The following is a 57,671-nucleotide window of genomic DNA, read 5'->3' as shown; positions in this document are numbered from 1 at the left end:
TCATGCGATTGTATTTATCGATTTAAAAAGCTTTGAGCAGAAAAGAATGAAACCTTTTTCAGAAGAAGATGTGCAGGAAGCATTCTCAAACCCTAAATTGAAATTCTTTAACGATGCCGTACAGCTTAAAGCATACCTGCTAAGTTTAAATTATCAGCATACGAACTTATTGATGATGAGCTCTGGTAATTATGCAGGTTTCGATTTGCCTGAGTTAGCGGCGTCTTTAAAGAACTAATGAAAAGCATTGGTGATCATATCAAGAAGTGCAGAGTAGCATCAGGATTAAGTCAGGCTGATGTAGCAAAACTTCTTGAAATTTCCACTCCTGCATTTTGCAAAATAGAAAAAGGCCAAACCGATTTAAACATTTCTAGATTACTTCAGATATCTAAATTGTTTAAAATTTCAGTGGCAGAATTAATTACCGGGATTGCAGCTGGATCTGAATTTTCAGAGGATGTATCAAGCCTAAAACAACAGCTTCTTGAAAAAGATGAAGAGCTCAATAAACTTCGCAAGAAGGTTATTGAGCTTTATGATAAATTGGGGATGTAGCTTTTCGTCATTGCGAGGTACGAAGCAATCTTAACACAATAGCTAAAATCTTGAAACTTCAGCATTAAGATTGCTTCGTACCTCGCAATGACGACTATTTATTTAAAAAACCTTCCTCATCGTTAAGTGCTTTTTGCCAAAGGTTGCACCGGTGGCTTTGTGGATCGCAAGCATCTGCTCGTTAAAGTCACCTACCCAGCTTAGTTCGAGTTCTTTATATTGGTTTTTAGGTAATACATATTCTCCTAATCTGATGAATAACACTGATTCCAGTCCGTGCTTTTGGAATTTAGGTTTTGTACCCATTACGATGGCCCGCATACGGGTTACACCAACCCAACGGCGATAAGCAAATCTCAATTTTTCGATTAAGCCAAGTTTACCGTCAAAACCTTTAATCATTTGGTTCGCATCTGGTATCAATACCACAAATGAAGCGGGTTCTCCGTTAAAGTAAGCGAACTGAATCAAATGTTCATCCATAATGGGTTCCATACTTTTAAAACTTTCTTGCAAAGTTTCTTTTTTTATCGGAACAAAATTTTCAAAATTCTGCCAGCCATCGTTATAAATTTCCATTAAATCATTAATGTACTTTTCTGAGTTTGCTTTACTGAAATATTCGAAAGTATAACCTGGTTTATTTCTAACCCAGTTGGCAATTTTGGTAAAACGCTCCGGAAATGGGATGGTTAAATTGATGTGGTTAGTTAATTGCTCATATTCGGTTACGAAACCATATGCGTCGAAAAATTTCTGGTAATAAGGAAAATTATAATTCATCCCGAAAGAAGGAGGGGTGAAGCCTTCTACAAGTAATCCCCAAAAGGAATCATTTTCACCAAAATTTATTGGTCCATCCATGGCTTTCATGCCATTTTCAGTTAACCATTTTTTTGCCGTATCAAATAGTGAAAATGCAGCTTTTTCATCATCAATACACTCGAAAAAACCTATCCCGCCTGTGGGCTGCTCATAATTAAACGCCTTTTTCTCGTTGATAAAGGCAGCAACACGACCAATCAGATTCCCCGCATCATCTTTTAAAATCCATCGCGTACACTTGCCGTGATTAAAGAAATTGTTCTTCTCAGGATTGAAAACGTTTTCTACTTCACTATCAAGCGGACAGATCCAGTTTTTGTCGTTTTTGTAGAGAATTTTTGGAACTGATAGGAAATCCTTTTTAAGTGATGAAGTGCTTACTGGTATAACTTGCATGGGCAGATTTTAAAATTAAAAAGCATCCTACCAAGCGGAGGGATGCTTCTTCAAATATATAGTTTTTTAATGATTAGTAATCGTCGTCGTCGTCATCGAAGTTGTCGAAATTGTCAAGATCGTCTAATGGCATGTCAAAATCATCTTCGTCTTCATCTTGAGATTTCTTTTTCGTAGTTTGAATATCGTCATCTTCAAGATCATCATCTTCGTCTACCTGTTTCTTAGTAGTCGGCTTAGTAGGGAGTTTCTTTGGCGCTTTCATAACACAAAAATAAAAATTGCTTTTATAGTTTAAAAATACAAAAAAACTTTTTTTAATAACAAGCTGAAATCAAATAAATTAATTTGCACTATTCAATGTTTTCACCAACCGTATTCTCTTCTCTGGAAATATCTTTTAGCTGAGGAAGTTGATTTAAATGGTTTAAACCAAAATAATCCATAAAAAGACTGCTGGTGCTATATAATATGGGACGCCCGGGTGTTTCTGCTTTTCCGTCGATACTAATTAGTTCTTTTTCTAATAATCGCTGTACAGAGTAATCAGAATTTACACCCCTTATTTGCTCAATTTCGAGCTTGGTTATGGGTTGGCGATAAGCGATAATAGCTAATGTTTCCATTGCAGCCTGGCTTAACTTTTTCTTCGATCGATGTAACTGGAGTTGGTTAACTGTGGCGTGATACTCTTTTTTGGTTAAAAACTGGTAACCACTATTTAAATTCACGAGTTCAATAGCAAAATCATCATGACTATATTTTTCTTTGATTAAATCCAGGCTGGCGAAAACATGCGTTTCATGATATTCAAGATCAGAAGTAGCATTGAGTGCTAATATGATTTCCTGAACAGTTATGCTTTGAACAGATGAGAAAATAAGGGCTTCCACGTGCCTGGTAACATCAAATTTGGGCATACACAAAAATATAATTTTTGGACATAAAAAAAGCGGTCTCGCTTTTTAAAAAACAAGACCGCTTTCAACACACAAATGAAACCTGAATTAAGATATAGTTTTAGGTTAGGTTATTAAATATCTATATCAATTCTATAAGAACGTTTTGATAAACACTATCGTTTATTTCTAATACAAGTTTAAGGCTAAAGCGGATGTTGAGTTGCTTCTATTTAGTGAGTGGTATTAATAATTGAGTAAACGGTAAAAATGCTATTTTAACGGTATAGCTATTGATACAATTGTACCATTGGTAGTCATTTGTTTAACGGTGAGGTGTATAGGTTTTGCTGCAATCTGGCCGAGCAGGTTCAATCTTTCTCTGGTAAGCTGCATTCCCTTACTAACATGTGTTCCGCTTTTATTTTTCAAGGAGTTCTCAATGCCAATGCCATCATCAATAATTTCGATATTTAAATAATCGTTATCCTTAATTTTGATGTTAATTTGAATTTCACCACCCGTTTCTTTTGGCATAATACCATGCCATATTGCATTTTCAACATAGGGTTGCAATAACATCGACGGAATTAGTGTTTCTTCTCTGTCTATTTCTTCATCTACCGTAAAAGCATATTTGAGTTTTTCTCCAAAACGATTTTTTTCCAACTTGAGATAGAGACTTAAATATTCGAGTTCTTCTTCAAGCGTGATATAGCTTTTCGTACAAATCTCCAGGTTCTTCCTGATTAGACGGGCAAAGCCAGTTAATACACGGTTTGCTGACGCCGTATTTTGGGTGTTGATGTAATGCTGGATCGAATTCATCACATTGAAAACGAAATGTGGATTCATCATGGCTTGCAAAGCCTGCTGCTCCAACATCAAAACCTTGTTTTTAAGCAAGAGCTGTTCTTGCTCTTTGTCTTTCTGCTTTCTGGTGATGTAAACGGCCACCTTATAAAAAATATAAGCCACCAGTAATATTAAAATGGATAAAAACCAAAGGCTTTGCCAAAAGTGTTTGGTAATAGAAAAAGCAATTTTTGCTGATGGACCCCAATTTCCGTTCTGGCTTTTTGCAGAAACTTCAAAAATATAATCGCCAGATTGCAGGGAAGAAAAATCGAGGCGCCTTGTTCGGGTTTCTACCCAGGCAGAATTTTCACTCAAACGATAGCGATAAGTAATGTCGCTTGTGGTAAAATCTACAGCACTGAAGGTAAATAAAATGGTGTTATTTCCGGTTTCAAAAGTGAAGTTTTTCTGGTTTACCGGCAACCGTTCATTATCTTTAATAATGGAGGTAACATATACCTTGGGCAAATTTCTAATGATATTTTTGTTATTGTATTTAAAGAGGATTAAGCCTTTGTTTGTGGCAAAATAGGCTGTACTATCGTCAATAAACAGACTGTTTATATCATCGCTAAGCAAATCTTTGCCATAATCAAAATTGGCAACACTTGGCTTTGCAGGGTAATCGGCAATTTTGTTAACCCCTTTGTTTGTGAGTACCCAAATTTCATTATTCTTTACAAATATTTTTGTGCAGATGTTATTTGTTAAGCCATCTTTTTGAGTAATTTGCTTCGCGATCTGATTATTTTTATAAAACAAAAGGCCATAACCATCCGTCGCTAAGATTAATGTTCCATCAGCCAGTTGCTGAATATCATTAATTCTTTTGGTGAGCAGTGGATGTTTTTCAAAATGCTTAATCAGTTTTCCGTTTGCAAACTGCGACAAGCCATTGATGTTGGAGAACCATAAAGTTCCGTTTCGATCATAAAAAACATGATAGGAGCGATCTTTAATAAAATCTTGCTTTTCCCTGTATTTTAATGAGTTAAACTCTAAAGTATTTAATCGATCTGATAAAAAAACAACACCAGAAGAAAGTGCCAATGCCAACCTGTTGCTCTTTTCATCAAGGCTAAAGTGTTTTATCACAAACATAGAGTTGTTCGTTTCTTTCAAATAATTTACTTCGTTAATGCTGTTGTAAATATTCTTGAAAACGCCCATCCCATAATCTGAAGAGAAATAAATCGATTGATTTCTTGAATCGAAATTAATCTGTTTGATGGTTTTGTATTTTTTGAAATCATCTAAACCAATTTCATTTACCTGGTAATTGTTAATGGTTAACACATCAATTACCGCATCATCAGTTCCCAGCCACAAGCGGTTTTTGCCATCTTTGGTAATGCTTTTAATTACATTACTACTCAAACCCGATTCCGCATCGATAATGGAAAGCCGGTTATTTATGTTTGGTAACATGTAAATCCCGGCATTGGTAGCAAACCACATGTTCTGGTTATTGTCTTTTATCACCTGATTAACCGGAATGTCCTGCAAATACTGAACGGTTTTTCCATTTTTATCTAAGGCGAAAGAGCCATTTGCATTGGCAATCCATACCTCTTTCGCAAGATTATCATAGTAAAAGTAACCCGACATATTTTTAATCAGGTTTTGTGGAATAGGAATAATGTTGTTGATTTTTCCTCCTGTTAATTCTTGCAATCCACTTTTATCCAAATACAATAATGATTTATTAGCGGTATTGGTTGCGGTCATGTAAGAGAGCGGTTGGACATCAGATTTTATGATGGAAAAAGTTTTCCCGTTAAATTTCTGAACACTTAAATCACTATAAGAGAAAATGTTTCCCTGTTCATCTTCGTGGATGAAGGCATTGATGAATTTATCTTCCGGATTGGGCGAAACATATTTTTTTATCCTTTTTCCATCCCAGCAAACAATTAAATTAGAATTTGTTCCCAGCCAGATTCTGCCTTGCTTGTCCATCAAAAATGAAACGATAACAGTATTAAAACTAAGTTTTTTCAGAAGCTCGCTATTCTCACGATTGTAAAATTTTCCATCTTGTAAGTAACTCAGTTGGCCATTTAAAGCAAAAAACCAAATGCGCCCGAACTGATCTTCTTTCATTTGAAGAATTTGCGTGTCAGGCAAGCCATCTTCAATTGTAAAATTCTGAAAATTTGTGCCATCAAAACGACTAATTCCATTATCAGTTGCTATCCAGATAAAGCCTTTTTGATCTTGAAGGATAAAGTAACAGTTATTGCTGGCAAGTCCATTTTTAGAGGTGTAATGTGGCAAATAGGTCATTTGCGCTTGAACGCTCTGTATATCTGTACAATAAAAAATTGCAAACAAAAAGGCAATGAAAAGGCTTTTCCTATGAAATAGGAGCGAAGCACTAGAGGCTACTTTGGCGTATCGTTTTATCGCATTAGTGATCACTGCCAGCTTTTGTGAATGATTTTATTTTGTCAAAGAAATCGCTTGCCCTTCTTCTGGAAATATTGATGCTTTCGCCATTCTTTAAAAAAACCTGCAAACCGTTTTTAGAATTATATTCCTTCAAATGATTTAAATTGATGATGTTCGATTTATGTACCCGAACAAATTGTTCTGTAGGCAATAGTTCTTCAAACTCACGTAAAACTTTCGAAACTGTTATTTTTTCCTGGTTATTTAGATGAACAATTGAATAATTACTATCAGCCTCAATGTAAATAATATCATCAACATCAATCATTTTAAAACCTTGTCCGTAGGGTAAAGTCAGTTTTCTGATTTCTGACTTTGATGCCAGGTTGGAGGCCAGATTACTGATTCGCTCATCATTTCCATTTTGATTTTTGAAAAGCCTGATGTGTTGCGAAACCTTTTCTACAGCAATTTTAAGTTCATCGATATCTATCGGCTTTAATAAATAATCCAGTGCATTTGCTTTGATTGCTTTGAGGGCATATTGATCATAAGCGGTGGTAAAAATTACGGCGGCATTATGCTTTTGCGCATCAGGTATTAAATCAAAGCCATTTCCTCCAGGCATCGCAATATCCAGGAAAATTAAATCGATGGCATGGTGGGCCAAAATATCTTTCGCTTCAGCCACAGATCTTGCGATGCCCGTAATTTCTACTTCCGGACAATTCTGTTGGAGCAGAAAAAACAATGATGATCTTGCAAACTCCTCATCATCAACAATAATGGCTTTTAATACAGTCATAGTTACAGGTTGGTGAATGTATCAAAATCGATTAATAAAAAAAAATGTAAAAACAAAAAAACCGGGTTCATAATTGTCACGTATGTATCATCAAATCGCATACAAAAACCCTAAACATAGTTACTATGAAAAACAATGAACTAGAAACAAAAACTGAACTTCAAGAGGAAAGTTTATTAAAAAGCACAGTAGGCAGGAGATCCTTCCTTCAGTATGCTGGTGCAAGTGCAGCCGCTTTAGCTTTGGTAGCTGCAGGCTGTAGAAAAGATCGTAATTTCACTGATCCAATGGCTGGCGTTACGCTTGATTTTAAAGACGATTTCGGTGTATTGAATTATGCCTATGCTTTAGAGCAATTAGAGGCAGCATTTTACATTCAGGTTGCCAACTCGAATCCATCAGGATTTACTACGGCACAAAAAGCTTATTTTCAGGATGTACAATTCCACGAAATTGCACACAGAGAATTTTTCAAAAAAGCGTTGGGTACAGCTGCAATCGGTAGTTTAGAGGTTAACTTCTCTGCAATAGATTTTACCAGCGGTGCAAGTGTATTGGCTACAGCAAAAACATTCGAAGATTTAGGTGTTGCCGCTTACAATGGTGCAGGTGTAAGATTAAAAGAAACAGCGTATTTAGTATTGGCTGGTCAGATTGTTTCTGTTGAAGCACGTCACGCGGCATATGTTAGAGATCAGATTTCAAACGGTACATTTGCTGATTTAGGTACGCTAAGTGCATTTGGTGCTGTAGATGCAAACGGATTAGATGGTGCTTTAACACCAGATAAAGTGTTGCCATTGGCTGCCCCATTCATCAAAACAAAAATTAACGTTGTAAACCTATAATCTTAAACTCAGAAATCATGAATATCATAAATATATTAGACGAAATTGAAAAAGTTGATGGAGAGATCTATGAAAGATTAAATCCACGTAGAGCAGCAATGAAGAGTTTCTTCAACGTTGGAAAGAAAATTTCTTTGGCAGCTTTACCATTGGCTTTAGGTTCTATGTTCCAAAAAGCTTATGGACAATCAAATCCTGCAAATGTTACCGAAGTATTAAACTTCGCGTTGGCTTTAGAGCATTTAGAATATAACTTTTACAACAGAGCATTATTAAGTACAGGCTTAATTCCGGCAGGTGCTGCTACAACTGCAATTACCACAATCCGTACACATGAATTGGCTCACGTAAACTTGTTAAGAAGCGCAATTACAGGTGCTGGTGGTACGCCAATTGTATTAGCAGAGGCTAACTTTGATTTTACAGCAGGTGGAACTTTTGGAGATGTTTTCACTAACTATGGAACATTCTTAAAGGTAGCTACAGCATTCGAAGATACAGGAGTTAGAGCTTACAAAGGTCAGGCGCCAATATTAAAAGGTATGCCAGTATTAACTACTGCATTGCAAATTCACTCAGTTGAGGCTCGTCATGCTTCTCACTTACGCCAGATGACGGCAGCATTTTTAAATGTTCCGTTGAAACCATGGGTAGGTTTAGGTGCTAACGGTGTATCAAACGATACTGGTGTTCCTCAGGTAGATCCCGTTTATGCTCGTGAAAACAACACGATTCAGGCAAACATCGAAATCACTGGAATTAATGGTACTGCAGTAACCAGAGCAGCAGCAGCAGAATCATTTGATGAGTTTTTAACTGGCGCTGAAGTGAAAACAATTGCCAACTTATTCATCAGAACAGGTTCGAAATTAACATAAGCCAAAAAGAATTTACATTATTGATTAGGTAATGTTTAGTTTAAGGTAGGGAGGCAGAACTGGGTTCTGTTTCCCTTTATTTTTGACCAGGATTTAAGGATTTAAGCTCAGGTATTTACTTGATTAGAAAATCAGGGTACTGTGTTTCAATTTTTGTTAGTCCTGCTTTACATTGCAATCTTTTTGGCTGTTCTTCGCGGTGCTCAGGGAACCGCAAAAAGGATTTCCATTCCAATCAGGTTTAGTTTGCAAGGCAAATAAAAATATCGTCGGCTACAGGGCTTAGCAGATGCTTCGCTATTTTTTCTTATTCACTTTATATAAATAATAAAGTCGACTTTCTGTTAGAAACACCAATGTATCATTGTCACTTTTAGGCTCATTAAGTTCCACACTATACACTGCCGTATGATCTTTTCTGTTATCCTGCTTAAAAAAAGTTTTTAGTTGATGTAATCTCAGTTGGTAATAATCGAGGTAGGTCTGCTCAAATTTTGGATCTAAAAGCGGGCCATTTCCTCCTCCACTTCCGGCAGTTCCACGTGTGAAAATACCAAAACCAGAATTAAAAGTATTGGCAACAATAATGCTACTATCTGGGGTGGATATATGATTGGCATTAGTTGGTTTACTTTGATCATCCCTAAACACATCATTGAAAAAGTTTTTACACAATATTTCAATACTTTCTTTATCAGAATAATAGAATCTATAAATTATCCCATTTCGATCTGTTTTTACGTATGATGAATTTCTATAGCCATCTCGTTGATCATCATCAAATGGATATAATTCATGAAGTCCATTTAGAATATTTGCAAGTTTTATATACTTTTCCTTAAAAAGGGCCTTTTCTTCACCAGATTTTACATCGATTTGCGTTTGTTTATCACCCTTACTATCCGTTTTTACCCCTCGCTCTGTTTTTGAATAAGTATCAAAGCTTTGATCTATTTTTATATTCCTGTATCGGGTAGGGATGCGTTTAAATGTTTTAGCATCATAAGCTGCAAATATCGATGAATCGTGACTGGTAGAATTCTCTGCAATTAAACGGTTATGGTATTCATCAATGTAAATCGTTGTATAATAACCAAGATCGATAACCAGTTTGCCTTTTCTGCTTAATACGCCATATGTGTTGTTTGCTGAATCTGGATTTTTATAGTAAATCAATAGCAAATCACTTTTAGGAATGGTGGTAAGATTTAAAATTTCCTTTTTGTCTAACTGTATTACTAAATCTTTGTTGGAATGATTTGGATATTCCGGCCACTCTTCATGCTTATCTTTTTGAGGTATTTTATAACCCCAGCAAAAACACATAAATATGATGAATGCGCATAACGCAGTACAAATTAAAATTCTTATTGCATATTTTTTCATGCCCAATAAAGATCATATCCCGAAGGAATAAATTAATTAACGGGATGAATTTAAAGGGATAATTCTTAATTAATAAGTAATTACCTGTTCTTCTAAATGTTCAGGTAAATCTCTGTAATTATATTTCTGACCACGCAATTGAGGTTCAAAGCCGGCGGCCCTGATTGATTGTTGAATACCATTGGCCGTGAAACGGTGTGGTGCACCCGCTGCTGAAACCACATTTTCTTCAATCATAATTGATCCGAAATCATTAGCGCCTGCATGTAAACATAGCTGGGCGGTTGTTTTACCAACTGTTAACCAACTTGCCTGAATATTTTTAACGTTTGGCAACATGATTCTGCTTAAGGCAATCATTCGGATATACTCATCAGCCGTTACATTGTTACTGATTCCGCGTAAACGTTTCAATAATGTTCCATCATCCTGAAAAGGCCATGGAATAAATGCCAGGAAGCCATTTGCGTCAGCAGGTTTTTCACTCTGTACCTGGCGAATCCAAACCAAGTGTTCAAAACGCTCTTCAATGGTTTCTACGTGACCAAACATCATGGTTGCCGATGTAGTAATATCCAATTGATGACAAGCTCTCATTACATCAAGCCACTCTTGGCCGCCACATTTTCCTTTAGATATCAAGCGGCGAACGCGGTCGTTCAATATTTCAGCTCCAGCTCCCGGAAGAGAATCCATGCCGGCATCTTTTAAGGTCTGCAAAACTTCAGTGTGCGAAATACCTTCCAGTTTTGCTACGTGTGCAATTTCCGGCGGACCTAAAGCGTGAAGTTTTAAATCAGGATATAATTCTTTTAGTTTTTTGAAGAGATCGGCGTAAAAAGCCAATCCTAAATCGGGGTGGTGTCCACCTTGTAACAGCAATTGATCACCGCCTAAACGAAAGGTTTCTTCAATCTTAACTTTGTAGGTTTCAATATCCGTAATGTAACTTTCATCGTGACCAGGTCTGCGGAAGAAATTGCAGAATTTACAGTTTGCAATACAAACGTTTGTGGTATTTACATTACGGTCTATTTGCCATGTTACTTTACCGCTCGGCACTTGGATTTTTCTTAACTCATTGGCTACAAACATCAATGATGCCGTGTCCGCATGGTGGTATAAATGTACACCTTCTTCAAGGCTCAAAAAATCAAAATGTAGTGCCCGCTGTAGTAAATCGGCTGTATTCATAGCACAAAGATAGTTAAAAGTCCTAAGTCTAAAGTCTAAAGTCGTCAGTGTTTAGTCAAACAATTGGCGATCAAATTAAAGTATTTTCAATCCCATCTTTTTTGTGTCTTCCATCCTACATTTTCCATCCAACATTTTACCCTAAAAGTATATCTTTACAGTTCTAAAAAATTATATGGTAGATTTTAATCGTTTTACACTTGCCAATGGATTAAAGGTTTTGGTTCACGAAGATCCAACAACGCCAATGGCAGTTTTAAATATTTTATATGATGTGGGTGCTCGTGACGAAAACCCAGAAAAAACCGGTTTTGCGCATTTATTTGAGCATTTAATGTTTGGAGGTTCTATCAATATTCCAAGTTACGATGAGCCATTGCAAAGGGTAGGAGGAGAAAACAATGCCTTTACGAGCAACGATATTACTAATTACTACATTACATTACCTGCCGAAAATATAGAAACCGCTTTTTGGTTAGAAAGTGACCGGATGTTGAGCCTGGCTTTCTCTGAAAAAAGTTTAGAAACGCAGCGTAATGTAGTAAGTGAAGAATTTAAGCAAAGGTATTTGAACCAACCTTACGGCGATGTTTGGTTAAAACTGCGTCCTTTAGCTTACAAAAAGCATTCATATCGTTGGGCAACTATTGGCAAAGAACTTTCGCATATTGAGCATGCCACTATGGAAGATGTGAAAGCGTTTTTTAAAAAGCATTACACACCACAAAATGCAATCCTGGTAGTTGGCGGAAACGTGAAAACTGAAGATGTAAAAAAACTTGCAGAGAAATGGTTTGAACCCATTCCGGCTGGCGAAAAATATGAGCGTAATTTAATTCAGGAAGCGCCTCAAACTGAAGAAAGATATGAAACGGTTAAAGCCAATGTTCCTTTGAATGCAATTTACATCGCATTTAAAATGCCTGGTCGTTTAGATCCCGATTACTATGCTTTTGATTTATTGTCTGACATCATGTCGAGAGGTCAATCTTCTAGACTATACAACAGCTTGCTCAAAGAGCAGAAATTATTTAGTGATATTAACGCATATATCTCAAGTAGTTTAGATCCTGGATTATTTATCGTAGAAGGTAAACTGGTTGAAGGTGTGACCATAGAACAGGCGGAGCAGGCAATTTGGGCAGAACTAGATAAATTAAAGGCAGAATTGGTATCAGATAATGAACTCACCAAAGTAAAAAATAAAGTTGAATCGGTGTTGGTGTTTTCAGAAATGAGTTTGTTAGATAAAGCAATGAATCTGGCTTACTATGAACTGCTTGGCGACGCAGCGTTATTAAATCAGGAAGCCGCCGAATTTCTGAAAGTTAACGCCGAAGATATCAAACGCATTTCGAACGATACCTTCAAAAAGGAGTCATCATCTACATTGTATTATTTAACTGAAGAAAATGCTTAACAGACAACAAGCGCCTGATTTTAAGCAGGTATCAACTATAAATTTCATCCACCCACAGCATAAACAACTAGAGAACGGTGTTCCTGTTTATATTGTATATTCAGGAGAGCAGGATTTGGTGCGAATTGAATTTTTGTTTAATAATGTAAACTGGAATCTGGAAAAACCTTTACAGGCTATTGCAGTGAGTGCAATGCTGAATAATGGAACCAGCAAACGCTCATCAAAAGAAATAGCAGAACAGATTGATTTTTATGGTGCATTTTTTCAAACTGAATATGCGCAAGATCAATCAACGGTAACGCTTTATAGCCTGAATAAACATCTGGCATCGGTTTTACCCATTGTTAAAAACGTGCTGAGCGATAGTCAGTTTCCACAGCATGAACTTGATCTCTATATTCAAAATCAAAAACAAAAACTACAGGTAAATCTTCAAAAAAACGATATTTTATCTCGAAAAGAATTTGCCCATGCGCTATTTGGAAACACTGCTTATGGGGTTGATATTCAGGCCAAACATTATGATGAACTGAAAAGGGAAGACCTGGTTGATTATTTTAAAGCGGCATATACCCCGAACAATTGTACTATAATCGTTTCAGGAAAGTTTGATGAGGAGAGTTTAAATTTACTTAACCAGCAGTTTGGAAATAATTGGGCAAGCAGTGATGCGGTTGTAAATAAGTTTACATTTGAAAATTCAAATAAGCAATATGTTTATAAGGAAAGACCGGAAGCTATTCAATCTGCCATTAGAATTGGTAAAATAGCGGTGAACCGTAAACACGAAGATTTTCCTGGATTACAGATTTTGAATACGGTTTTGGGCGGGTATTTTGGCTCGAGGTTGATGAACAATATTAGAGAAGATAAGGGATACACCTATGGTATTGGATCCGGCATTTCTTCTCTGCAAGATGCAGGTTATTTGTTTATTGCAACAGAGGTAGGTGCCGAGGTTTGTGCAGATGCACTTATTGAAATTTACAAAGAAATAGAGTTATTAAAAACCGAATTGGTTGGCGAAGAAGAGTTAACCTTGGTTAAAAACTATATGCTCGGTTCGATGCTTGGTAGTTTGGAGAATATTTTTTCACATGCAGATAAATTTAAAAATCTTCACTTTTTCGGTCTCGATTATGATTATTATGATCGGTACATCAATAAAGTAAAAAGTATCACCGCCGAAGAAATAAGAGATTTAGCCAACAAATATTTAACTACCGAAGAATTTACAGAAGTAGTAGTCGGGAAGAAATAGAATCCTTTAAGTTCACAACTGTTAGGGGCAATAATCAATTTTCAACTGGCAATTAACAGTTGGTAACTCTTAAGTGATTGATGAACCAAACGTATTTATTAAGGAGCAGCAATTTAATCTGCTCCTTTTTTTGTTACCGATATTGACAAAGATATGCTGTTTGTGTTTCTGCTTTAACGCTGAATGACGCATTCGAAGGTACCGTAAAATGATCGCCAGCGGCAACCGTAACCCAATTTTCAGTTTCAGGAAGTAGCACCAACAATTCACCCTCAATCACATGCATGATCTCTTTTTGTGCCGTACCAAATTTATATTCCCCAGGATTGATAATGCCCACCGTCGATTTTCCCTCTTTGGTTTCGTAGCCTAAAGATTTTACATTTCCTTCAAAATAAGTGTTTTCTTTTATCATGCTAAGTATTATAGAGTTTTGGTTAAAATCGCTTTCTGTTTATCAGCCTGAAAGATTTTTTTATAAAAGTCTACCAGTTCATTATATTTTTCCGGAGCATACTTTTTATTATTCATGGTTTGCGTACGGATGTAGGTAAGCGTATTATCTTTATTTGCAAATTTGGCGGAGTATGAACCAAATTCTGAAACGATGCTGATATCTTTCGGGATAAATTCTACCGAATAACCTTTAGGTAAGGTATAGCTAATTTCATCCTCATCATTATATCCAAAAGGAACAGCGAAGAATGTTTTCCTGTTGTCTACCTTCAACGGTACATGTTCTCGTCTGTTCACCTGGTTGATGGTTAGAAATATCTTTTCTCCTGATTTAGAAAAAATCTGATTGGTTTTAAAATTTAGCTCTTCGGTGATGATGGGCAAAGTTTTATCAGGCTGTTCATATTTAAAACTAATCATTTCATCGATAGGAATATTGCTATTTTCTACCAATCTTTTTCTTTGTTCTGATGGTTCTAGTAACATCATACGTTGATTTTCTTCAAATTGCGCATTGGCATATTTAGATTTCAGATTTAAAATGCCTGTCCCGTCTTCAGCGAGGGTAATTTTAGTTTTCCTGATTTGGTAATTATCCTTAGGCTGATAAGCAGGAGTGGTGATAATTTTTCCGCCTTTATCGGTAACAATCAGTACTTTTCGGTCGGCATTGCTGTAACCAATAAATCCCATGGGGTCATACTGGCTGGTGCATTCTAAAAAGGTAGTATCTTTTTCTAACGGAACACATAAAATCATATGATTAGCCTGCCCCATACTCGAATAATTAGGATTTAAACTCGGCATGTCATTACCAATAACAATAAGATTTGAAGCAATACCAGCTTCGTTTAGCAAAGCCTTCATGTAATTAGACAAAGCTTTGCAATCGCCATAATTTACCTGTGCAACTTTTTCTGCCAGAATAGGCCGGAAACCACCTATGCCAAGCTGTACACTTACGTAACGGGTATTTTGTTGCAAATGGTTGTATAAAATTCGGATTTTTTCCTGAGGTGTTTTCGCGTTGCCAATCAGGTTTTGCACCAGCGCTTTGGTGGCATCCGGAAGTTTATTTCCGCCTTGGTTAAGACTATACATCCATGAGCCAAAATTTTGCCAGTTATTAAAATTTCCGGTCGATCCATCGTACTCGAATTGATTTGGCGAAGCTTTTACCCAGGATGAAATATTATCTAAACCAATGCTTAACGGTTCACTTACCACTGCAGGTACCTTTGAACTTTTCCATCTATATTGAATTTTTTCGCCGATCGCAACAGAGTCAGTTTTTAGATTTGCACTTGTTAAATATCTGAACTGATAATTTTTGCTTTTCTGAATAGTGTAAACAGACTGCTCTACTGCTACGCCAAAACCTTTCAAATCTCGCCATGATGGTAAGGATAACAATCCTTTGTAATCTTTGCTATAGCTATATTCAATAGTGTAAGGATAATTTAAGCTTACAAATTTTAACAGCTTCATTCTATTATCTTCGAAGATTGAAAAATCAGAAATCAAGCTTTGATCTCTGATATCTGATGATTTGTAATCTTTAATTTTTTTTCCTGATGCATCGTACAGCGTAGCTTTTATATTGTATACGCTCGAAAACTTATCATATACTTCTGCCATTTCTGCAAAATCATCGCCTGCCTTGTTAAGGATGGTAATGGCTACTTTATAATCATACTGTCCTGATCCAAGAGATTTGATATCAAAAAATTGCTCCTCATTTCTAATAACAACAATGGCATCGCGTTTGAGATCCTCTGGGATCTTCGCAACATCATAATTTCCCTGCGCAGAAGATCTGATTAAAGCCGAAGCAAACAGACCGGTTAAAAATAAATACTTCATTATACCTTCTTTTTTAATACAATTTGTTCTGCCTGTTTCTCAACAATAGCTTTAAATAATGCTTTTAAGTCAAAATACTCTTCTGGTGTATACAAAGATTTATTGATGTTAATTATGCTTTTAACCATTAATGCATTGCCTTGCGTAACATAAGAAATGGAAAAGTCGCCATTATTATCTTGGAGCTTGTAAGCCCCACCTTTTGGCAATTTATCGATTTCATAATCTTCAGGGAAGTTCAGCGTCATCCGGTAAGTTTCCTTAAACGGAAAAGCAAAATCAACCGGAAATTTTCTTTCATCGTGTTTGAACAGATTTTCTTTTGTGCGCTCAAAAAGGAGAGGAGTAAAGTAGACCAGGTTTCCTGTTTCTTCGACGTTATCTTCAATAACCACATCCATCGACTCTGTTAAAAGCTCGTCCAGATTATCCAGGTTTTGAATTTTATAATTGCTCAGTTCTAAACCCGTTTTATCCTTTTTGAAATTTTTCAGGAATTCACTTTCACTGTTTGTTTTGCGGTATTTATCCCTCAAACTCAAAGCGGCATAACCTTTTGAATATTGGTTGATCTGGCCAACTAACTTATTCTCTTTATTTAAAGATAAGTTGTAAGCAAATGTTTTTTCATTTGCCCAGGTTGGTTCTGTTGATATCCAATTGCCAGAATAGCTTTTTAAATCCACATAAAATCCCTGATGACTTAAGCTTTCGCTATTGATCATTCCGATAGGTAAATCCTTGTCTGTGGCATCTAAAAAGTATGTTTTTCCGCCGATTTGTATCACCCCAATTACATTGTTAAAACCAGAAACAACCGGGTAGCCAGGATGTTCACCATTTTCTCTGGTGCTTAATAATACCGGGTAGGCGATAATTTTGGCTTCTTTAAGTAAGCTTAGTAAAGATAAGTTGATATCAGCAGACGAACCCGTTTTCTTCTCGAATATCGATTTTGGATTGATGGCATTTGTATAAATGTCGTAATCGTCATTCCATTTGACATTGTTTTTAACATAATTGAGAATAAGCTTTGTGCATAACAAAGTATCCTTTTCTCCTTTCAAAATTCCGGGAAGAACAGATTTTGCAAAACTGTTTTTGTTGATGAAAGCACCAAAATCTTCACGTTCGGCCAGGCCTGCAATAATCTTACCCCACGAGCCATTATAATCTCTGTAGATATCCTGAGGGAAGTTGGTACCTCTTAACTCGAAAGAAATTCTTGGTGTATAATCGTCCATGGTAGTTACGAAAGGCTCATCTTTTAATGCTGGCGCATTTTCGATAACATATTTATCATAAGTAGCAGTTGATGTTAAACCGGATACGTAGGTAGCGTTGATGGTTTCATGTACTGGGTGTCCAATTCGGTAATAACCACTCGTGTTGTGTTTGTAATCTAAATATTCTGGAATTTTCACATTATATTCAGACCAAAGTGTTGGTATATCAGATTGAAACTTCCAACCCCGAAGCGTAAAAATAAAATCGGACTTAATTCTGTACTTAAATTCGATCACAGAACCTTCTTTCACGTTTGGAAGTGCAAATTTTTTAATGCTGTAATTTTTGTTAAACTCCTCTGTAAACTTAGCATCCTTGTTAAGTTTGCTAATTACCATTTTGCCATCAACCATGTTATAAGTTGCAGCATCCATTGAACTCAAATCCTCTTTTGCAGCATTACTGTTTTTATACAATTGAATTTTAAAGTTAGCGAGGTCATAACCGTTTTTATTGAGGATTTTATATCGAATATGCCTTTCGAAGACATATACAAATCCACCCCCAGAGGAGCTTAATTCGAAATAGCAGTTGCCTACATCGAATAATTTAATTGCTGATGCTGCAGAATCAACACCGATTGCCTTTGCAGAAAATTCTGATGGCTCTATTTTCCCGAATTTAAATTCTTTTTTCGGGCTTTGGTTAGTTTGAGCATGCAGAGATATTGAGCTAGCGCAAAGCGCTACCATCAAAATTTTGAGAGCTGTATTTCGCATTATAGTTTGTTTGGTTACACAATAATAAAAACATTCTTAATCAGTTTGAAGCATTTTGAAAGATTTAATTTGTTAATAAAGAAATAACTTGAAATATTTTTAGCCAGGTTTACAATTTGTCAGCCAATCTCAATATTTAGCCATATCGTAATTTTCGCTTTCATTTTCCTGGATTTTTTGTATCTTTGCCTGGCAAATAATAAATCGTAATTTATTTGCTATGCAACTCGACTCCACAAAATTTATTGCTACAGGTTTAACTTATGACGACGTACTTTTAGTACCCGCATATTCTGAAATTCTGCCTCGCGATGTAAATACAGCCACTTTCTTAACAAAAAAAATTAAGCTTAATGTTCCATTGATTTCTGCCGCAATGGATACTGTAACAGAAGCTGAACTTGCCATTGCAATTGCGCAAAATGGCGGGATTGGAATGTTACATAAAAACATGACCATTAACAGACAGGCCGAAGAAGTACGTAAGGTAAAACGTTCTGAAAGCGGAATGATTCAGGATCCGGTTACGTTGTTGGAAACAGCTGTTGTTGCAGATGCCTTCAAAATCATGAAAGAGCATAAAATTGGCGGCATACCGGTGGTAAGTAACGATAATAAACTGGTAGGTATTATCACAAATCGCGATTTGCGTTTTCAAAAAAATATGCAGCGCCCTATTGCAGAAGTAATGACTAAAGAAAATTTAATCATTGCTCCTGAAGGAACAACATTGGTTCAGGCAGAGGAAATTCTTCAAAATCATAAAATTGAAAAATTACCTGTTGTATCTAAAGATGGTTATTTGAGTGGCTTAATCACTTTCAAAGATATTTCAAAAGTTAAAAACTATCCGGTGGCGTGTAAAGATGAGCGTGGGCGTTTACGTGTTGGTGCTGCAGTTGGTGTAACTGCCGATACTTTACAACGTGTTGATGCATTAGTTAATGCTGGTGTTGATGTAATTACCATCGATACTGCACACGGGCATTCGAAAGGTGTGGTGGATAAATTAAAAGAAGTGAAAGCCAAATATCCTGATTTGCAGGTGATTGTTGGTAATATTGCAACAGGAGCAGCTGCTAAGTTTTTAGCAGATGCAGGTGCTGATGCTGTAAAAGTAGGTATTGGTCCAGGTTCGATTTGTACCACCAGAATTATTGCAGGTGTGGGTGTACCACAACTGTATGCCGTTTATGAATGTGCCAAAGCCTTAAAAGGAACAGGTGTTCCGGTTATTGCCGATGGAGGTATCAAACATACGGGCGATATTGCAAAAGCTATCGCATCTGGTGCAAGTACAGTAATGGCCGGATCTTTATTTGCAGGAGTAGAGGAATCTCCGGGCGAAACGATCATTTACGAAGGACGTAAATTCAAATCTTACCGCGGAATGGGTTCTATCGAAGCCATGGAGCAAGGATCCAAAGATCGTTATTTCCAGGATGTAGAAGATGATATCAAAAAACTCGTTCCTGAAGGTATTGTTGGTCGTGTGCCGTTCAAAGGTACTTTAGCTGAAGTGATGTATCAATATATCGGTGGTTTACGAGCCAGTATGGGTTACTGCGGCGCTGCTAGCATTGAAGCATTGCAGGAAGCTCAATTTGTTCAAATAACAGCTGCGGGTATGCGTGAAAGTCACCCACACGATATTACGATTACGAAAGAAGCACCAAACTATACGAGATAAGTATAGAGTAAAAAGTAGAAAGTAAAAAGTATAAAGGTTTGGACTTAGCCGTCATTTTGACCACAGTCAGAAAATCTCTTTTAATTGCAATAAAGAAACGGGGTATCAGTACAGATAACCCCGTTTTATTTTTAAAGCTTAATTATAATGTTTTGTAAATGAACGTTATCATTAATGGCTACTGCAGTCCTGCCATCCGCTGTAGCCCTCGTAGGAAAACTCGGGGCTGCCGCTCCTGCCAGGTTTAGGTATCATAGCTTGTGCATTTCGGCCAACAATCTCAGCATTTTCCTCGTTCACGATCCAGTTTTTATCGATTTTCAAAAAGTTATTAAAACTCAAAAGACACCATGCCTGTTAGTGCTAGCAACATTATTATAAAATATTGTTGGAAAGCCGAGTTTTATTTAAATAAACTAAACCATTTCTTTCTTAAAAAAAACATCACACGTTTACAAAATTTAATAGAGTTAGATAACGATTAAAGAAATTAAGTCATTAATAATCCAGTTTAAAAAGTTAATTGCAAAATAAAATTTGGCAGTTGCTTTTTTTTAATATATTTGTCGACTAAATCCATAGATTTTATATAATTAAACATGAAACCGATCGCTCAAAAATCAAAAATATGTTGTTGTTGTACGCTTAGTGCCCAAATCAGACATTTCCGAATGGATAAATAATCAACTCTAAACCAGACATTTTTATATCATCATGAAACAAATTTTACTCATCTTATTTTCAATTATACTCTCAGCAAGTACTGGATTCGCTCAAAATACAGTAAAAGGAATAATAGAAGGTGCCAATGGCACAACAATACCAGGCGCAACAGTTACAGTACGGGGAACTAAAATTTCAACCATTACAGATACAAATGGCGCTTTTAACATTGATGCCCGGCAACAACCACCGTTTTATATCCGCGTAAGCTACGTAGGGTATAAACCACAGGATTTTCAAATTTTACAGCTCCAGGAAAGTCCGATAGAATTGACTTTAGTAGAAGATACCCAGCTTGATGAGATTGTGGTAACATCCAGGAGGCGATCGGAAGTTTTACAGGATGTGCCTATCCCGATCACCGTAATTGGCGGTCAGGCTGCAGAAAATGCAGGTGCTTTCAATGTAAACCGTTTGAAAGAATTAGTTCCTTCAGTTCAACTATATGCTTCAAATGCCAGAAATACAACTCTTAACATTCGTGGTTTAGGCTCTACATTTGGTTTAACCAACGATGGTATCGATCCTGGAGTGGGTTTTTACGTAGACGGCGTTTACCATGCTCGTCCGGCAGCAACCTCCACAGATTTTCTTGATATAGAACAAATAGAAGTTATCCGCGGTCCGCAGGGGACTTTATTTGGTAAAAATACAACTGCTGGTGCATTTAATATTACCACCACAAAACCAACTCAAACGCCAACCGCAAAAGTAGAAATGAGCGTAGGAAACTATAATTTCATTCAGGCCAAAACTTCAGTATCTGGAGGTGTAGCAAAAAACCTGGCGGCAAAAATCTCAATTTCGGGTACGCAACGCGATGGTACAATTTGGAATACACGGGAAGAACGAAAGTATAGTGGACAAAACAATTTGGGTTTTAAAGGACAGTTGTATTTTACACCTTCGGATAAACTCAAGGTTTTATTAAGTGGCGATGTCAGCATTCAACATCCGGCTGGGTACCCTTTGGTAATTGCAGGAGTTACGCAAACTGAAAGAAGTGCTTATCGCCAATACGCAAGAATTGTTTCCGATTTAGGTTATCAGCAACCTAGAATTGATCCATTTTCGAGGGAAATTAACACCAATACACCATGGAGACATAACCAGTCAATCGGTGGAATTTCATTAAACGTTGATTATAAAATTGGTGGCGGAACCCTAACTTCTACTACAGCATGGAGATTCTGGAATTGGGATCCTACAAATGACAGAGATTTTTCTGAATTGGCTGCATTAACCAAATCACAGGGCAATTCCCGTCATGATCAGTATTCGCAGGAAATTAGATATGCTGGTAACATCACCGAGAAACTAAGCGGTGTAGTAGGTGTATTTTTGCTGGGACAAAATTTGCAGGGTTTAGGCCAAACGGAAGAGGTAGGAAAAGACCAGTGGCGATTTGTGCAAACTGCTAATACAGGCGCTCAGGCTTTATATTCCACACCAGGTTTGTTAGATGGGTTCGGAATCAGAACTAACTCGACAATTAAATCTTTAAGTGCTGCGGTTTTTGGACAAGTTGACTGGGAAGTGTTAAAAAACTTACACGTGTTACCAGGTTTGAGATTTACCTACGACAAAAAAGATGTGGATTATGATCGTAATACTTACGGCGGTTTACAAACTACTGATGCGGCATTGTTAGCGCTTAAAGCGGCTGTTTATGCCAATCAACAGTTTACCACTAATGTTGACAATAACAATTTATCCGGAAATATTACGGTATCCTATCGCCCAACGCCTAAGTTAAATGCTTATGCAACTTTTTCTACGGCTTACAAACCGGTAGGTGTAAATGTGGGTGGTTTGCCAACAACCTCAAACGGACAAGCAGATTTATCAGTAGCTGTAGTGAAACCAGAATATGTAGAGCACTATGAATTGGGTTTAAAAACAAAGCCATTTAAAGGTGCAATTTTAAATGTTACAGCATTTAATACCGATATTAAAGATTATCAAACAAATGTTCAATCGCCGCAATTAGGTGTAAACAGGGGTTATCTGGCAAATGCTGAAAAAGTAAATGTAAAGGGTTTAGAGATTGATGGAACGTACCAATTAGAAAGATTTTTAACTTTAAATGCGGCATTGGCCTACCTTGATGGTAAATATGTAACCTTTACCAATGCGCCACTTCCATTAGAAGAAACTGGCCATACAGAAATCATAAATGGTGTGGCTACGCAAGTGGCATTCAAAGATGCATCGGGTGGTCGATTGCCGGGTATTTCTAAATGGAACGTATCTGGAGGTGCGGAGTTTAGTACACCAGGAAATTTAGCCACTAAACCTGGTCGTTATTTTATTGCAGGTGATGCGAGTTATCGTTCAACTTACTCTTCAAATCCTACGCCATCAAGTGTGTTAAATGTTCAAGGTTATTCGTTATTGAATGCCCGTTTAGGATTTAAGTCAGATAAGTTTTCAATATTTGTATGGAGCAGAAATATTGCCAATAAGAATTATTACGAACAATTGCAGGCTGCTGCAGGTAATTCTGGCTTATACGCCGGTGTCCTTGGCGATCCGAGAACTTACGGCGCAACTTTCCGGTACAGTTTCTAATTTCTCTCACATATATAATAGTCAGGAAAGGGTAGTGAAAGCTACCCTTTTTTTTATACGAGTTTATTTATCGCATCTAAGGATAATGACAAATAAGGTGTAACAGCATTGTGTAGAATTAGTATTTACAGAAAGCTGATAAAATATTAACTTCGTGAAAATTTTTTAAATGAATAAACTTAATTCTGTTTGCGTTTACTGCGGATCAAATTTTAATGGAGACCCGGAATTGCGCAAAGCGATTAAACAATTAGCCGATGTTCTGGTAAAACAAAACATTAAAATGGTTTACGGCGGTGGAAGTGTAGGGGTGATGGGTGTAATCGCTGATGATATTTTGCAGGCTGGTGGTACGGTAACAGGTGTAATTCCTCAGTTTTTAATGGATAAAGAAGTTGGGCATAAAGGGGTAACTGAAATGATTATCACAGAAAATATGCACCAGCGTAAACAAAAAATGGCCGATTTAAGTGATGGGTTTATTATTTTGCCCGGAGGTTTTGGCACCCTCGAAGAGTTTTTTGAAGTACTTACCTGGCTTCAGTTAGGGTTGCATAACAAACCAATTGGCGTATTGAATGTAAATGGTTTTTACGATCCTTTGTTTGCACAAATGGAAATGATGGTGCAAAGCAAATTTTTGAAATCAGCTAACCGCGATTTGGTTTTTAATGAAGCCGATGCCGAAGTTCTTGTGGATAAAATGGATCATTTTTCTGCCGTTCCCGATGAAGTTTGGTTCAGGGATAGAAATTTAACTTAAGAATTATTAATTTCATATAAACAATTTTAAACACGGCCAATCGTAAATACTGGCGAAAAGATATTTCCAATGCAAATCATTACTTCACACGCAGAGTTCGAACAATATTTAGGAAAGGAACTTGGAGTTTCATCATGGCATACCATTACGCAAGAACAAATTAATAAATTTGCCGATGCTACACTCGATCATCAATGGATTCATACAGATGAAGATAGGGCAAAGAACGAAGGGCCGTTCGGCGGTACCATTGCACACGGATATTTAACACTTTCATTAATCCCATTCTTATGGAAAGAAATAGTAGATATCCAAAACCTAAAAATGGAAATTAACTATGGTATTGAAAGTTTGAAGTTTGCGCAACCCGTTTTGGTTAACAGCAATATCAGACTGAAAGCCAAGTTGGCTTCAATTGTGAACTTGCGGGGTGTGACCAAAGTTCACATGGCCATAGAAATGGAAATTGAAAATCAGAAGAAACCTGCTTTTACAGGCGAAGTGGTTTTCTTGTATCACTTCATTACAGCTTAACTTCTGGCACAGAAATAAATCAAAGAGGTTATTCTTTTTTGAATTTTTTCTTGATGAAACCCCCAAGTGATTCGTCTTCTAATTCTTCAAGTGTGCTGAGTTCCAACTCCAGGGCTTTGGTGCTAATCTGAATTTCGATTAAAGAAATGATTAATGATATCATAAAAAATATCAGGCTCAAAGCAAATAGAATTTCGGCCATAACATTCCATTCTAAATAAATAAAGAACATGCAGAACAAACAAAGGCAAAAGCTCAACACCCCAAAAGCCTGCATGTTTTTGATCAATCGCAATCTGTAGCGCAGGTTTTTAATCTGGTTCTGTAATCCAACATTTCTTTCGGTTTCTTCATATTTAGCTTTCAAACTTCTAACCAGTGCTGCCAAAGCCAGAAAACGATTAGTATAGGCCAGCATAATTAAACTAATTGCAGGAAATAATAAAGCAGGAATGTTTACGGTGAGTTCCATTAGATGAGATTTACCCAAAAATATTATTTTAAATGGATATCTGTTGATTTAACCGCAAAGGTTGCTAAATTTTCTGCGTAGTGTGGTTTTTAGTCCAGCACAAAAAGAGCGACGACGCCTTTAACATCAGAACTGAATAATAGATCCTTCTCTTTGAGATTAACCGCAAAGACACTTAGATTTTCACAATATAGCACCAACTTATGATGACTATCTCTTAATACTGGATTTAAATTTTTCTAAATGATCCGCTGTGCCATTTTCTTTGGATTTTTTGGGTAGAATAACTTTGTACACTTTCTAGCTAAAATGAAGGTTAGACCAGAAACCAATTCGGTCTCCACGATTTTTCTAAAATTAAATTTAAATTGCCTCCATGAATATCGAATTCAACAAAAACGAGGATATAAATAAACAGTTGGTTTACGAACTGAGAACGAAACTTAAAAAGATCTATCAGGGTGGTGGTGAAAAAAATGCCGCTAAGCAGAAAGAAAAAGGAAAGTTATTGGCTCGTGAGCGCATCGCATACCTCATCGATAAAGACTCAGACTTTTTAGAGGTTGGTGCTTTTACCGCCGATGGAATGTATGCCGAGCAAGGTGGTTGTCCTGCTGCAGGTGTAGTTTGTGGAATCGGTTACGTGAGCGGCCGGCAGTGTATGATTGTAGCCAATGATGCCACTGTTAAAGCAGGTGCATGGTTTCCAATGACGGCGAAAAAAAATCTCCGGGCCCAGGAAATTGCAATGGAAAACCGATTGCCTGTGATTTATCTGGTTGATAGTGCCGGCGTATATCTACCCATGCAGGACGAGATATTTCCAGATAAGGAACATTTTGGTAGAATGTTTCGCAATAACGCAATCATGTCATCGGAGGGGATTGTTCAGATCTCAGCCATTATGGGGGCTTGCGTAGCAGGTGGCGCATATTTGCCCATCATGAGTGATGAAGCGATGATTGTGGATAAAACCGGTTCTGTGTTTTTGGCGGGCTCTTACCTGGTCAAATCTGCCATAGGTGAAGACGTCGACAATGAAACCCTTGGTGGTGCAACCACGCATTGTGAAATTTCGGGTGTTACTGATTATAAACATCCTAATGATCAAGCCTGTTTAGATAGCATTCGCAATATTATGAGCATGCTTGGGGCATCTGAAAATGCCGGCTTCGATAGAATAAAGCCTGCAAAACCTAAAGCTAAAGAAGAAGAATTATATGGTATTATTCCCGAAAACAGGGATAAACAATACGAAATAATGAATATAATCAACCGTTTGGTTGATGGTTCTGATTTTGAAGAGTATAAACAGGGCTATGGACAAAGCATTGTTTGCGGCTTGGGCCGTATTGATGGTTGGGCTGTTGGAATCGTGGCCAACCAACGTAAAGTAGTCAAATCAAAAAAAGGAGAAATGCAGTTTGGAGGCGTCATCTATTCAGATAGCGCCGATAAAGCCAGCCGTTTCATTATGAATTGCAATCAGAAAAAAATCCCGTTGGTGTTTTTACAGGATGTGACAGGATTTATGGTAGGAAGCCGTTCGGAGCATGGCGGAATCATTAAAGATGGTGCTAAAATGGTCAATGCTGTAGCAAATTCTGTGGTTCCTAAATTTACCATCGTGATTGGAAATTCATATGGTGCGGGTAATTATGCCATGTGTGGTAAAGCTTACGATCCAAGATTAATCTACGCCTGGCCGACAGCAAAAATAGCTGTAATGGGTGGGGCTCAGGCAGCGAAAACATTACTCCAAATTCAGGAAGCTTCACTAAAAGCGAAAGGCGAAGTAATTACTCCGGAGAAAGAAGCTGAAATGCTGAAAGAAATTACAGATAAGTACGATAATCAAACCACACCATATTATGCCGCATCAAGGCTTTGGGTTGATGGTATTATCGATCCTTTAGAAACCAGAAAAGTGATTTCGATGGGCATTGAGGCTGCAAATCAATCGCCAATCACAAAAAAATTTAGTGTAGGTATTATTCAAACTTAATTAAGCCTCAACATTTAAAAAAAAATAACTCAACAACCTATGTTCGGACTATTCAGTAAAAAAAATAAAGGCGTAACCGTATATGATAACATTTGGATTTCAGAGGAAGCGAAATTTCGTGCTTGCCTGGAGATGAATAAGGCCGACCCTACAACCGTGTTTATTGCCTGGTTCGAAGAAACCAGAAGCGCATTGGAGAATTTTTTCAAGAGAAATAGTGTTGCAAAGCAGATTCATTTAGCGGATCGCTTGAATGCAGATTTTGCAGATAAGGAACTGATATTCGTAGAACATCATCCATTAGCTAGCGAAGAACAGCGCAAAGCAACAGAATTGGGTAGAAATGAAATTACAGTTTTATCTGCTTTATCAGAGCCCTTATTTCGATTGTTTAACGGTGATAAGATTATCGAGATGATGAAAAAAATGGGAATAAACGAGGATGAAATGCTTGAAAATGGAATGATCACTAGTTCGATAAGAAAGGCTCAGGAAGAAATTGCCAAAAAGACAACAATTAGTGGTTCATCCCGATCGCAGGCAGATTGGCTGCTAAATGCAGGAATAGGTCAACAATTCAGTTAAATACCATCGACTTAATATGAAAACTTATGTTTTAGGTCTGCTGATCAGTTTAAATAGTATCTGTGCTTTTGCTCAAAAACTGAATAAAATCCATCAGGAAGCCATCTTGATTGATACTCATGGCGATATTCTTTTCAATCAAATTAAATCAGGAATCGATATTGGAAAACTTCAGCCAAAAGGAAATTTCGATTTAGTTCGGGCAAGGCAAGGTGGTTTGGATGTTCAGTTTTTCTCCATTTGGTGCGATGAAACTGGCGGTTATGCTATCGCCAATCAACAGATAGATTCGCTCTACAGTCTAATTAGGAAATATCCTGATAAGATTCAACTGGTAACAACGGCTCAACAATTAGAAAATGTAGTTAAAGGCCAAAAGTTAGCTGCAATGATTGGTGTTGAGGGCGGGCATATGATTGAAAATCGGTTGGATTATATCGATAGTTTGGCCAAACGAGGAATGTCCTATCTTACGCTTACCTGGAACAACAGCACATCCTGGTCGAGCTCAGCAACAGATGAAACATCTGGAAAAGTCAAAGCTGAAAATGCCGGATTAAATAACTTTGGGAGGCAGGTTGTTCAACGATTAAATAAATTGGGCGTGCTGGTCGATTTATCACACGTAGGCGAAAAAACATTTTATGATGCTATTGCCACAAGTACAAAACCCATAATTGTATCTCACAGTTGTGCTTACAGTATAAACCCTGTTCCCAGAAATTTGAAAGACGATCAGATTAAAGCTGTTGGAAAAAATGGCGGCGTAGTCTGTATCAATTTTTACAGTGGTTTTTTAGATCCGATTTTCGGTAGTAAACAAAAAGCTTTCCTCGCTAAGCATGATAAAGAATTAAGGTTGCTGTCCGCCAAATATGGTAGGAGTAATGCCATTGATACGCTAATATCTAGTCATCAAACTGAAGCTGATGCTATCCGGCCGGCTGTAGCTTTGATTGTTAAACATATTAATCACGTTGTGAAATTAATTGGAATTGATCATGTAGGTTTAGGCGCTGATTTTGACGGGGCAGAATCTTTTCCGTTGGGTATGAATAGTGTAGCAGATTATCCGAAAATCACAGCAGAACTGATAAAAAATGGATATTCAGAAACAGATATCAAGAAAATTCTCGGCGGTAATGTGGTTAGGTTAATTAGAGCGAGTAGAGGGAGTTGAATTAAATTTAGGATATTAAATTTCTTCGATACTGGAAATGGCGACTAGTTTGATGTTAATAAGTAAACTATGTTGACAATGCCCACTTGTCAACAAATGTTTTATGCGTTAAATTTGCACTACAATTAATGAATTTCAAACACACGATATAATGTCACAAGAAAACGAACACGTTCAGTGTTTAATCATAGGTTCTGGTCCGGCAGGTTACACAGCAGCAATTTATGCAGCCAGGGCAGATTTAAAACCAATTATGTACACCGGAATGCAAGCCGGTGGTCAGCTAACACAAACTACTGATGTAGAAAATTTCCCTGGTTACCCGCAAGGCATTATGGGGCCTGAAATGATGGAGGATTTTCGTAAACAGGCAGAACGTTTCGGCACCGACATCCGTTTTGGCTACATCAGTTCGGTAGATTTTTCTTCAACGCCGCATAAAGTTGTGGTTGATGAAATTAAAACCATTACTGCAGATACTGTAATTATTGCAACTGGTGCAACTGCAAAATGGTTGGGGTTACCAAGCGAACAACAATATAATGGATTTGGTGTTTCAGCTTGTGCAGTTTGTGATGGCTTCTTTTTCAAAGGGCAAGATGTTGCCATTGTAGGCGCTGGTGATACAGCTGCTGAAGAGGCAACTTATTTGGCTAAATTGTGTAAAACAGTGCACTTGTTGGTTCGCCGTGATGAATTCAGAGCTTCAAAAGCAATGGTTAGTCGTGTTTTGGCTACGCCAAATATCGTTGTGCATTACAATACTGAAACTCAGGAAATTTTGGGAAATGGTAAAAATGTTACCGCTGTAAAAGTAATCGATAACAAAACAAATATTTCTTCTGAAATTCCGGTTGAAGGCTTCTTTGTTGCTATCGGTCACAAGCCAAATACCGATATTTTTAACGGGCAGTTAGATATGGATGAAACTGGCTATTTGTTAACAAAACCGGGCTCAACATTAACAAATGTAGAAGGGGTTTTTGCTTGTGGTGATGTTCAGGATATGTATTATCGCCAGGCAGTTACTGCTGCAGGTTCAGGATGTATGGCGGCACTCGATGCTGAACGATACTTGGCCGCAAAAGAGCACCCGGTAGAAGCTTAAAATAATTTATACCTCATAAAAAAAGAGAAATCAATACGGTTTCTCTTTTTTTATGGAATCTTATTTTCCATCAGAATTCGAAGATTTTCAATCAGGCAAACGTTTGTTTTTAATTGTAACAAAAAAGTGAAATTACGGATGGGCTTGGAATTTCTATCTTGTATCAAATAACCTAAAGTCATCTTAAAAAACAAAACATGAACAAAGCATTATCGATTTTTATTGGAGTATTAATCAGTACAAGTGCATTTGCGCAGAGCGATCCCAACCTCGGAATCATACCTGCACCCGTATCCATTACCCGGGCAAATGGTAATTTCATTTTAGATAAATCAACAGTATTGATAAATCAAAGCATCGATGGCGCAAAATCGGCTGATTTATTGAACGCATTTATTGTAAACAAAGCTGGTTTTGCTTTACGCGAAAGTAAGGTTCCTCAGCCCAGTCAGAAAAGTATTCTGTTAACTTCAACCGGTTCAGATAAATTACCTGCTGAAGGTTATACCATCAAAGTTACGACTAACCAGATCACGATTGTAGGAAAAGGTGCCGGCTTGTTCTATGGCGTTGAATCGGCTATGCAAATGATGCCAGATAAAATTGCTGATAAAATCACCATTCCTGCTGTAACTATTGAAGATTATCCTCGCTTTAGCTATCGCGGAGCAATGCTCGATGTATGCCGTCATTATTTTCCACTTTCATTTATTAAAAAATATATCGATCACCTGGCATATTACAAAATCAATACTTTTCATTGGCATTTAACAGATGATCAGGGTTGGAGATTAGAAATTAAAAAATATCCAAAATTGACAACCGTTGGTTCTTCCAGGAATGGATCCATAATTGGTAACTACCCTGGTAACGGTAATTACTTAACACCAGTTAAAGGTTTTTACACCCAGGATGAAGCGAAAGAAATCGTTAAATATGCCGCAGAACGTTTTGTAACGGTTATTCCTGAAATTGAATTGCCAGGTCATGCTTCTGCAGCAATTGCTGCCTATCCTGAATTAAGTTGTTTCCCTGATCGTGATACTTTTGTGAGCGATAAAACGCCTTGGGCTGGTTCAAGAAAAGGAAAGCAAGTACAACAAACCTGGGGCGTTTTTGATGATATTTTTGTGCCATCGGAAAATACTTTTACCATGTTGAATAATATACTGGATGAGGTAATTGCAATTTTCCCTTCAAAATATATTCACATTGGCGGCGATGAGGCACCAAAAACCTATTGGAAGGAATCTCCATTTTGCCAAGCTTTAATGAAAGAAAAAGGTTTGAAAGATGAACATGAGTTGCAAAGCTATTTTATTCAAACCATAGAAAAACACGTAAATGCTAAAGGCCGTTCGATTATCGGTTGGGATGAAATTTTAGAAGGCGGTTTAGCACCCAATGCAACTGTAATGAGTTGGAGAGGAGAGGCCGGAGGCATTGCAGCGGCGCAACAAAATCACGATGTAATTATGACACCCGGATCAATGGGTTTGTATATCGACCATAAACAATCGAATTCGCCTGATGAACCGGTAACCATTGGCGGTTTTGCACCTTATCAAAAAATATATGCTTACGATCCCATTCCAAAAGTTTTAACAGCTGATCAGCGTAAATACATTAAAGGTGTTCAGGCAAATATGTGGACAGAGTATATCAAAACGCCAGAAAAAGCAGAAAACCATGCTTTTCCAAGATTATTGGCCTTATCAGAAATTGCCTGGAGCCCGGTTGAACGCAAAGATTTAAAGAACTTCTCAGAAGAGCGTTTACCAAAACATCTGGCTCGTTTAGATCAGATGAACATTAACTATTGGGTGCCAACACCAATTGGTCAGAGCGATAAGGCTTTATCTGGCGGTGATTTCACTATTGATCTGAAAGCTCCGGTTAAAGGTTCGAAAATTTATTACTCGCTGGATGGTTCACGACCTTCGGAGAATGCATTTTTATATACTTCACCAGTAAAGGTAACTGTGCCACAAGGAGAAAAAAGATTATTAAGAACCATTGTGATTGCACCAAGCGGAAAAAGAAGCGTAACCACTGAAACGCTTTTAAACAACGGTGCTCCTGAAGATAAAACTCCAACCAAGAAGTAATAAATCGCTTGCATTGAAAAACTAAAATCATTAATTTGGGAAAAAAAGTCCCAGCAAATGAAATTTAGAAGATATACATGGCAGCATCTCTTGTTAATTACAGGGATGCTGTTTTGTTTTGCATGTACGGAAGATAAACCAGCGGAAATTAAATCAGACATTCCTCCGGTGGTTAAAAACCCCTTTAAGTTTTATAAGGATATAGAGATCAGACCAGGACTAAATTTTGAAATTCTCAGTTGGGGGAAAGGCAGAGATTCAATTGGTGGATACCAGATTTTGATGTCTGATTCAGTTAGAAATAATTATAAATCTGAAGCTGTGGAACGCAAAGGTATCATTACAGATGCCTGGAACATGGATCTTGATAATGATGGCAATCCTGAATTATATATACAACTTTTAAGTAAACAAAATATTTTAGACTTAAATGTATTTGAATTTTCTGGTGGCGATTTTAACAAAATTAGTTTTCCTTCACTTAATATAAATCAAAAAAAAGGTTATTCCGGTAATGATAAATTTTTTATTAAGGATGGAAATTTATTCAGGTCTTTTCCGATAAAGGATGAAACTGATTCTACAAAAACAATTACAAAAACATACCAGTACAGCTTAAGAAGTAATAGTTTTTCTGCAAGTGATGTGAAACACGAATAGTAAATTTGTTTCGAGGTGTCGTATCTATCAAAATACCTAAAATCATAAACAAGCTTTGGTTACCTAAATTTATTTCAGGATCATTGAAAAATATTTATGCAAGAAAATCGAAAGTTCTCGTTCGTAAATCGTTTAAAAAGCTTTAAGCATGCCTTTAATGGACTGAGGCTGTTTTTCGTAAACGAGCACAATGGAAGAGTGCATTTATTTGCTGCGGTGATCGTTATCGGCTTATCTTTTTATTTCGAGCTTTCGGGCCACGAGTGGATTGCAATACTATTTGCAATATCAGCTGTGATTGTAACTGAAATTATCAATTCATCCATTGAACAACTGGCAGATATGGTCTCTCCAGGATTTCATCCGAAAATTAAAATTGTGAAGGATTTAGCTGCTGCGGCTGTATTGTTTGCTGCTTTTTTGGCGGTTGCTATAGGGCTGATTATCTTTTTGCCCAAGTTATTTAGAATTATTGGCTAAGGTTGCTGCTCTTGATTCTTCCATTTTATCGTCGATAATTTTATCCCAGCGAGCCTGCATTTTATGGTTGCTTCCGTGTTCGGTTTCATCATCATAATTGCGTTGCATCGTGTCGAAATAATTACTGATCTCGTTAGCCAGTTGCGAAATTTGTGCTTTGTAGTTTTTTACGGAATAATTTCGATTTTTTAATACCCTTTCAGCCTCTGAAAGTAATATATATTGGATATTTACGTGGCCTTGTTCATGATGTAACAAACTCGCCCTCACATCTGGATTTTTGATTTTATCCCACTTCACCCATGATCTATTCTTATCAATCGTTACCTCATTTTTAAGGTTAATGGCTACCCGGTTCCGATAAATAGTTGATTCATAACTGTATTTCCAGGTCATAGCAGTTAAAGCAAAAAATGGCGAATTTTCTACAGCTTTGCCTTTAAAATGTGTTTCCCATTGTAATTGAACAGGTTCAGTAAAATCCTGTTTAAAACCAAAGGTAAATGGCAATATCAAAAGTATCAATATGGATAAAATCGGTTTTTTCATGTGTGATTTTATCAGTGAAAAAACCGTGCCTAAAATTGTTCCGTAGAAGAAATCTGGCTGCTGATTCGTTCAAATTTCTCAATTAGTAGTGATATTCTTTCCTTTTCCCTTTTAATTACGGCTTTTCTTAAAATCGTTGAACAAAAAAGAATCCAGAGTGCGGTTGATCCAATTGCAACCATTTTTTGATAGATATTGAAGTGCCCTAGAATTTCAACGAAATAAAAAATCAGTCCCAAAGACAATGCTATCGTATAAAACCAGTATAACGAGTTATAAAGGCTGTAACGATTTAATTGATAGCTTTTAAGGTTATTTAAATATTCATTCGGGTGAAGAGTATAGTCGGTTTTGGAAATTAATCTGTGGTCGCGATATAAGATTAAAGTATAAACGCCGATTGCAATCATAGTAATACTGATTCCAACATGTGTAGTCCATGAATTGAAATGATAAAACATCCATAACGCAGCAATTGCAATAAACGATGCAAGCATGCCCAGAATATTTAAGGCAGATTTGAACTTCAAGCCGTTCACTTCTTTTTTAGCTTGTTGCAGCATTTCATCAGCAGAAAGTTTAACTTCTACATCGTGTTTTTGCCACAACTCTTGTATTTGATCAAACGCTTGCATATTGATTATATAGTTCTGTTAATTTTTGTTTAATTCGATGAATTTTAACCCTCAAGTTGCCTTCGCTTATCCCTGATATATCGGCAATTTCGTGGTAGGGGAGCTCATCAAGCACCATGGTAATAATCAAACGATCATTTTCTTCAAGTTTCGAGATGCATTTATAAAGTAGCGCCACCTGTTCATTCTTTTCCGAAAATTCTTCTATTTTGTTCTCGATGATATTTTCGGTCAGTTCATCCTTCGCTTGTCTTTTTTCTGATCTTAAGTAGGTTAAACAGGTATTGACGGCAATTCTGTATATCCAGGTCGAAATCAAAGATTTGTTTCTAAACTTATCCAGATTTTGCCAAACCTTTAAAAAAGTTTCCTGCAGCAGATCGTTTGCAGCGTCGGTATCGCCAGTATAACCATAACATAAATGGAATATTTTCTTGGAATTCGAATCGAAGATTTCTTTAAATAACTTGTCTTTTTGTTCCATTTACGGGATGATAAGTGCTTTTTAGATGGAGATTTGCGTTTTTTGTTACAGCGAAAATAGAAATTAAAATAATTTTTAAACAGCTGATGAATCAAAATTTGTTACACGCCTTAAATATCGTAGTTTTACCAAATTAACAGAGCCACAAACTTTTTATATTCATGAAGAAAAACAAACTCACGCTTTTCATTTTCCTGGCGCTGATTGCCGGAGTTGCATTAGGCTACATTCTGAACGTTAATTCGATCGATACCTATAATCAGAAAATTCTAAATGCTGATGCGAAAGTGAAAAGTATTGAAGTGAGCATTAAAAAAACAGCTGATACTACATCTGCAGTTTATGCTCAGCTCAAAGCCGAACGAAAAGTAAATGCCCAGATTAAAAAAGAAAACGAAGATATCAGGGAGAAAAAGCTTGAATATTTTACGCTTCTGAGCGATATCTTTCTACGTTTGATTAAAATGATTGTTGCGCCATTGGTATTTACCACATTGGTAGTAGGGGTGGCAAAAGTTGGCGATATTAAAGCAGTCGGACGTATTGGAGGGAAAACATTAGGCTGGTTTATGGCCATGTCGCTCATGTCACTTGTGTTGGGTTTGGTTTTAGTAAACCTTTTTGAACCAGGAAAACACATGCAATTGACGCTGCCAGATCAAATGGTAAATACCGGAATACAGAAAGCGGCGATGAGTGTAAAAGACTTTATTGCGCATGTTTTTCCTAAGAGTATTGCTGAATCAATGGCCACAAATGAAATCTTGCAGATTGTAGTTTTCTCTTTATTTTTTGGCGTGGCCACTGCCGCGATTGGCGATTTGGGTCAGGTGGTAATTAAAGCTTTTGATGCGATAGCGCATGTTATCTTAAAAATGACTGGTTATGTAATGAACTTTGCTCCATTAGCCGTTTTCGGTGCCATGACAGCAATCGTTGCAAAGCAAGGTTTAAATGTATTAAATACCTATGCCATTTTTATTGGTGAATTTTACCTGGGTTTAGGTATTTTATGGGCTGTGCTAATCTTTTTAGGCTTTCTGATATTGAAAAAACGCGTTTTCCGTTTGGTAAACGATATGAAAGAGCCAGCGATTTTGGCATTTAGTACAGCAAGTAGTGAAGCTGCCTATCCAAAAACTATGATGCTTCTGGAGCGTTTTGGTTGCAAGGATAAGATCGTGAGTTTCGTTTTGCCTTTGGGTTATTCCTTTAATTTAGATGGCTCAATGATGTACATGACTTTTGCATCGCTATTTATTGCTCAGGCCTATGGCATCCATTTAGGTTTTGAACAACAAATTTCGATGTTACTGATTTTGATGTTAACGAGTAAAGGAATTGCAGGTGTGCCAAGAGCCTCTCTGGTGGTTATTGCCGGAACTATTGCCAGCTTTAATATTCCGGAGGCTGGTCTGGCTTTATTGATCGGTATCGATCCGCTATTAGATATGGGACGCTCGGCTACAAATGTAGTTGGAAACAGTATTGCAACCGCTGTAGTAAGTAAGTGGGAAGGAGAACTGAAAGATTAGTACAGCAATAAGTATTAGTAAGAAATGTAATTCACAAATGATTTTGGGATGTCTTTACGTTCACTAAAATTTTTAAACTTTGCATCGTTTTACCAATATGCCAAATCACACATTCAATAAGTCATTCATTCAATAATTAATCAAAGTGTCAAGTAACGCAAAAAAGATATTCCTAGCCATTACCATCATCGTTCCGATGATCATTTATTGTTATATCTATTACAAACCCATTATTCAGAATGCGCCTTTCCGTAAGGCTGATTTTGTTTCGATGCAATTTAGTTATGGCTTAAAAGATACTTTGGAAAATAATTATGATTCGAAAACCGGCGTTTATCAATATGTGAACAACAGAGATTCTGTAATTACGAAGAAGTTTTTCTTAAAAAGCGACGACATTTTATATATGCACAGGAAAGCAAATGAAATCGGACTTTGGAATTTTCCTGATACCATCGGGCAAAAGAGTGCTAAATCAAAATTGGTTCCCCGTTATGATATTACTTTCAATTACAAAGAAAAATCAAAACATGTTGTCATTTTTGGCGATTTCGACGGGAATCCGAAATTGTTGGATGCTGCTGTCCAAATGCGTAAGGTAATCCAGGAGACTTTAAACCAGGCAGAGATCAGATCAGGAAAGTAAATTCATTACCAATAATAACAAAGGCTTTATTAAGATGCTAAAATTTAGCGTTTTAATAAAGTCTTTTTCTTTTCGGAGATTTCGTATATTTACGATATATTCGTACTAAATGGAAAAATTAACAATTCAGGAAGAGGAAGCTATGCTTGCTGTTTGGCAAGTAGGAAAGGGTTTTATCAAAGATTTTATGGATGTTTTGCCTGAGCCCAAACCACCATATACCACCCTGGCATCTACAATAAAAAATTTAGAGAAAAAAGGTTATCTCATTAGTGAACGTTTTGCCAACGCCAATCGGTATGGTGCAAAAGTAAAAGAGGTTGAATATAAAAAGCGCTTCATGAGTGGCTTTGTGAATAATTATTTCCAAAGTTCGTACAAAGAGCTTGTCGCTTTTTTTGCAAAAGATAAAAAAATCAGTGCGGAGGAGTTAAAGGAAATAATTAACCTGATCGAAAACCCTGAAAAGTAATGCCATGCCATATTTCTTCCTTGTCTTATTGAAGATTAACCTGGTGCTGATTTTGTTTTCAGCAAGTTATTATCTCATTCTTCGAAGATTAACATTTTACTATCTTAACCGGGTCTTCCTGGTTTTTGGAATCGTTTTTTCTTCCGCTTACCCTTTTATTGATTTAACAGCCCTCTTCTCTAATCAACCCACCATTCCGGCTTTTATTCCAACTTTTAATCAAAATGTTAAGCAATTTGTGCAGCAGGATTCTGTTTCTATCCTTTGGCAAATATTAACTGTAGTATTTTACATCGGTGTGCTGCTCATGGCAGTAAGGCTTTTAATTCAATTCATTTCGCTTCGGCAGATGCATCAAAAATCGGCGGCTGGCAAATTACAGGATTTCAACGTACGAATTTTGTCAGAAGAAGTAAGTCCTTTTAGTTTTTGGCAAACCATTTACATTAATCCGGCAATGCACAAGGGGCAGGATTTAAACAATATTTTGGAACATGAAAAAGTACATGTGGAAGAATGGCATACTTTAGATATTATTCTTGCAGAAGTTTGCGTGGTTTTTTACTGGTTTAATCCAGGGGTTTGGTTGATGAAAAAAGCGGTAAGAGAAAACATCGAATTCATCACTGATGCCAAAATACTGAAGAAAGGAATTGATAAAAAAGCTTATCAGTATAGTTTATTAGATGTTGTTAATCTACAGCCGTCTATTGCTCTTGTCAATAATTTTAATCTTTCAGATCTTAAAAAGCGAATTATCATGATGAATGCCAAACGTTCATCCAAAATGAATCTGTCTCGTTATTTATTGGTGTTACCGGTTTTACTTTTTGTAACACTAGCCTTTACCATCGATAAGAAAAATGTTCAGAAAACGATAGCGCCTTTAACCGATGTGCTTGAAATTACGCTACCGAATAGTGATACCAGATCCGCCATCATTGAGCCCGCGAAAGCCAGAAAGAAAGCTAAAATTGCCGCTTCCCGGCAGCAAAAAAAAGGTATTGATTCAGTTAAAAAAATGACTTTTGTTTTTAAAACGCAATTTGAAACTGAGGATACCACTCATCAATCTATCTCAAATGAATTGAATAAGCTCGTTGGTCAAGTAATTGATTTGAAAACCAATGCAATTGTCGACAGGAAAGCCATTGTACAGCGATTTACTGTCAAAGATACCCTGAAGATCGATCACGCAACAATGGGTGTATTTGTAAGAGACGCAAATTCAAAACAGGCGGATAAGCCTATCAGAGGCACTATTAATAATGTAGTATTGATAAAAGCCCATAAAAAATTATCCGGCAGCGAAAATAGTACAGAAGTAATTACTAGTCTATCTAATAAAATCAATTATTATGTTGATGGAGAAAAGGTATCTAATGCTGATATCAAAAACCTTGATGTTAACAAAATTTCAAATATTGAGATTGTAAAAGGTGATGAAGGTGCCATTCATATTAGAACTAAGCCGTAATTTACTTTCTACTAAATCTTTATCCAATCAAAGGGTAGAAATCTTTGAGCTTATGTTTGGTTCAAAGATTTCTACCCTGTAATTTCTAGGTATTTGCTTTATTCGCAATGATGGATTTCTTTAATTCTAATTACTGTATTTCATTTTAAAAGTTGAATGTCGCTTTAAGCATGGCTACTCTTCCAGGAATTAAATATGTTCCTGTTGTTAACGCATTTGCTGATAGATAAATCGCGTTGAATTGTTTGATATTGGCAAGGTTGGTCATTCCAAACTCCAGATCAGTTTTAATCTTTAGCAATTTATATTTCACATTTGCATCAGCAAACAGATATTTCAGATTTGGCTGATTCGCCTGGTGCGTAAATAAATGCTCCGCTGACAGATTGAGATATACATTTTGCACTGTGGTAATAGCCAATGTAGATTGTTGTCTTAATTGTCGAAAACTTGTTTTAATTGCATCTGCAACATCCGCCCGATTATTGGTCACAGCATAAGTGGCACCGTACGACCAGTTAATGAAATTGGTAAGCTTGGCCTCAATAGCGGCTTTATATGAAAGCGTTTTGGTATTAAATGGTAAAAGTTCACCGTTTTGAAGTTGGCTATATTTGCTTTGCGAAAAATTTACGCCTGTTGTGATAGTACTTTTCAATGCAAACAGATATTTGCTTGCGTTTGCACTTGCTGATAAGTTTTTAATATGGTTTTCCAACGGCAAGACAATTCTTTGCTGAATATTATTACTCAGGCTAAAAGATGAAATGGTATTAAGTTCGGTATTGCTGTAATTGGCTGATGCATTGAAAAAAAACATCTGCATCGCTTTCCTGAAATTAAATTCTCCTCTAAAGCTATGCGTTTTCGATTCAGAAATTGGAGCGTTGTTTGCAAATAACGAACGGTAATTTTTTAAAACTGTTCCGCGATAAACATCATCAATTCCACCCAGATCATTTTTATAAAAGTAGTTTGCCGAAACATAATTTTCTATCCCCGTTTGATATTTGATATTCAATGATGGGTTTAGAAATAGTTTATTTAAGCTATTATCTAGCGTATTTACAGGATCGTTATAATTGATGTGGTTGTAGCTTACAGGTAAACTCAAGCCAGCTTTTAACTTATCATTGGTATATTCGTAAGTGGCATCGGCATAAACTCTTCCTTTAAACCAATTGAGATCATTCACGGTACGTTCCGAAACCAGTTCGGAGCTTAAATCGTTCTGGATGCGGTAAAGTTCAGAGTTTAAGTTTTGCTGCTGAAGATTAAATCCAGTCTTATACGTTTGGGCAAAACCACCATCTACAAAGGCAAAAGATGCATAATTATTCGTGTACCAGGTGGGTAATTTAATGTACTGGCTCAAGCCTAAGTAACTATTGCCGTTGTTCAGGATATCGGCATTTAAACCCGGTGAAATATTCAAATTTTCAGGTTGCGAAGTTCTGTTCAAATAGGAATACAGCAAGATTACATTTTCTGATTTTAATTTTTTCCGATAATTGAACTCATTTGAAATATCGAAAGTTTCTTGTTTTAAAACCTGACTTGCGGCCACGTTGTTGATGGAGAATGCTGAATTGGTTTTGAAAGGCGTGTAATCCAAAATGAAATTATTGTTAAAGTAATCATGCTCTGCATTTTTATTTAAGTTAAACTGGGCTCTTAATTTTTGTGGATTAATTTCATTATTTTGAAATTCGGCATAACTAATGGTTTGATCTGCTAAATAAGTTTGCGAAAATTTATTGTATTGTTGCCTCCGTTCATCAAATAGATAAGAAATATTCGCCCTCAGTTGCAAATCCTGATTAAACTTGAATAAGTTATTTAAATTCACTACACCCGCTTTATTGAATAAATACCTGTTTTGTGGAAGAGAAGGTACGCCAGCTGCACCAGTAGATAATAAACCGCTAGGCTTATTGTTGTCTAAACGTTTCAAATAATCAGCTAAATTATGTGAGGTTAAATCAATGCCAGGGTCATTGCCTATGTTATTTCCTTTAATGTTGTTGATGAATTTTAGCTTTTTGTTAAACAGCATGGCCGTCAGGTTTTCATCAAAACGATTTGGCGTTCCAGCACCAACTGTTGCGTCGCCCATTACTTTGAGTTTTGCATCATCTTTAATAACCAGGTTCAAAGCAACATCATCGCTCATATTATTTTTACGCATCATTTTAATGGGCTGGTCATTTTGGATAACCTGCACTTTGTCTACAGCGCCTTGAGGAATGCTTTTTGTACCGATGTTATACTTATCATCAAGCAAATTATCGCCATCTACGTATAAATTTGAAATGGATTTACCGTTGTAGCTGATCTTGCCATTTTCTGCCACCTCAATTCCAGGCATTTTTTTGAGTACATCACCAATGCTCCGATCTTGTTTGTCGGCAAAATCAGCAGTTCTATAATTTAAGGTATCGCCTTTGGAAGTTAATAAAGGGCGGTTTTTTACCGTTACCGTTTCCAAACTCGTTTCACTAGGAGCTAAGGTCAAATCCTGACTTTTACCTACATCCAAGATGGAAATGGATTGCTTTTTATAACCGATACTCGAAGCTTCAATTTTGTAACCAGTAACTTGATCATTTTTAACAGGAAGATTAAACATGCCATCTTTATTTGTTCTGGTAAAGCTGATGATGTTCCCTTCGCTATCTTTCAGATTTACATTTACAGATTCAATGCCTTTACCTGCAACATTTCTCACGGTACCCTTAATTGCTTTTTGAGCAAAAACAAATGTGATCCCCCAAAAAAACAGCATGCTGATTAAAATAGCCTTTCTCATTTTTTCTCAGGAAGTTCTATAGGATTGTTGATTACGCGTTTTACTATTGGCTGACCAGTAGGTGTTGATACGCTTCTTTTAAATGTTCCTTGAATACCGTTTGCTGCCATTTGTGCCTGCATAAAGCCTTGTGGATCTTTATCACGGGCTGCCTTTAGTTTATCAAGATCTTTCCTAGTGGTTTTTATGGCATCGGTTGGCAGCTTAATTTCCGCACCCAAATAGGTTGTGCTTGTTTCTATTCCGGTAATTTTTATCGTTCCGGGCATACCATTTGGCATGGTAATTTTTTGATCCCCATCTGGAGTATTTTTCGCGTCTTCTGCAGTTACATTTTCAAGTCCGGCAAACTCAAATTTCACTTCATTTTTTTCATCGTGCGCCTCAACAATTAAACCCGGCAATCCATTTAATTTCCACGGACCACTTTGAAAGGGAATTTCGGTAGCGAACCAGGCGATCCAATTTCTACCTTTAAATTTGGCTGTAGCTTTTTGGCAAGAAATACCTGAGAAACTCATGGTATCTTTTGCTATTTTCCAGTCAATTTGTGGTGCATTTTCTTCAATCAAATAGTTGTTAAGTAGTTTTTCTTTGCTAAACATTTTACGCTCATTGGCGAAAAAGAAATAATCTACAGCGGTGGTTGGCGATTTCATTTCACTTTTGATTTCTATTTTCATGTTGCTGCTACCGGTCTGATTTCTAAGCTGTTCTTCAATTTGTCTTTTCGTATTTACCGCTTGATTTAGTTTATCGTAACTGGTATACACGGAAGCATTTTTTCCGGTGACCAGCAGCATATTTTCCTTGTGGGGTTTGTCTTTTTGCGTGGTATCTTGAAGGTGTATGTAAGTGTATCTCACACGAGCAAGTGCCTGGTCAGCGTTTTGTGCGAAAGATGAAATGGCTGAAAATGCCACAATCGAAGTAATTAGGATACGTTTCATAAAATTTACGTGGTTAGGTTATCTATTTATTTTTCGTAAATCTACGAAATATTCGTAATTGTAAAAATGCTTTAACACTTTTTAACCATTTACAGGAGTTAGGTTTTTATTTTGAAATGAATGTTCTTAATTCATGGCGGAATGCTGCCCCGCTTTCACTGCAATCTTTTTAATACTGTTAATCTGCAGGTTAATTATTTGATGAAAATTGATATCAGTGAAATTTTTGGACGGTCGTCATTGCGAGGTACGAAGCAATCTCTTTTTAGAAATACATCATGGTTGGGATTGCGAAATCGATGAAAAATCGATTTCGCAATGACGGTAATAAAAAGCTCAGCACGAAAGATGTAGTTTGCCAGGTGCTAACGTGAGTTTAAAATGCCGGCCTGCGTAAATTAAACCTGACAGGAGCGGGCATGCAGCCGAATTTTTATGAGGCAAATAAAGCGGATGGCAGGGCAGGAGCAGCCTATATGTGCTGTACCTTGCTTTCCAAATCATTAAAAAAGGATGAGCGCAAATTCTTAAATGTGCTAAATCCTGATGATCATAAATGATAGCAAAAAATATTTTCGATATGTGTTTGTGTGTTAATTGAATTTGTTCTATATTTGCACCTCGTTAAATAAAAATTAAAAAACTAATATTTAAACAATGTACGCAATAGTAAATATAGCAGGGCAGCAATTTAAAGTTGCTAAAGACCAGCACCTTTTTGTACACAGATTGCAAGGAGATGAAGGCGCTAGTATTGAATTTGATAATGTATTGTTGGTTGATAATGGTGGTGCAATCACTGTAGGAGCTCCTGCGGTTAAAGGTGCTAAAGTTTCAGCTACTATCGTATCTCATTTAAAAGGTGATAAAGTAATCGTTTTCCACAAAAAACGTAGAAAAGGTTACAAAAAGAAAAATGGTCACCGCCAGTTTTTCACAAAGATTCAGATCTCTGATATCACGTTATAATTAATTGTTAACCCAATAATTCGCTTTAGCGAGTTACAAAATATAAAATCATGGCACACAAAAAAGGAGCCGGTAGTTCGAAAAACGGACGTGAATCGCATAGTAAGCGTTTAGGTATTAAAATTTTCGGTGGTCAGTTAGCTATCGCTGGAAACATTTTAGTACGTCAACGTGGTACAAAACACCATCCAGATAAAAATGTTGGTTTAGGAAAAGACCATACATTATTTGCTTTGATTGATGGTACAGTAGTTTTCAGAAAGAAACAAGATAACAAATCTTATGTATCTGTTCTTCCTATTTCTGATGCTGAAATCGAAGCTGCATTAGTTAAAAAACCAGCTGCTCAAAAAGCAACTGAAGCTAAGGAAGTTGCTGCAGAAGCACCAGCTAAAAAAGCGCCAGCAAAAAAAGCTGTTAAAAAAGACGAAGCTACTGAAGAAGCTGCAGCTGCAGAATAATTAGTATCAACCGATATTCGAAAAGTCCTGATGAAAATCAGGACTTTTTTGTTTTCCATAGTAGGTTAGCTAGTGAGTCAACTTATTTTATGACTTATCAATAAAAAATGAAGCCAATGCACAAGCATTGGCTTCATTTTTATATATCAGAGTTGCGAGGTACGAAGCAATTTGTTGCACTAATTTTTGCAACGCTCGTTTGCAGCTTGCGATAAGAATTTAAAAATTTAATATTCTCTGGCCATTAATTGATTGGTAAGCGTTAACAAACTGCTTTTTTGTTCATCGCTTACATTAATTTGCGCAAATACGTTTAGCGCTTTGTCCAGATATTTATTCATGCTCTCTTTAGCAATATTCTGCACATCAAGCGTATCATAAACAGATCTTACAGTTTCAACCTTTTCTTTGGTGTCGAAATCTTTGTAGCTGGTCCAGGTATCCAGCGATTCTTTGATATCACCTTCTGCCAGTTCAAAAGCTTTTAAAAGTAAGAATGTTTTCTTGTTGGCAATAATGTCTCCACCAACCTGTTTGCCAAACTTTTCCGGGTCTGCATAAACATCTAAAATATCATCTTGTAACTGAAAAGCGATGCCAATGTTTTCGCCAAATTGGTAAATTAAATCAGCGTCTTTCTCTGAAGCACCCGCAATGATTGCACCCAGTTTTAAGGCGCCGCCCAAGAGTACAGCGGTTTTTAGCCTGATCATATTGATATATTCTTCAATACTCACATCATCACGACTTTCGAATTCCATATCGAGCTGTTGCCCTTCACAAACGCCTTGAGCAGTTGCGTTAAAAGTATCCAGTACATCTTTAAGAAAAACTGGGTTTACCTTCGCAAGGTTCTTATTGGCCTCAACCATCATCACATCGCCACTTAAAATAGCCGTATTGGTACTCCATTTTTCGTGAACGGTAGCTTTGCCTCTACGTAGCGGTGCATTATCCATAATGTCATCATGCACCAATGTAAAATTGTGGAACACTTCAATGGCCATTGCGGCATGAATGGAATCATTTGCATCTTTGCCGAAAAGTTCGGTAGCCATTAAAACCAATAGCGGACGAACACGTTTGCCACCCAGATTGATAATATAAGTTATCGGATCGTAAAGCTGTTTAGGCTGATCGGGGAACTTTAAATTTTGTATTGCTGTATCTAGAATTTGTTGTAATTGTTCTGTAGTATGCATGCTTTGCGTAAACATTGTGTTTTAATTGGCACAAATGTCTTAATTTTTAATCAGGAATAAGCGTAAAATCTATCTGGCGTTTAGAAAGATCAACTTTCTTTACACGGATCATTACCTCATCACCAAGTTGATATTTTTTCTTTTTTCTTTGTCCTACAATGCAGTAGTTTTTTTCATCCAGTACGTAAAAATCATCTGAAATATCACGAAGACGAATCATGCCTTCACATTTATTTTCTTCAATCTCTACATACATGCCCCATTCAGTAACGCCAGAGATAATACCCTTGTATTCGGTACCAATATTTTCTTCCAGATACTCCGCCTGTTTGTATTTAATGGATGCCCTTTCGGCGTCAGCAGCACGTTTTTCCATAGCGGAAGAATGCGCACAAGCCACTTCGTAAAATTCTGCATCAGCAGATTTGCCCCCATCTAAATAGGTTTGCAATAATCTATGTGTCATCACATCAGGGTAGCGGCGAATAGGAGAGGTAAAATGGGTATAATACTCAAAAGCTAAACCATAGTGACTGGTTTTTTTTGTGGAATATATTGCTTTTGCCATTGAACGAATGGCCAAAGAGGTTAAAATATTCTGTTCTTTCTTGCCTTCAACATCAGCCATTAAATGATTTAGCGATTTTGCAATTTCTTTATCTGATTTGGTGTTGATTTTATAACCAAAGCGTGAAGCGAACGTGGCGAAAGTGTTCAGTGTTTCCATATTTGGAGAATCGTGAACACGGTAAACGAATGTGAGTTTCTTTTCTCCTTTTTGTTTTTTTGCCACAAACTCTGCCACTTTACGATTGGCCAGAAGCATATAATCTTCAATCAGCTTGTGGGCATCTTTACGTTCCTTTACATAAACACCAATGGGTTTGCCTGATTCATCAAGTTTAAATTTAACCTCCGTACTTTCGAAACTGATGGCGCCATTTTTAAACTTACGATCGCGGAGGATGTAAGCCAGCTCGTTTAATTTTAATATTTCTGTTGCGTAATCGCCTTCTTTATTTTCGATTACTTCCTGGGCTTCCTCATAGCTAAATCTTCTGTCGGAATGAATCACTGTTCTGCCATACCATTCAGATTGAATATTGGCTTGTTCATCCAACTCAAAAACAGCAGCAAAACATAATTTATCTTCATTCGGACGAAGTGAACAAACACCATTGCTCAAACGCTCTGGCAACATCGGGATGACTCTGTCGACTAAATAGACTGATGTAGCCCGGCTGTATGCTTCTTTATCTAAGTCAGTTCCCTGGATTACATAATGTGAAACATCGGCAATGTGAACACCAATTTCATGGTTCCCATTTGGGAGTTTTTGATAAGAGATCGCGTCGTCAAAATCCTTGGCATCGGCCGGATCGATGGTAAAAGTGAGTACGTTTCTAAAATCTTTACGCTTGGCAATTTCATCTGCCGGTATTTCTTCCGGAATGGCATTGGCTTCTTTTTCCACTTGTGGCGGAAACTCTAAAGGAAAACCATATTGCGCCAGAATGGCGTTCATTTCGGTATTATTTTCACCTTGGTTACCCAATACGTGTTTTACAATACCTATTGGATTTTTAGCACTTTCTGGCCAATCAGATAAGGTTACCAAAACCCGTTGTCCATTTTTTGCATCCAAGGTATCAGCCAATGGCACAAAAATATCGTGCATCATTTTCTTATCATCAGCGATAACAAAAGCAAAGCGATCGGATATTTTGATTACGCCGGTAAAATCTGACTTGGCTCTTTTAATGATTTCAACAACTTCGCCATCGTTCTTTCGACCGCTTTTTTTGGCAAAAACATAAGCCTTAACGGTATCGCCATGCAAGGCATTTTTTAGTTTCTTTGGCGCAACAAAAACATCTTTTTCAAATTCATCTTCCGGAACGATGTAAGCTGAACCATCTGCGGTCATATCAACCGTACCAATTATGAAGTTTTGAAGTTCTTTTAATTTAAATTTCCCTTTTTCGGGTTCAAGATAAATTCCAGCTCCTTTTCCATCTTTTAATATCTCTAAAATGGTCTCTCTCGATTCCTGATCATTCAGATTTAATTTGGCCGAAACCTGTTTATAATTGAGAAGCTGATTATTATTTTTTTCAAATACATCACTAACCAATTGATTCAGAACCAATTTTATATTACCCGATTTCTTCTTTGCCATATGCTAAAACTGAATTTACCGAAGATACAGAAAAGATGCAAAGGAAGGAAAGATGGGAATGGAAAATGGTTGATAGCTGACGCAAAGAGATGAAGAATGGAAGTTGTAATAGGGAAGATGGTTGATGGAAAAAAAGATGTTGATAAAATATAAACGTATGCGGGAACTTATACGTCATTCATTATCAATCTTCCATCAGGAACCAGGAATGGCCTCAATTAATTTCTTTGTATAAGCGGCCTTTGGCGCATAAAAAATTTGTTCGGGAAATCCCTCTTCTTCAATTTTGCCCTTGTTCATGACCAAAATACGATCAGAGATATGTTTTACCACTGCCAAATCGTGAGAAATAAAAATGTACGTTAAGCCAAATTCACGTTGCAGATCTTTAATTAGATTTAGTACTTGTGCCTGAACAGAAACATCCAAAGCAGAAACAGATTCGTCACAGATGATGAATTTGGGCTCTAATGCTAAAGCTCTAGCTATAACAACGCGTTGTCTCTGGCCACCACTAAACTCGTGAGGATAGCGATTGAAGTGTTCTTCCTTTAATCCAACCTTATTTAACAATGTGAGAACCTTTTGCTTTCGTTCCGCATCATTATTTAAAATTTTATGCACTTGTAGCGGTTCTAAAATAGATTGCCCGATACTCAATTTTGGATTTAAGGAGGCGTAGGGATCCTGAAAAACGATTTGAATATCTTTCCTCAATTTTCTCAGTTCCGTTCTGCTGATGTTTGTAATGTCTTGTCCGTTAAAAATAATATTGCCTGATGTTGGTTGTATTAATCGTAAAATGGTTCGGCCAAGGGTAGTTTTACCACAGCCAGATTCTCCAACTAAACCCAAAGTTTCTCCAGGAAAAACTTCAAAATTAATTTGATCTACTGCTTTAACATAGTCGGTAGTTTTGCCAAACAGTCCGTTATGAATAGGATACCAGGTGCAAAGATCTTTCACTTTGAGCAAAGGTTGTTGCGCATAAAGTAGGGTTCTTCGAGAAGTGATTTCCTCGTCAGTTAATTGATTTGATGCTTGCAAATGCGCATTCGCATCATCAATCTTCCCGGTCAAAAAATCGGCAACAACAGGTAGTTTTTTTAATTGTAAACGAGGCGATGGGCGACAAGCCAATAATCCTTTTGTATAAGGATGTTGAGGATTTTCGAAGATGGTTTTCGCCGGACCCTGCTCTACAATTTCGCCTTTGTACATTACGGCAACTTCATCAGCAATTTCATTAACCACGCCCAAATCATGAGAAATAAAAATCATGGCCATTTCTCGCTCTTCTTTCAATTTTAAAAGTAATTGAAGAATTGTTTTCTGAACCGTAACATCTAACGCAGTGGTCGGTTCATCAGCAATAAGAAGTTTTGGATTGCAGCTTAACGCCATGGCAATCATCACCCGTTGCTTTTGTCCGCCAGAAATTTGATGTGGGTAGCTGTCAAATATTTTCTCCGGTCGTGGAAGCTGCACTTCATTAAACAGTTCAATTGTCCTGCTTTTGGCAACTTCTTTATTTACTTTTTGATGGAGAATAATGGCCTCAGCAACCTGTTCGCCACAGGTAAAAACGGGATTAAGAGAAGTCATGGGTTCCTGGAAAATCATAGAAATTTGATTTCCCCTGATTTGACGAATTTCATTTGCGCTTAAATTAAGCATACTGATGTTTTCAAAATCAATATCGCCAGTAATTTTAGCTGAACGCTCATCATGCAAACGCATAATCGAAAAAGACGTCACCGATTTACCAGAGCCTGACTCTCCAACAATACCGAGAACTGTTCCTTTTTTTACGTTAAAACTGATGGTTTTTACAGCTTTGAACCAGGTTTTTTCATCCTGGTTATAGAAATCGATATTTAGGTTGTCAACGTTCAGCATCAGGATACAATGGTAATGTTTTCTGCTGAAATTATATCCATCCCTTTGAATTTTAATAAAACCTGGGCTGTCGTAATCACATCTTTTTGACAATAGGTAACAATTCGTTCCAGATTTTTTTCTTCATAATAAACCTGCCTTACCTGACTTCCATCAATATCATCTTTCGGTGTTGAAATATTCAGACTACAGGCCAATAAATTCAACGAAGTATAATGTTTGTGATCACCGAATTTCCACATCTCCATCGTATCTATATGATTCACTTCCCATGGTTTTTTGCCTGAGATATCGAGCTGTGATGGAATTTCTAAGCCATTAATCAATAATCTACGACAGATATATGGGAAATCAAATTCCTTTCCGTTATGCGCACAGAAGATTAATTTTTGTGGTTGTTTACTTAATAAATAACAAAATTGCTCCAGAATTTTCTTTTCATCCTCATCATAAAAAGATTTCAGCCTTAAGGAGTAAGTTTTATTATTGTAGCTAAAAATTCCGAGACTGATGCAGATAATTTTACCGAATTCAGCTAAAATACCTGCCCGTTCATAAAACTCATTAGCAGTTTGCTCGGGCTTTCTCTGGAACTGAGTTTTCTGTTCCCATAATTCCTGTAAATGAGGAGGCACATCTTCGAAAGATGGATATTGAGGAACAGTTTCAATATCCAACACAATTACCTGACTGAGATCTAGCGTCTTTAGCATGAAACAAGATAGTAAATTAATTTCCAGTTGTCAATTTCCAGTTTTCAAGGAGATTTTATTTTAAGTTTGTGTATGGCAAAAAGCAAGTTTGAGCAATCTTTAGAAGATGGTGCTCACTATAGGATTAAAAAGATTGTTGGCAATTGGAAAGGAACAACTAAAACCTGGTTTGAAAAAGATGTTTTAGTTGATGAAGTTCTGACAGAAGCAGAAATTACTTCGATTTTAGATGGCCGTTTCATTTCTTATGATTACCAAAGCAGTTTAGAAGTTAAGCCACTTATTGGAAAAATGATAATTGGCTTTGATATCCCTTACCAGAAATTTACGTTTAGCTGGATAGATAATTTCCATATGGGTACGCAAATTATGCAGGCAAGCGGAGCGGCGACTGAAAAGGGTTTTTCAATTTTAGGTAGTTATGGAAACCCTGAATACGGTGATCAGTTATTTGGTTGGCGTACCGAACTTGAAATTATTAATGGTGATGAAATTGTATTTACAGCCTATAATATTATGCCTGGAGAGGAAGAAACAAAGGCAATTGAAACAATTCTAACAAGAAATTAAGTTTTGAGGGTTGTCATATTGAGCTTGTCGAAATACCATTATGAATTATTCGACAAGCTCAGAAAGACAGCAATTATCTAAAACAAAGTTGGTCCAGGCGTATTACCATTTCCCATTACCGGAATTTTTAAATCTGTCCCGGTGGCTTTATTAAGTTTTTCTATAAAATAAGCAGAAAGTAACGGAGAGGCCAATTCTACATTCTGGTGAACAAAGAAATATAAGTTTTGTAAACCGTCTGCTTTCCATTGGGTAATTCGCTCTACCCACTCATCCAATCTGGAGTAATCGCTTTCGTGATTGGCACCAACATAACGAACAAACGCGGTAGGCGTTGTCAATCGCATGTGCAACATGTCTCTTCGGCCAGCCGTATCTACAATGATATTCGTAATACCGTTATCCTGAAATAATTTTTCAAATTCAGCAGCAATTGTTGCATTTGAAAACCACTCGCCATTCCGAACTTCTACACCTAAAGGAATCACTTTAGGGAATTCCTGAATTACTGTTTTCAGTCTGTCAAAGTCCTTTGGCTTAAAGTTGTCATGTAATTGAAGAAAAGCCATGCCTAGTTTATCTTCAAAATTACTGATCGCATCGCAATATTGCTCAACCGGTTCCTTAACATTTATTAGCCTTTTAAAGTGGCTAATGGTATTGGTCAATTTAGGGAAAAATTTGAAATCTGCAGGTGTTTTTTCTGTCCAGGTAATTACCTGTTCACTGCTAGGCATTCCGTAGAAAGTTGCGTTTAATTCAATCGAATTAAATTGTGTGGAGTAGTAAGTTAACTCATCTTTTGTTCCTTTCGGATAAAAGCCCTTTAAATCAGCTTTATTCCATTTGGCGCAACCAACAAAAGCTTTAAAATCCTGATGTGGTTTATTTGCCTTGAGGATTGCTGCTGTTTCAGGAGCATCAGCAGGAAGTGTGAAATCTATAATTGATGGGTCGTCTACTTTACCGAATTGCATATGGAGTTTTTTAACTAACCGCTAAGTTAGCAAAGAAACTATAATTTTTCGTCATTGCGAGGCACGAAGCAATCTATTATTCGATAGCCTTTTATTTCCTAAGAGCGCTTTAAGATTGCTTCGTGCCTCGCAATTACGGCCCGAAAACAAAAAAGAGCGCAAAGTAAAATACTCAGCGCTCTTAGTGAAAATTAAAGTCCCCTTTAGGGGATTAAAGGGTTAATAACCCAGTATCTTCAAAACCTGCTTACTATTCTGCTCTTCTCCAAAAACCTCAAAATTAAAGCTTTCATCGCGGTTTCTACGGATTAAAACATGCTTCGGACTTGGTAATAGGCAATGATGAATACCACCGTATCCACTTAAAACTTCCTGATAAGCACCAGTGTGGAAGAAACCTAAATACTGTACCTTACGTGTTTTAGGCATAAACACACTATTCATATGCGCTTCCTGGTTGTAATAATCCTGACCATCGCAAGTAATACCACCTAAATTCACCCGCTCGTATTCTGCATCCCAATTGTTAATTGGCAATAGAATATATTTTTGGTTCAAAGCCCAAACATCGGGTAAGTTAGTGATGAAAGAACCATCTAACATTAACCAGCGCTCACGGTCATTTTGCTGCTTTCTGCCGAGTACTTTGTATAAAATTCCTGATGCTTCAGCCACGGTATATTTACCAAATTCAGTAATGATATCTGGTTCCATTACATCGTGGATGGCACAAATTTCTTTAATCCGTTTTACAATTTCGTTTACCATGTATTCGTAATCGAAATCAAAAACCAACGAGTCTTTAAATGGCATACCGCCACCAATATCCAAAGTATCTAAATCAGGATTGATCTTTTTAAACTTGCAATATAGCGTTACATATTTCTCTAACTCATTCCAGTAATACGGCGAATCGGTAATCCCTGAATTGATAAAGAAGTGCAACAACTTTACGCGGAAGTTCGGGTTATGAACAATTTTATTGTTGTAAAAATCAATAATATCTTCCATACGCACACCCAAACGCGAAGTGTAAAATTGCGAATCAGGTTGTTCCTCGGCCGCAATACGGATCCCTAAATTACATGGCGTATCGATATCTACTTCATCATCAAAAAGGTTAAATTCCTCTTTATTATCCAATACCGGAATGATGTTTTTATAACCATCGTGCAACATATCAATAATATATTGTTTATATTGGTAGGTTTTAAAACCGTTGCAAATAATGGTAGTATCCTTTGTTAAATGCCCTTTTTTCTCTAAAGCGTCAACCATAGGCATGTCAAAAGCCGAAGAAGTTTCCAGGTGGATATTGTTCTTTAAAGCTTCCTCTACAATATGGCGGAAATGCGAACTTTTGGTGCAGTAGCAATACTTGTAATCACCACGATAGTTGTTCTTTAAAATGGCAGTCTGGAAAAGAATCTTCGCCTGCTGAATCTTCTTACTTACCAGAGGCAAGTATGTGAAACGTAGGGGAGTACCGTAAGTTTCAATCATTTCCATCAGGTTTAAATCCTGAAAATATAATTCATCATCTATCACATCAAAGCCCTCTTGTGGAAAGCCAACGCTTAGATCGAGAAATTCTGAGTAACTCTGCATTTACTTTTAAATAATTTTTGCAAAAATGTAATTTTAAATCGAGAATTAATCTTTATTGAAAATATTTTTACTGTATGCAAACGCTTTAGTTTTGCACAAAATATTTCCGCATTACCTCTCTAAACAATGTTTGGATAGATGAGTTTAGATAATTTTTTACAGCAAGTTCAGTTGATAGTTGTGTTACGCGTTTATCGCAAAGAATAATGTAGATTTTACCTGTGTTAAGGCGTGAATTTCTTTAAATTTTCAGGCCAATTTTTAGAATTGTAAAGCTAAACCTGTGTTTCATCGCAAAGTCAGTCCCGCTCTCCGTTTTACTTACCCGATCAAGAATCGGGTTTCGTGTTCACTCCGATCTGGTTTAATACAATTAAGCTTTTGCTACTATTACGGCTCCAACCTTAGTCGTGTGCCATACTGTTTTTCTTTGATTTCAGTATCTGATAAGATTTCAAATCTGAATTTGGTTTGGTCGGTACTTACCGTTATATTTTTACCACTGATTTTGTAGGTGCCGCGATAGGAAATATCTCCTCCAGGTGCAATATCGGCTACGCCATCAGGTTTAAGCGTTAATCCCCAGCCGCCATTAAATGGAAATGAAGGATCGAATTTAAAATCTACTTCCGAGAATCTCTTTTCCTGATCAATAGTTAACTGGTCCTTCTTGCAGGCGCTCAGAACCAATAAAAACGCAATAATAAAGATGCTTAAATTGATTTGTTTTAGAGAGATTATTTTAGATTTCATATCCTGAAGGTTAGTGTTTTACCAAAACGATCTAAACTGTTTAAACGTTACATATTGACATGGATTGATTTTTAATGTTCAGAAAATCAATTAATTAAAATTTTATTTATTTTTTCTAAAGTAATTTTAAAGTTCATCCGTCTTCCTTAACAAAACCTTTACAAATTGTTGAAATACGTTATGATCTCTATTTTTAAAACCAATATTCAGACAGGAGTGGAACTCAATAAAATTGCGAATCACTTAAATAACTTGCTTTCTGGCGCAACCTGGAGTGTAGATCTATCCGATTCAGATAAGATATTGAGAATAGACTCGAGTATAGATAAGATTGGCGATGCCGTATCTTTATTAACTAAATTCGGTTACGATTGTGAGAATTTACAGAATTTTTATGCACCACCGGTGTGGTAATAAGTTGTTCGTCATTGCGAGGCACGAAGCAATCTCAGTTGTAAATAGATTGCTTCGTGCCTCGCAATGACGAATGGCTAGCCTTTTCTTAAGTATTTGGTCAAAATCACAATGGTTTGTCCCTCAACTTTGCCTTCGATTTGTTCGGTATTATCATGAACTAAGCGAATATTTTTAACTACTGTACCTAACTTGGCACTCAGTGTAGAACCCTTAACATCTAAAGTTTTTACTAAAACCACTGTATCACCCTCGTATAAGCGTGTTCCGTTGCTATCTTGATGAAATTCTACTGTTCCATCAGCTTCATGGTCTCCGGTTTTTTTCGCCCATTCTAAAGTATCATCATCTAAATATAAAATATCTAAACCATCTGCTGCCCAGCCCTCGTGTCGCAATCTGCTTAACATTCTCCAGGCCACTACTTGTACGGGCGCAAATTCCGACCACATGGTTTCCGTTAATATTCTCCAATGACTGGCATCAAGTTGTTCGGTTTTTTCAATTTGGTCTAAGCAGGTTTTACAAACTAAAATACTATTGTCACTATTCGCATTGCTTGTAGGCGGCACTTCGTAAACAGATAAATTATTTTCTGAAGTACATAATTCGCATTTGTTGCCGGAACGTGTTTTTAATTCTTGTGCTAAAGACATATTGATGTTAGATTTGTCGGCGAAAGTAACAAAACTTATCGGAATAAATTTGAACACTTTATCATTGCGAGGAACGAAGCAATCTGACACTACGAGTTTAACTACATTCGCATGAGGATTGCTTCCAGACCCGGCATGACGTGGGGTCAGCGATTTAGTAGGATTGTTTACAGCATACACTACCTCTCTGGTAAATGGATTTCAGCCAGCATACATCTTGCACTGCCGCCACCATTTTTTTCAATGGTATAAATTGGAGCATAAATAATCCTGGCATAATTTTCCATCGAACTGATTTGATCTGTTGTTAAGGATAAATACGCTTGTTCCGACATCACCAACAAGCTTTCCCCGCTTTGGTTTGCGACTTGCAACATATTGCCGGCAAAATGATTCATCTGATCTAAAGTTATTTCGATAATCTCTTTTCCTGAGCTGGTTAAGCTCATCGTCACCGCTAATTTTTCCTCCTGATCGGGAATGGAATCTAAACAAATCACTGCAAAGCGATCGCCAATACACATCATCACATTGGTATGGTATATTGGGAAGTTTGTGCCATCAACCGCTTGAAAAGAAATGGGCTCATATCCTGTAAGCATGCAAAAATTTTGCAATACTTCCTCATCTGTACGAACACTCAAACAGGCATAAGCTATTTTATTAACACGATCCAAAACCATACTGCCTGTTCCTTCCAGAAAAGCATATTGCATTTCATAAAAACTTAAATCGCTCACATGGTTTACCTCGAACTTATCTCTTAAACCTTCCAGTATTTCCTTCCTGCGCTCCAGTCTGCGGTTTTCAGAAAACATAGGGTAGAGGTAAATTGATCCATCTTCATGAAAGGAAACCCAGTTATTTGGAAAGATAGAATCTGGCGTTTCAGGTTGCAAAGTGTCATCCACTACCGTAACATCGATATCGTTTTGCCTTAATAACTCCACAAAGCCATCAAATTCTTTTAGTGCCTGGCTTTGCACGTCGCTTTCGGTTGAAGCGACTTGAAATTTATTATTGCCTGCCGTTTGCTCGTTAAATTTAAAATCAACAGGGCGAATCATTAATAGGTGGTTGGTAGTTTGCATATTAGGTTTTAAGTTTTAGGTTATAAGTTTTAAGTCATTGATCTAAACGTATCACGTATTACTTAAAACTTTTAACTTAATTCGTCTCTCAATATCGGTAAACTCATACAGTGAAAACCTCCTCGGGCACGCGAAAGTTCTGCTGATGGCATTAAAATCAACGTGTCAGTCATGGTTTCTGCATCAGCTTTGCCACTTTCTAAATCTTGAATTAAATCTTTCACATCAACTACGTTAAACCCAGCAGCTTTAAAGGCTTCAACCGTTTTATCGTTTCGGTCATAACCCAAAACAACCCCTTCTTTTATCGCTAACAAATTGCAAGAATCTGTCCATTGTTCTCTGGAATCATACGGGAAAGTATTGTTACCGCTGTAGATGATCTTCGTTGGTTCGCTGCTATTTAAATCGTTTTGACTGATGTCATTTAGCAATGCCTCAACATGTTCGAAATGTTTAGGTTCTTGCGGATTAGCCTTCGTGAACTGAATAGCCGTGGTCGCTTCTAGTTTCTCCGGCTCTTTTAAAAAGTTTATTGATTCGTATGGATTGTATTTTGGAGAATGTGCAATTGAATTCAATATCACCCAGGTATTGCGTTTCACCTGTGTAAAAACGGTGTCCAAATGCATATAATCACGTTTGCTAGGGATTTTTACTACCGTTACTTTCTCTACTACATCGTTGTCGAACAATAACTTGATGGCTTCGTTTGCGCCATGTTCAGATGTTCTTTCACTGCAACCGATTAATACATGATTTGGACTTACCATCATTACGTCACCACCTTCTAAAGTGGTGCTAAATGCTGGTTCGTCGCCAGGACGTAAGAAGTGCATCGTTACATCCGGAATTTCGAGTACATTGTTTTGGTAAGCGGCAAATATTGGATGGTTGAAGAAAATATAGCGCATTAAAAGCGTTTCACGAACACGGGCTTTTTTAGCAGGTTTGTTTAATAAAATATGGTTATTGATGGTTGTGCCCACATCTCTGGTGAAGATTAAATTGGGAATGGGTGCAAAAATCATCGTATCGTTAGCCAACGTTCCGGAAATAAATATTTCGGCCAGTTCCTTCGGATTAGTATTTGTCAACTGCATCTGAACCTTGTAAGTGCAGCCCTCAATAGCACAAACGGCAGCTACTAATTTTTTACGAATGGATTCATTTTCCAACATCTCGCTTAACAGATTTTGAATTTCTATTACCGAATTTGAGTTGTGAAAATCAGGATGATTGGGTTTGTAAAAGTTACGATTTCCCTCTTCCGAATCTATTTGAGCCAGTTTTCCTTTTATCTTTTCAGGGTCGAGGAAGTACATTAGCAGTTTGATATAATAATCGTATTCGCCCTTTCGGATGGTATCTAAGTGTACAATATCTTCGAAAAGCCAATCTTGCGCTTTTGAGGGTACTACTTTGCCCAAACCACTATCAGGGCTGTGGATTAGCAACTTACGTAACCTGCCAATTTCGGTTTTTACGTTAACTTTAAAATTTGGATTTTGCTCGCTCATAAAATAAGTTAGTTATTGCAAATCTATTAGAATTTTTGAGAAGTCGGAGGTTTGAAAGTCTGCAGTGAGAAGATATAGTTAAAGTAAGGACAGCCCTGGTATACTTTATTACCATGGTCTGTGTTTTCAAAATAACGTCAGTATGTAGAGGCAGCAAGCTATAGTTAGGAATAGGC

Annotated in this window: 52 protein-coding genes and 1 pseudogene (1 of these 53 cut by a window edge); 26 read left to right on the top strand and 27 right to left on the bottom strand. The window is 37.0% G+C overall.

What is annotated here, in order from left to right; translation table 11 throughout:
- Together murC and EA772_RS19910 are read left to right on the top strand one after the other, a co-directional pair.
- Nucleotides 1–238, top strand: the 3' end of a protein-coding gene (gene murC / locus EA772_RS19915; protein ID WP_124914671.1) for a UDP-N-acetylmuramate--L-alanine ligase. It extends 1,115 nt beyond the left edge of the window; 238 of the gene's 1,353 nt are visible here — the last part of the coding sequence; its start codon lies beyond the left edge, outside the window; the stop codon is at nucleotides 236–238.
- Complete coding sequence (locus EA772_RS19910) at nucleotides 238–558, top strand: helix-turn-helix domain-containing protein (protein WP_124914670.1); 321 nt, start codon at nucleotides 238–240, stop codon at nucleotides 556–558. Before murC ends, EA772_RS19910 begins: the two co-directional genes overlap by 1 nt.
- A 102-nt stretch (nucleotides 559–660) precedes the next feature.
- Here EA772_RS19910 and EA772_RS19905 read toward each other — a convergent pair whose 3' ends face one another.
- The 5 genes from EA772_RS19905 to EA772_RS19885 all read right to left on the bottom strand — a co-directional run bounded on the left by EA772_RS19905 (nucleotide 661) and on the right by EA772_RS19885 (nucleotide 6,732).
- Nucleotides 661–1,779, bottom strand: coding sequence for a GNAT family N-acetyltransferase (locus EA772_RS19905; protein WP_124914669.1), 1,119 nt, complete (start codon nucleotides 1,777–1,779; stop codon nucleotides 661–663).
- A 73-nt stretch (nucleotides 1,780–1,852) separates the two neighbouring features.
- Nucleotides 1,853–2,044, bottom strand: coding sequence for a hypothetical protein (locus EA772_RS19900; protein WP_010601824.1), 192 nt, complete (start codon nucleotides 2,042–2,044; stop codon nucleotides 1,853–1,855).
- 88 nt (nucleotides 2,045–2,132) lie between these two features.
- Complete coding sequence (scpB, locus tag EA772_RS19895; RefSeq protein ID WP_116167897.1) at nucleotides 2,133–2,699, bottom strand: SMC-Scp complex subunit ScpB; 567 nt, start codon at nucleotides 2,697–2,699, stop codon at nucleotides 2,133–2,135.
- Nucleotides 2,700–2,951: 252 nt separating this feature from the next.
- Entirely contained in the window at nucleotides 2,952–5,822 is a 2,871-nt protein-coding gene (locus tag EA772_RS19890; protein ID WP_246833999.1) for a sensor histidine kinase, read from the bottom strand.
- Between the two features lie 124 nt (nucleotides 5,823–5,946).
- Nucleotides 5,947–6,732: a LytTR family DNA-binding domain-containing protein gene (locus EA772_RS19885; RefSeq protein ID WP_010601821.1), complete on the bottom strand. Its 786-nt coding sequence runs from the start codon at nucleotides 6,730–6,732 to the stop codon at nucleotides 5,947–5,949.
- Nucleotides 6,733–6,857: 125 nt separating this feature from the next.
- Here EA772_RS19885 and EA772_RS19880 point away from each other — a divergent pair, with 125 nt between their 5' ends.
- Together EA772_RS19880 and EA772_RS19875 are read left to right on the top strand one after the other, a co-directional pair.
- Nucleotides 6,858–7,580 carry a ferritin-like domain-containing protein gene (locus tag EA772_RS19880; RefSeq protein WP_124914667.1) on the top strand — a complete coding sequence of 241 codons (723 nt, stop codon included), beginning with the start codon at nucleotides 6,858–6,860 and terminating at the stop codon, nucleotides 7,578–7,580.
- Nucleotides 7,581–7,597: 17 nt separating this feature from the next.
- Nucleotides 7,598–8,458: a ferritin-like domain-containing protein gene (locus EA772_RS19875; RefSeq protein WP_124914666.1), complete on the top strand. Its 861-nt coding sequence runs from the start codon at nucleotides 7,598–7,600 to the stop codon at nucleotides 8,456–8,458.
- A 297-nt stretch (nucleotides 8,459–8,755) separates the two neighbouring features.
- Here EA772_RS19875 and EA772_RS19870 read toward each other — a convergent pair whose 3' ends face one another.
- Both EA772_RS19870 and EA772_RS19865 read right to left on the bottom strand, forming a co-directional pair.
- Complete coding sequence (locus EA772_RS19870) at nucleotides 8,756–9,844, bottom strand: DUF1963 domain-containing protein (RefSeq protein WP_124914665.1); 1,089 nt, start codon at nucleotides 9,842–9,844, stop codon at nucleotides 8,756–8,758.
- 69 nt (nucleotides 9,845–9,913) lie between these two features.
- Nucleotides 9,914–11,038, bottom strand: coding sequence for a CofH family radical SAM protein (locus EA772_RS19865; protein ID WP_010601817.1), 1,125 nt, complete (start codon nucleotides 11,036–11,038; stop codon nucleotides 9,914–9,916).
- Between the two features lie 175 nt (nucleotides 11,039–11,213).
- Between EA772_RS19865 and EA772_RS19860 the strand changes: the two genes are divergently transcribed.
- Nucleotides 11,214–12,458, top strand: a complete 1,245-nt coding sequence (locus tag EA772_RS19860; protein WP_116167901.1) for a pitrilysin family protein — start codon at nucleotides 11,214–11,216, stop codon at nucleotides 12,456–12,458.
- Nucleotides 12,451–13,722, top strand: coding sequence for a pitrilysin family protein (locus EA772_RS19855; protein ID WP_124914664.1), 1,272 nt, complete (start codon nucleotides 12,451–12,453; stop codon nucleotides 13,720–13,722). Before EA772_RS19860 ends, EA772_RS19855 begins: the two co-directional genes overlap by 8 nt.
- A 133-nt stretch (nucleotides 13,723–13,855) precedes the next feature.
- Here the strand turns inward: EA772_RS19855 and EA772_RS19850 are convergent, their stop codons facing one another.
- From EA772_RS19850 to EA772_RS19840, 3 genes are read right to left on the bottom strand one after another with little or no spacing between them, the layout of a single operon-like run.
- Entirely contained in the window at nucleotides 13,856–14,137 is a 282-nt protein-coding gene (locus tag EA772_RS19850; protein ID WP_010602545.1) for a pyrimidine/purine nucleoside phosphorylase, read from the bottom strand.
- An 8-nt stretch (nucleotides 14,138–14,145) separates the two neighbouring features.
- On the bottom strand, nucleotides 14,146–16,041 hold the full coding sequence (locus tag EA772_RS19845; RefSeq protein ID WP_124914663.1) for a DUF3857 domain-containing protein: 1,896 nt from the start codon (nucleotides 16,039–16,041) through the stop codon (nucleotides 14,146–14,148).
- The gene (locus EA772_RS19840; RefSeq protein ID WP_124914662.1) at nucleotides 16,041–18,047 is read right to left on the bottom strand and encodes a DUF3858 domain-containing protein; all 2,007 of its coding nucleotides are present in this window, start codon (nucleotides 18,045–18,047) and stop codon (nucleotides 16,041–16,043) included. Before EA772_RS19840 ends, EA772_RS19845 begins: the two co-directional genes overlap by 1 nt.
- Nucleotides 18,048–18,267: 220 nt before the next feature.
- Here EA772_RS19840 and guaB point away from each other — a divergent pair, with 220 nt between their 5' ends.
- A complete protein-coding gene (gene guaB / locus EA772_RS19835; protein WP_010602543.1) occupies nucleotides 18,268–19,737 on the top strand; it encodes an IMP dehydrogenase in 1,470 nt (489 codons plus the stop codon).
- A gap of 714 nt (nucleotides 19,738–20,451) precedes the next feature.
- A pseudogene (locus EA772_RS22495) lies at nucleotides 20,452–21,114 on the top strand (TonB-dependent receptor plug domain-containing protein); the annotation flags it as partial.
- Nucleotides 21,115–21,498: 384 nt separating this feature from the next.
- Here EA772_RS22495 and EA772_RS22490 read toward each other — a convergent pair.
- On the bottom strand, nucleotides 21,499–21,567 hold the full coding sequence (locus tag EA772_RS22490) for a hypothetical protein (protein ID WP_371683173.1): 69 nt from the start codon (nucleotides 21,565–21,567) through the stop codon (nucleotides 21,499–21,501).
- On the opposite strand from EA772_RS22490, the gene EA772_RS22485 reads away from it, so the two are divergent.
- The 3 genes from EA772_RS22485 to EA772_RS19820 all read left to right on the top strand — a co-directional run bounded on the left by EA772_RS22485 (nucleotide 21,541) and on the right by EA772_RS19820 (nucleotide 24,328).
- Nucleotides 21,541–23,031: a TonB-dependent receptor gene (locus tag EA772_RS22485; protein ID WP_371683172.1), complete on the top strand. Its 1,491-nt coding sequence runs from the start codon at nucleotides 21,541–21,543 to the stop codon at nucleotides 23,029–23,031. The two genes, EA772_RS22490 and EA772_RS22485, sit on opposite strands and share 27 nt — an antisense overlap.
- A gap of 169 nt (nucleotides 23,032–23,200) precedes the next feature.
- Entirely contained in the window at nucleotides 23,201–23,794 is a 594-nt protein-coding gene (locus EA772_RS19825; protein ID WP_010602541.1) for a TIGR00730 family Rossman fold protein, read from the top strand.
- 69 nt (nucleotides 23,795–23,863) lie between these two features.
- On the top strand, nucleotides 23,864–24,328 hold the full coding sequence (locus EA772_RS19820) for a MaoC family dehydratase (protein ID WP_116167907.1): 465 nt from the start codon (nucleotides 23,864–23,866) through the stop codon (nucleotides 24,326–24,328).
- 28 nt (nucleotides 24,329–24,356) lie between these two features.
- Here the strand turns inward: EA772_RS19820 and EA772_RS19815 are convergent, their stop codons facing one another.
- Complete coding sequence (locus EA772_RS19815) at nucleotides 24,357–24,800, bottom strand: DUF2721 domain-containing protein (RefSeq protein WP_124914660.1); 444 nt, start codon at nucleotides 24,798–24,800, stop codon at nucleotides 24,357–24,359.
- Between the two features lie 376 nt (nucleotides 24,801–25,176).
- Between EA772_RS19815 and EA772_RS19810 the strand changes: the two genes are divergently transcribed.
- The 7 genes from EA772_RS19810 to EA772_RS19780 all read left to right on the top strand — a co-directional run bounded on the left by EA772_RS19810 (nucleotide 25,177) and on the right by EA772_RS19780 (nucleotide 32,926).
- Nucleotides 25,177–26,805 (top strand): acyl-CoA carboxylase subunit beta, encoded by a 1,629-nt coding sequence (locus EA772_RS19810; protein ID WP_124914659.1) that lies wholly within the window; start codon nucleotides 25,177–25,179, stop codon nucleotides 26,803–26,805.
- Nucleotides 26,806–26,844: 39 nt separating this feature from the next.
- Complete coding sequence (locus tag EA772_RS19805; protein WP_124914658.1) at nucleotides 26,845–27,390, top strand: hypothetical protein; 546 nt, start codon at nucleotides 26,845–26,847, stop codon at nucleotides 27,388–27,390.
- A gap of 16 nt (nucleotides 27,391–27,406) precedes the next feature.
- Complete coding sequence (locus tag EA772_RS19800; protein ID WP_124914657.1) at nucleotides 27,407–28,570, top strand: dipeptidase; 1,164 nt, start codon at nucleotides 27,407–27,409, stop codon at nucleotides 28,568–28,570.
- Between the two features lie 151 nt (nucleotides 28,571–28,721).
- A complete protein-coding gene (gene trxB, locus EA772_RS19795; protein ID WP_010601986.1) occupies nucleotides 28,722–29,678 on the top strand; it encodes a thioredoxin-disulfide reductase in 957 nt (318 codons plus the stop codon).
- A gap of 197 nt (nucleotides 29,679–29,875) precedes the next feature.
- The gene (locus EA772_RS19790) at nucleotides 29,876–31,786 is read left to right on the top strand and encodes a beta-N-acetylhexosaminidase (protein WP_124914656.1); all 1,911 of its coding nucleotides are present in this window, start codon (nucleotides 29,876–29,878) and stop codon (nucleotides 31,784–31,786) included.
- Between the two features lie 57 nt (nucleotides 31,787–31,843).
- Nucleotides 31,844–32,446 carry a hypothetical protein gene (locus EA772_RS19785; protein WP_124914655.1) on the top strand — a complete coding sequence of 201 codons (603 nt, stop codon included), beginning with the start codon at nucleotides 31,844–31,846 and terminating at the stop codon, nucleotides 32,444–32,446.
- A gap of 96 nt (nucleotides 32,447–32,542) precedes the next feature.
- Nucleotides 32,543–32,926: a diacylglycerol kinase family protein gene (locus EA772_RS19780; RefSeq protein ID WP_124914654.1), complete on the top strand. Its 384-nt coding sequence runs from the start codon at nucleotides 32,543–32,545 to the stop codon at nucleotides 32,924–32,926.
- Here EA772_RS19780 and EA772_RS19775 read toward each other — a convergent pair.
- The 3 genes from EA772_RS19775 to EA772_RS19765 are packed head-to-tail and all read right to left on the bottom strand — an operon-like array spanning nucleotide 32,906 to nucleotide 34,594.
- Entirely contained in the window at nucleotides 32,906–33,475 is a 570-nt protein-coding gene (locus EA772_RS19775) for a DUF922 domain-containing protein (RefSeq protein ID WP_010601990.1), read from the bottom strand. The two genes, EA772_RS19780 and EA772_RS19775, sit on opposite strands and share 21 nt — an antisense overlap.
- Before the next feature lie 29 nt (nucleotides 33,476–33,504).
- Nucleotides 33,505–34,110 carry a hypothetical protein gene (locus EA772_RS19770; RefSeq protein ID WP_124914653.1) on the bottom strand — a complete coding sequence of 202 codons (606 nt, stop codon included), beginning with the start codon at nucleotides 34,108–34,110 and terminating at the stop codon, nucleotides 33,505–33,507.
- Nucleotides 34,097–34,594 carry an RNA polymerase sigma factor gene (locus tag EA772_RS19765; RefSeq protein WP_010601992.1) on the bottom strand — a complete coding sequence of 166 codons (498 nt, stop codon included), beginning with the start codon at nucleotides 34,592–34,594 and terminating at the stop codon, nucleotides 34,097–34,099. Before EA772_RS19765 ends, EA772_RS19770 begins: the two co-directional genes overlap by 14 nt.
- Before the next feature lie 161 nt (nucleotides 34,595–34,755).
- Between EA772_RS19765 and EA772_RS19760 the strand changes: the two genes are divergently transcribed.
- The 4 genes from EA772_RS19760 to EA772_RS19745 all read left to right on the top strand — a co-directional run bounded on the left by EA772_RS19760 (nucleotide 34,756) and on the right by EA772_RS19745 (nucleotide 38,724).
- Nucleotides 34,756–36,129 carry a dicarboxylate/amino acid:cation symporter gene (locus tag EA772_RS19760; RefSeq protein WP_010601993.1) on the top strand — a complete coding sequence of 458 codons (1,374 nt, stop codon included), beginning with the start codon at nucleotides 34,756–34,758 and terminating at the stop codon, nucleotides 36,127–36,129.
- A gap of 145 nt (nucleotides 36,130–36,274) precedes the next feature.
- Nucleotides 36,275–36,775 (top strand): hypothetical protein, encoded by a 501-nt coding sequence (locus EA772_RS19755; protein WP_116167915.1) that lies wholly within the window; start codon nucleotides 36,275–36,277, stop codon nucleotides 36,773–36,775.
- Nucleotides 36,776–36,884: 109 nt separating this feature from the next.
- Nucleotides 36,885–37,247 (top strand): BlaI/MecI/CopY family transcriptional regulator, encoded by a 363-nt coding sequence (locus EA772_RS19750; protein ID WP_010601995.1) that lies wholly within the window; start codon nucleotides 36,885–36,887, stop codon nucleotides 37,245–37,247.
- 4 nt (nucleotides 37,248–37,251) lie between these two features.
- Complete coding sequence (locus EA772_RS19745; protein WP_124914652.1) at nucleotides 37,252–38,724, top strand: M56 family metallopeptidase; 1,473 nt, start codon at nucleotides 37,252–37,254, stop codon at nucleotides 38,722–38,724.
- A gap of 145 nt (nucleotides 38,725–38,869) precedes the next feature.
- Here the strand turns inward: EA772_RS19745 and EA772_RS19740 are convergent, their stop codons facing one another.
- Together EA772_RS19740 and EA772_RS19735 are read right to left on the bottom strand one after the other, a co-directional pair.
- The gene (locus tag EA772_RS19740; RefSeq protein WP_124914651.1) at nucleotides 38,870–41,533 is read right to left on the bottom strand and encodes a TonB-dependent receptor; all 2,664 of its coding nucleotides are present in this window, start codon (nucleotides 41,531–41,533) and stop codon (nucleotides 38,870–38,872) included.
- Nucleotides 41,530–42,483 carry a GLPGLI family protein gene (locus EA772_RS19735; protein ID WP_124914650.1) on the bottom strand — a complete coding sequence of 318 codons (954 nt, stop codon included), beginning with the start codon at nucleotides 42,481–42,483 and terminating at the stop codon, nucleotides 41,530–41,532. The genes EA772_RS19740 and EA772_RS19735 overlap by 4 nt, the downstream gene beginning before the upstream one ends.
- A 657-nt stretch (nucleotides 42,484–43,140) precedes the next feature.
- Between EA772_RS19735 and rplU the strand changes: the two genes are divergently transcribed.
- Together rplU and rpmA are read left to right on the top strand one after the other, a co-directional pair.
- A complete protein-coding gene (gene rplU, locus EA772_RS19730) occupies nucleotides 43,141–43,452 on the top strand; it encodes a 50S ribosomal protein L21 (RefSeq protein ID WP_010601215.1) in 312 nt (103 codons plus the stop codon).
- 50 nt (nucleotides 43,453–43,502) lie between these two features.
- Complete coding sequence (gene rpmA / locus EA772_RS19725) at nucleotides 43,503–43,913, top strand: 50S ribosomal protein L27 (RefSeq protein WP_010601214.1); 411 nt, start codon at nucleotides 43,503–43,505, stop codon at nucleotides 43,911–43,913.
- Between the two features lie 227 nt (nucleotides 43,914–44,140).
- Here the strand turns inward: rpmA and EA772_RS19720 are convergent, their stop codons facing one another.
- The 4 genes from EA772_RS19720 to EA772_RS19705 form a co-directional block, all read right to left on the bottom strand.
- Nucleotides 44,141–45,130, bottom strand: a complete 990-nt coding sequence (locus tag EA772_RS19720) for a polyprenyl synthetase family protein (protein ID WP_116167920.1) — start codon at nucleotides 45,128–45,130, stop codon at nucleotides 44,141–44,143.
- Between the two features lie 31 nt (nucleotides 45,131–45,161).
- The gene (rnr, locus tag EA772_RS19715; protein ID WP_124914649.1) at nucleotides 45,162–47,294 is read right to left on the bottom strand and encodes a ribonuclease R; all 2,133 of its coding nucleotides are present in this window, start codon (nucleotides 47,292–47,294) and stop codon (nucleotides 45,162–45,164) included.
- Nucleotides 47,295–47,489: 195 nt separating this feature from the next.
- Nucleotides 47,490–49,193, bottom strand: a complete 1,704-nt coding sequence (locus EA772_RS19710) for an ABC transporter ATP-binding protein (protein ID WP_124914648.1) — start codon at nucleotides 49,191–49,193, stop codon at nucleotides 47,490–47,492.
- Nucleotides 49,193–49,906 carry a 3'-5' exonuclease gene (locus tag EA772_RS19705; protein ID WP_124914647.1) on the bottom strand — a complete coding sequence of 238 codons (714 nt, stop codon included), beginning with the start codon at nucleotides 49,904–49,906 and terminating at the stop codon, nucleotides 49,193–49,195. Before EA772_RS19705 ends, EA772_RS19710 begins: the two co-directional genes overlap by 1 nt.
- A 72-nt stretch (nucleotides 49,907–49,978) precedes the next feature.
- Between EA772_RS19705 and EA772_RS19700 the strand changes: the two genes are divergently transcribed.
- A complete protein-coding gene (locus tag EA772_RS19700) occupies nucleotides 49,979–50,476 on the top strand; it encodes a DUF1579 family protein (protein WP_124914646.1) in 498 nt (165 codons plus the stop codon).
- A gap of 77 nt (nucleotides 50,477–50,553) precedes the next feature.
- Here the strand turns inward: EA772_RS19700 and EA772_RS19695 are convergent, their stop codons facing one another.
- The 3 genes from EA772_RS19695 to EA772_RS19685 form a co-directional block, all read right to left on the bottom strand.
- Nucleotides 50,554–51,453: a DUF72 domain-containing protein gene (locus EA772_RS19695; protein WP_124914645.1), complete on the bottom strand. Its 900-nt coding sequence runs from the start codon at nucleotides 51,451–51,453 to the stop codon at nucleotides 50,554–50,556.
- Nucleotides 51,454–51,672: 219 nt separating this feature from the next.
- Nucleotides 51,673–53,061 carry an arginine decarboxylase gene (locus EA772_RS19690; RefSeq protein ID WP_010601206.1) on the bottom strand — a complete coding sequence of 463 codons (1,389 nt, stop codon included), beginning with the start codon at nucleotides 53,059–53,061 and terminating at the stop codon, nucleotides 51,673–51,675.
- Nucleotides 53,062–53,451: 390 nt separating this feature from the next.
- Complete coding sequence (locus EA772_RS19685) at nucleotides 53,452–53,814, bottom strand: hypothetical protein (RefSeq protein ID WP_124914644.1); 363 nt, start codon at nucleotides 53,812–53,814, stop codon at nucleotides 53,452–53,454.
- Nucleotides 53,815–53,979: 165 nt separating this feature from the next.
- On the opposite strand from EA772_RS19685, the gene EA772_RS19680 reads away from it, so the two are divergent.
- The gene (locus EA772_RS19680; RefSeq protein WP_124914643.1) at nucleotides 53,980–54,228 is read left to right on the top strand and encodes a hypothetical protein; all 249 of its coding nucleotides are present in this window, start codon (nucleotides 53,980–53,982) and stop codon (nucleotides 54,226–54,228) included.
- A gap of 77 nt (nucleotides 54,229–54,305) precedes the next feature.
- Here the strand turns inward: EA772_RS19680 and EA772_RS19675 are convergent, their stop codons facing one another.
- From EA772_RS19675 to EA772_RS19665, 3 genes are all read right to left on the bottom strand, one after another.
- Nucleotides 54,306–55,064 (bottom strand): PhnA domain-containing protein, encoded by a 759-nt coding sequence (locus EA772_RS19675; protein WP_246833998.1) that lies wholly within the window; start codon nucleotides 55,062–55,064, stop codon nucleotides 54,306–54,308.
- Nucleotides 55,064–55,975, bottom strand: a complete 912-nt coding sequence (gene ctlX, locus EA772_RS19670) for a citrulline utilization hydrolase CtlX (RefSeq protein WP_124914641.1) — start codon at nucleotides 55,973–55,975, stop codon at nucleotides 55,064–55,066. The genes EA772_RS19675 and ctlX overlap by 1 nt, the downstream gene beginning before the upstream one ends.
- 71 nt (nucleotides 55,976–56,046) lie before the next feature.
- Complete coding sequence (locus EA772_RS19665; protein ID WP_124914640.1) at nucleotides 56,047–57,495, bottom strand: arginine deiminase family protein; 1,449 nt, start codon at nucleotides 57,493–57,495, stop codon at nucleotides 56,047–56,049.
- Nucleotides 57,496–57,671 lie beyond the last annotated feature (176 nt).

It is taken from the genome of Pedobacter sp. G11, assembly GCF_003860265.1.
Classification (GTDB): Bacteria; Bacteroidota; Bacteroidia; order Sphingobacteriales; family Sphingobacteriaceae; genus Pedobacter; species Pedobacter agri.
The sequence above is the reverse complement of the archived record's forward strand: the minus strand, read 5'-3'. Positions and strand labels throughout refer to the sequence as shown.

What these genes read in the sequence shown, in the direction of transcription:
- EA772_RS19910 (WP_124914670.1), top strand. Translation starts at nt 238, where the DNA reads ATGAAAAGCATTGGTGATCATATCAAGAAGTGCAGAGTAGCATCAGGA.
- EA772_RS19905 (WP_124914669.1), bottom strand. Translation starts at nt 1,779, where the DNA reads ATGCAAGTTATACCAGTAAGCACTTCATCACTTAAAAAGGATTTCCTA.
- EA772_RS19900 (WP_010601824.1), bottom strand. Translation starts at nt 2,044, where the DNA reads ATGAAAGCGCCAAAGAAACTCCCTACTAAGCCGACTACTAAGAAACAG.
- scpB (WP_116167897.1), bottom strand. Translation starts at nt 2,699, where the DNA reads ATGCCCAAATTTGATGTTACCAGGCACGTGGAAGCCCTTATTTTCTCA.
- EA772_RS19890 (WP_246833999.1), bottom strand. Translation starts at nt 5,822, where the DNA reads ATGACCTATTTGCCACATTACACCTCTAAAAATGGACTTGCCAGCAAT.
- EA772_RS19885 (WP_010601821.1), bottom strand. Translation starts at nt 6,732, where the DNA reads ATGACTGTATTAAAAGCCATTATTGTTGATGATGAGGAGTTTGCAAGA.
- EA772_RS19880 (WP_124914667.1), top strand. Translation starts at nt 6,858, where the DNA reads ATGAAAAACAATGAACTAGAAACAAAAACTGAACTTCAAGAGGAAAGT.
- EA772_RS19875 (WP_124914666.1), top strand. Translation starts at nt 7,598, where the DNA reads ATGAATATCATAAATATATTAGACGAAATTGAAAAAGTTGATGGAGAG.
- EA772_RS19870 (WP_124914665.1), bottom strand. Translation starts at nt 9,844, where the DNA reads ATGAAAAAATATGCAATAAGAATTTTAATTTGTACTGCGTTATGCGCA.
- EA772_RS19865 (WP_010601817.1), bottom strand. Translation starts at nt 11,038, where the DNA reads ATGAATACAGCCGATTTACTACAGCGGGCACTACATTTTGATTTTTTG.
- EA772_RS19860 (WP_116167901.1), top strand. Translation starts at nt 11,214, where the DNA reads ATGGTAGATTTTAATCGTTTTACACTTGCCAATGGATTAAAGGTTTTG.
- EA772_RS19855 (WP_124914664.1), top strand. Translation starts at nt 12,451, where the DNA reads ATGCTTAACAGACAACAAGCGCCTGATTTTAAGCAGGTATCAACTATA.
- EA772_RS19850 (WP_010602545.1), bottom strand. Translation starts at nt 14,137, where the DNA reads ATGATAAAAGAAAACACTTATTTTGAAGGAAATGTAAAATCTTTAGGC.
- EA772_RS19845 (WP_124914663.1), bottom strand. Translation starts at nt 16,041, where the DNA reads ATGAAGTATTTATTTTTAACCGGTCTGTTTGCTTCGGCTTTAATCAGA.
- EA772_RS19840 (WP_124914662.1), bottom strand. Translation starts at nt 18,047, where the DNA reads ATGCGAAATACAGCTCTCAAAATTTTGATGGTAGCGCTTTGCGCTAGC.
- guaB (WP_010602543.1), top strand. Translation starts at nt 18,268, where the DNA reads ATGCAACTCGACTCCACAAAATTTATTGCTACAGGTTTAACTTATGAC.
- EA772_RS19825 (WP_010602541.1), top strand. Translation starts at nt 23,201, where the DNA reads ATGAATAAACTTAATTCTGTTTGCGTTTACTGCGGATCAAATTTTAAT.
- EA772_RS19820 (WP_116167907.1), top strand. Translation starts at nt 23,864, where the DNA reads ATGCAAATCATTACTTCACACGCAGAGTTCGAACAATATTTAGGAAAG.
- EA772_RS19815 (WP_124914660.1), bottom strand. Translation starts at nt 24,800, where the DNA reads ATGGAACTCACCGTAAACATTCCTGCTTTATTATTTCCTGCAATTAGT.
- EA772_RS19810 (WP_124914659.1), top strand. Translation starts at nt 25,177, where the DNA reads ATGAATATCGAATTCAACAAAAACGAGGATATAAATAAACAGTTGGTT.
- EA772_RS19805 (WP_124914658.1), top strand. Translation starts at nt 26,845, where the DNA reads ATGTTCGGACTATTCAGTAAAAAAAATAAAGGCGTAACCGTATATGAT.
- EA772_RS19800 (WP_124914657.1), top strand. Translation starts at nt 27,407, where the DNA reads ATGAAAACTTATGTTTTAGGTCTGCTGATCAGTTTAAATAGTATCTGT.
- trxB (WP_010601986.1), top strand. Translation starts at nt 28,722, where the DNA reads ATGTCACAAGAAAACGAACACGTTCAGTGTTTAATCATAGGTTCTGGT.
- EA772_RS19790 (WP_124914656.1), top strand. Translation starts at nt 29,876, where the DNA reads ATGAACAAAGCATTATCGATTTTTATTGGAGTATTAATCAGTACAAGT.
- EA772_RS19785 (WP_124914655.1), top strand. Translation starts at nt 31,844, where the DNA reads ATGAAATTTAGAAGATATACATGGCAGCATCTCTTGTTAATTACAGGG.
- EA772_RS19780 (WP_124914654.1), top strand. Translation starts at nt 32,543, where the DNA reads ATGCAAGAAAATCGAAAGTTCTCGTTCGTAAATCGTTTAAAAAGCTTT.
- EA772_RS19775 (WP_010601990.1), bottom strand. Translation starts at nt 33,475, where the DNA reads ATGAAAAAACCGATTTTATCCATATTGATACTTTTGATATTGCCATTT.
- EA772_RS19770 (WP_124914653.1), bottom strand. Translation starts at nt 34,110, where the DNA reads ATGCAAGCGTTTGATCAAATACAAGAGTTGTGGCAAAAACACGATGTA.
- EA772_RS19765 (WP_010601992.1), bottom strand. Translation starts at nt 34,594, where the DNA reads ATGGAACAAAAAGACAAGTTATTTAAAGAAATCTTCGATTCGAATTCC.
- EA772_RS19760 (WP_010601993.1), top strand. Translation starts at nt 34,756, where the DNA reads ATGAAGAAAAACAAACTCACGCTTTTCATTTTCCTGGCGCTGATTGCC.
- EA772_RS19750 (WP_010601995.1), top strand. Translation starts at nt 36,885, where the DNA reads ATGGAAAAATTAACAATTCAGGAAGAGGAAGCTATGCTTGCTGTTTGG.
- EA772_RS19745 (WP_124914652.1), top strand. Translation starts at nt 37,252, where the DNA reads ATGCCATATTTCTTCCTTGTCTTATTGAAGATTAACCTGGTGCTGATT.
- EA772_RS19740 (WP_124914651.1), bottom strand. Translation starts at nt 41,533, where the DNA reads ATGAGAAAGGCTATTTTAATCAGCATGCTGTTTTTTTGGGGGATCACA.
- EA772_RS19735 (WP_124914650.1), bottom strand. Translation starts at nt 42,483, where the DNA reads ATGAAACGTATCCTAATTACTTCGATTGTGGCATTTTCAGCCATTTCA.
- rplU (WP_010601215.1), top strand. Translation starts at nt 43,141, where the DNA reads ATGTACGCAATAGTAAATATAGCAGGGCAGCAATTTAAAGTTGCTAAA.
- rpmA (WP_010601214.1), top strand. Translation starts at nt 43,503, where the DNA reads ATGGCACACAAAAAAGGAGCCGGTAGTTCGAAAAACGGACGTGAATCG.
- EA772_RS19720 (WP_116167920.1), bottom strand. Translation starts at nt 45,130, where the DNA reads ATGTTTACGCAAAGCATGCATACTACAGAACAATTACAACAAATTCTA.
- rnr (WP_124914649.1), bottom strand. Translation starts at nt 47,294, where the DNA reads ATGGCAAAGAAGAAATCGGGTAATATAAAATTGGTTCTGAATCAATTG.
- EA772_RS19710 (WP_124914648.1), bottom strand. Translation starts at nt 49,193, where the DNA reads ATGCTGAACGTTGACAACCTAAATATCGATTTCTATAACCAGGATGAA.
- EA772_RS19705 (WP_124914647.1), bottom strand. Translation starts at nt 49,906, where the DNA reads ATGCTAAAGACGCTAGATCTCAGTCAGGTAATTGTGTTGGATATTGAA.
- EA772_RS19700 (WP_124914646.1), top strand. Translation starts at nt 49,979, where the DNA reads ATGGCAAAAAGCAAGTTTGAGCAATCTTTAGAAGATGGTGCTCACTAT.
- EA772_RS19695 (WP_124914645.1), bottom strand. Translation starts at nt 51,453, where the DNA reads ATGCAATTCGGTAAAGTAGACGACCCATCAATTATAGATTTCACACTT.
- EA772_RS19690 (WP_010601206.1), bottom strand. Translation starts at nt 53,061, where the DNA reads ATGCAGAGTTACTCAGAATTTCTCGATCTAAGCGTTGGCTTTCCACAA.
- EA772_RS19685 (WP_124914644.1), bottom strand. Translation starts at nt 53,814, where the DNA reads ATGAAATCTAAAATAATCTCTCTAAAACAAATCAATTTAAGCATCTTT.
- ctlX (WP_124914641.1), bottom strand. Translation starts at nt 55,975, where the DNA reads ATGCAAACTACCAACCACCTATTAATGATTCGCCCTGTTGATTTTAAA.
- EA772_RS19665 (WP_124914640.1), bottom strand. Translation starts at nt 57,495, where the DNA reads ATGAGCGAGCAAAATCCAAATTTTAAAGTTAACGTAAAAACCGAAATT.